The following is a 57,230-nucleotide window of genomic DNA, read 5'->3' as shown; positions in this document are numbered from 1 at the left end:
GGCTCAACAACCAGCTGGTGACCGCGGAACGCGAAGAGGTGGCGGACGGCATCCGGCGACTGCTGGCCACTCCGCTGATCGCCGAGCTCAGCCATCCGGAAGCGTTCGACCTGATCCGCCGTCGACGGGAACCCATCCGGCAGTGGTTCGACTACTACTGCGGCTGGACGCTGACCGTCGAGCCCCGGCTCGGCTACGCCCGGCTCGTCAAGGTGCGAACCGCCACCGACCCGACCAGGCCGGCCAGGCGGCTGCGGTCGGGCCGAGCGCCGTTCGACCGCCGTCGCTACGCGCTGCTGTGCGTCGTCGCGGCCGAGCTGCTCTCCGTTCCGGTGACCACGATCGGCCTGCTGGCCGACCGGGTCGGCCGGGCGACCGCTACGGACGACGTGGTGCCGTCCTTCGACACCGCGAGCCGCGGTGAACGCATGGCCTTCGTCGATGTCCTGCGGTTGCTGGAGTCGTACGGCGTCGTCGAGGTCGTGGACGGCACGACTGAGTCCTTCGTGGATTCGGCCGCAGCCAAGGTGCTGTACCGGATCGACGCGACCCTGCTGCTGCGGCTGCTGGCCGCCCCGGTCGGGCCGTCGCAGCTCGCGGTGCCGATCGACGACGTTGCGCTGCGCTTCGACGAGCTGCTCGCCGCCGTGTCGCGCGAACGGCGTTACGGCATGGGCTCTGGTGCCCACGACGACTCCGTCACCGCATCCGAGGTGCAACGCAACCTCTGGCTGCGGCACTCGGTGTTCCGCAGGCTCGTCGACGACCCGGTGCTGTACTTCGACGACCTCCTCCCGGAGGAACGCGCCTACCTCGGTTCTCCGACTGGCCGACAGCTGCTGCGCCGGGCTGCGGAGCAAGGCGGTTTCGTCCTCGAAGAACGCGCTGAAGGCGTGCTCCTGGTGGACGTGGACGGCATCGCGACCGACAGTCGTTTCCCGGACGACGCCGGCAACGCGAAGGTCGCGGCACTGCTGTTGCTGGAATCGCTGACCGGACCGTCCACTGTGGAACAGCTGGAGATCGAGGTGCAAGCCCTGCTCGCTCGCTTTCCCCGCTGGGCCAAGACCTACCGGGACGAAGACGGACCGCGGCAGCTCACCTCCGACGCTGTCGCGGTCTTGACGGCGTTCGGGCTCGCCGAGCAGGAAGCCGGCATCGTCCGGCCGCTTCCGGCTGCGGCCCGGTACGCCGTTCAGGGCCCTCGGACCACCGAACCCGGAGAAGCCACGCCATGACGGTGACCGAACTTCCACACCCTGCCGCCGGAGAACCGACGGCGCGGCACGCTCGCTGGCTGCCGAGCCGCGCCGGGATTCTCAACGTCTGGCGGTACTACGACGAAGTCTTCGAGTTCCACGACGGCCGCCTGCTGCTGCGCGGCCCCAACGGCAGCGGCAAGTCGAAGGCCCTGGAACTGCTCCTGCCGTTCCTGTTCGACGCGAACCTGCGCGCCAACCGGCTTTCGACGTTCGGCACCGGCGAGCGAACCATGCACTGGAACCTCATGGGCGAAGGCGCGACCGGCACGACCCGGGTCGGGTACGTGTGGCTGGAGTTCCGCTTCCCCGGTGAGCCGGAGCGGTGGTTCACGTGTGGCGCTCGGCTGCAGGCGAGCTCGCACACGACCACGGTGCATCCCGACTACTTCACCACGGGTCTGCGGATCGGTCCCGACGGACTTTCCCTCGTCAACCAGGCGGGCCAACCGCTGACGAAGAGCGCGTTGGAAGAACGCCTGGGCACGAACGGTGTCGTCCACGGCAATGCGGGCTCCTATCGCGCGGAAGTCCGGACCACCCTGTTCTCCGGGCTGAGCGAGCAACGCTTCGACGCGCTGATCACCGCACTCCTCCAGCTGCGGATGCCGAAGCTGTCGCAGCGGCTCGACCCCAGCCTGCTCTCGAACCTGCTCTCCCGGGCGCTGCCGCCGTTGGGACAGCAGGAGATCGCCGACCTCGCCGAAGGTTTCGAACGGCTCGACGCGCAGCGGGAACGGCTCAAGGCGCTGGAAGTGGAGGTGGCAACGACCAGGACGCTGGCGACCCGGCAGCGAACCTACGCCCAGCGGGTGCTCCGCGCCGGTGCCGCGACCTTGATCTCGGCGACCACCGATCTGGAGAACCAGGCGAAAGCCGCACGGACCTCCGCCGAGCGATACGAGACCGTCGCCAAGCGAAAGGACGCGGCCGAACACCGCATCGATTCGCTGACCGCGGAGATCGAGACCACCGAAGCGCGCAAGTCGGGACTGGTTGAGAGCGAGGAATACAAGAAAGGGCAAGAGCTGGACCGATTGCGCCGCCGGACCGCCGAAGCGGGAGCCACCGCCGAGCGGCTCCGCGCGGACGCCGGGCGCAAGCGCTCCGAGGCAGTGAGCGATGGGCGGGCCAGGCAGTCGGCCGAGAAGACAGCACGCCAGCAGGCCGAGACTGTCAGCGCCCAGGAACTCCAGACCCGCACCGCGGCCACCCGCGCCGGCTTGGCCAGTGTCCACGCAGAGGTCGCGACTCAGCTGGAAACCGGCTCCGGATCTGGCCGCACTCTGCTCCGCGCGGCGATCCGGAGCAGACAAGGCCAACTCGACGCGGTCCGGGACGCACTCGACGATCACGAACGGGCCGTCTACCGGCGCGGGCTGGCGGAGGAGGACCTCGACGAAGCCAGGGCCGACCTCTCACAGGCGCAGGACCGGATCACGGCTGCGGCCGCGGAGCACGAGTCCGCTCTGAACGCTTTGAGTTCGCAGCTGCTGGCGTGGACAGCGAGCTGCCGTGAGCTGACCTTCGCCGATCCCAGCACCTTGCTGGACCATCTCGAATCGGAGTCGGCACTGCTCGCGGCCGTTGAAGCGGCCGCAACACCGATCCTGGAGGACATCACCAGGCAGGAGGCGACCACCGGAGCGGCACTGGACACAGCTCGCCGTGAGCGCGACGAGGTGGTCGAACGGCTGGCGCGGCTCCGCACCGAACAGGACGTGCCGCCGGTCGCACCACCCACCCGGACGACCGACCGCACGGCCATGACCGGTGCACCACTCTGGCGCCTGGTCGACTTCACCGACTCGACCCCGGACCGGACGGCCGCGGCGATCGAAGCGGCTCTCGAAGGAAGCGGCCTGCTGGACGCCTGGGTCGGTCCTCGCGGTGAGATCGAAGGGCACGACGTCTTCGCTGATCCCGAAGCCTTGCCGTCGGTACGGGGACGTTCCCTCGCCGATGTCCTCGTGGCCGAACACGACGCCGACGTCGAGCCCGCGGTGGTGGACCGTCTCCTGGGTTCGATCGCTTTTGGGGACGCACTTCCCCCTGGCGAACTGGTGGCGATCGGCGGCGACGGAACGTGGCGCCTGGGTTCGTTGACGGGAAGCTGGGCAAAGGACCACGCCTCCTACATCGGCACACTCGCGCGCCAGCGCGCCCGGCAACGCCGCATCGACGAGCTGACCGCGTCACTCGCAGAGTGTGACGCCGTCCTGGCAACGCTCGATGGCGAGCTGTCCACCTTGCGGGCACGCCGTGAGGTGATCCGGAACGAGCGCGAGGCGCGACCGAGCCATGCGGCGGTGAACGATGCCACGGACACCCTCAGGCGGCGGGAGTCAGAGCGGTCCGCGGCCGAGGGAGCCGTCCGGGCCCGCGTCCGTGCGGTCACCGAACGGGAGCAGGAGGTGGCCCGCGCCCTGCACGAGCTGACTAGCTTGGCCGCCGAGCACAGCGTGCCCCCGGACCGCACAGCGCTGAAGACGCTGGCCACGGCGATCGGCTCGTTCCACGACCAAGCCGAGAGCTGGCTGGAAGCACATGTCGAACTGATCTCGTTCCGTCGGCATCTCCAGGATGTGGCCGAGCAAGCCCGGCGGTCGGCGGACGCCGCGGCCGAGCGCGAGACCGAAGCCGCTGAAGCCACGGCGGAACACGAACAGTTGGCTGCCACCCTCGACGCGATCAACAGCACGTTCGGGGTGGACTACCACCAGGTGCTCGCCGAAATCGATGAGCTGCGGAGGAAGCTGGGCGAGCTGAGCGCGGAACAACACAGGGCCAGGAAACTGGTCACCGACCTCGCTACCGCGCTCGGCGAACTGCGTGTCCAGCACCAGAACGACGCGAAGGCCCACGAAGAAGCCGGAGTCAGACGCGACGCCGCCGCAGCTCGCTTCCGTCGGCTGACCACCGGTGTCTTTCCCGCCGACAGTGAAATCGACGACCTTGCCACCTTCGAAGCCACGCTCACCGCATCCGAAGGGGTCCGCGCCGCACTGGACGCGGCCCGGCTGGTCGCGGCGGCCTGGCCCGCGATCCCCCATTCCCCCGCGAACATCAGTGATGCCCTGCACCGGCTCCTGGAATCGATGCACTCGTGCCGCGAAAGCCTCAAATCCCGCGCTGACCTCGATCTGGAAACCGACGAGGACGTGCAGGTCTTCACTGCGGTGGTCGACGGCATCCGGGTCGGTGCCGCCGAGCTGCTGGCCATTCTCCGGACCGAGGCCGACGAAAGCCGCCGCGAGATCACCGAACGAGAGCGCGCCTTGTTCGACCAGCCCCTGACCGGGGACATCCGGCGGCACCTGGCCGCGCGAATCAGGCAGGCGAACGAGCTCGTCGACGGCATGAACGCCCGCCTGGAACGGGTGCGAACGGCGTCCAAGGTGGCGGTCCGGCTGGTCTGGCAGGTGGCTCCGGACCTGCCGCCCGGGACGAAGGCCGCTCGCGACCTGCTGCTCAAGGACCCCGCCGGGTTGAACGACGCCGACCGCGAGTCACTGCACCGGTTCTTCCGCGACCGGATCGAACAGGCGAAGGCCGACGACACCGCGACGAGCTGGGAACAACAGCTCGGCCAGGTCTTCGACTACACCGCGTGGCACCGGTTCGTGGTCAAAGTCGACCGCGCCAACGGCGACGGCTGGCAGCTGCTGACCCGCAAACTGCACGGCGCCCTTTCCGGCGGTGAGAAGGCAATCGCGTTGCACCTACCGCTGTTCGCCGCAGTCGCAGCGCATTACCAGGCGACACCGCAAGCACCGCGCGTCATCCTGCTCGACGAGGTGTTCGTCGGAGTCGACACCACCAACCGCGGCCAGGTGTTCGCTTTGCTGTCCGCTCTCGACCTCGACCTCATGCTCACGTCGGACCACGAGTGGTGCGTCTACTCCGAGCTGAGCGGCATCGGCATCCACCAGCTCATCACCGGCACTGACGGTGATGACGCAGTGACCACCGCCCGCTTCACCTGGAACGGCCACCAGCTCCTTCCAGCCCACGAGCCAGAACCGCAGGACTAGGGGCGAAATTGACGGACTTCTACACCGATGCGCAGGGGCGACGCAGACCTATCCGAGGAAAGGGCACTGGTGCGGTTGTAGCCGGAGCACTAACGCTGGGACTGTTCGCATCCAGCGGCGGGGCGGTCTCCCTGGGCGGCGGTGCCACGGTCGGCGAGGTCGGCGCCGCCCAGGCTGGCAGCTCAGCATCACTGCAGTTGCGGGCCCGCAAGAGCGAAGGCCAAAAGGCCGCACGCAGAGGTGATGCTGATGCGGCTTGGCAGCGGATGGGACTGCGGCAGCTGCGCCGTGCGACTGGCCAACAGATCGAATGCGTGGCCGTCTCCTACGGCCGAGTGCGGGAGTTCTTCACTCGCCACCGCTGCGCGTCACTGGACCGCATGCTGTTCGCCGTGGCAGACAAGACGGGTAACACTGCGGTGGTGTCCGTGGTGTGGGTCAGGATGGCCAGAACCAGCGACGCCAGGAAATTCCGGACACTGATGGACGAGCACGGCACCGGTGACATCACCCCTCTCGGCGCACGATTGCTCGACCTGGCCAACGTCACGTTCACCGGCCTGCGCTATGGCAGCGACCGCGATGGCCGCTCCGTCACGATCGCCGAGGCTGAGAACGCTGCAGGCGGCCGCTTCGACCACGACACCCTCGACGCCATCGCCGAAGTCGCTGCCCATCTGCCTCGCGTTGGTTGAAGCTGCTGGCGGCGCGCTCGACGAGGCGTTTGCAGCCAGCTCTTGTCCACGTCCATGAACCAGCATGACCGTTCAAGATGATCTTAAATGTGCCCGAACTTCCACATGCGTGCTCGCGGGACCATGCTGGCGATGCCCTCGACAGTCTGCAGACCGAGCTGCGAAAAAACGCTCGCCATTAAGATCACCCCAGTTCACGACGATCAATTTCATTGAGGATGCGCCTAAGGCGCAGCGACCCCTGTTTGTAGTTATCCAATTGCAGAGGGTTGCATTCCACGCTGCCAGGTTACTCTTTTTGGGTTGTTCGAGCGAGGACGAGCTCCCTGTTTACGTATAGCGCAGTAGGGGGCAACCGGTGCTGTTAACGAAGGAGGCATTGAGCGTGGACAACGAAGACGCGCGGTCGGATCTGGATGTTATCGAACATCGATTCCTTCAACTGGTCGCTCAGCCGAACGCACTCGCGCTCGACGGCGCGGTCCTCGGCTGCGGCGTCCCGCCCCGGCCGCAGTCCTTGGACCTGCTTCGAGACCTCTTGCTCCAACCGCGGACCACGTGGTTGACCAAGGACGCGGTGTGGCGAGAGCTCGTCCGCCGTGCCCACGCAGAGCCAGATCCGTGGCTGACCGCGGCGGCAGGGATGATGTGCCCTGGCCTAAAAGGCATCGCCAGGAAGCTGGGTCCACGGTACCCGCACGGCAACAAGATCGATCTCCACTCGGAGATCCTCGTAGGATTCTTTGAGGCGCTGGACATTGCCGAGCCAGGCCAGCCCAGGGTGTACTCGCAGTTGTATTGGGGCGCTTTCCGGCGAGGCCACGAGCTGTGCAATCGGGAGAATCGCAACCTTCGGCGGATCGCGCGTTTCGAGGAGGTTGACGAGCTTGGCGATGGCCATTGGCGACGCAGTACGGTCGGCAACGCCGACCTGCTCCTCGCTGGCGCGATACTGAACAATGTGCTGACCAAGGATGAGGCGGCGCTGGTGTCGGAGATCTGTCTCGATGGCGAAGAACCAGGAGCCGTCGCCAGCCGCCATGGCCTGAGTAAGCACGCTTGCGACAAGCGGCTCGCGCGAGCAGAGCGCAAGTTGGTCGGTTTTCTCAACAGTCGCATCCCCGATTTGGCCGCATAAGCACCAGCTCTCGCAAGTTGTGGGGGCCGGGTGTGTTACGCGAGCACACACCCGGCCCCCGGCCATGAGGTTCAACAGCGCAGGGCACTTATGTCAGGTAGGGGACCTGGAACGAGGTGACCAAGAGGGTGGTGGTTATCTGGGCGGCCACGTCGGGAACGTCCTCCAGGTACAACCCGACGGCCTCACTCAGGTTGTCCAGCGCCTCGGAGATCGCCTGGCCTTGGCTGGTCACATCGACCTCCAGACATCGTGCGACATACCAGTCCTCTTCCTGGCGCATCGCAGCGGTGAAGTTCCGAGCGCTCATACAGCCCCAGGGCAGGCCAACGCACCATCACCAGCGGATGTGGGCTTGGTGCGCATCCTGTTTGTGCCCCCGGAGCGACTCGCACAGCATCTACACGAACTCATACCAGCCGTGAGCTGCGCCTTTCCGCGACCATCGGTATTGATCGGCGCCGCCGCCGTCAAGGTGGTGATGCCCCGTGATGGCTTCCATGCCGCGCAGGCCCGCGCCCTGGACAGAGCTAGACGGTCTCGCACCTGACCAGCGGTTTTCGAGCGGCGTACTGGTTATCAAGAGCAGTCGCGGGTCGACGCCCTGGGCGGTCTCTGATGGCCACTACGAGCCTCAACCAGCTGACTGCCTCGCAGCTCGATCCGGCTCGCGTCCTCAGGGCGGTCACGGTGACCGTGGGCGTCGTCGTCAGACTGACGTTTCTGTTCGGCTTCGGCAATGTCCTGAACCTTGCTCTTCGCCTCTGGGGCGCTCCGCTGGTCGCCCCCGCGGTTGATCTGTCGATCCTCGGACTTCTGCTCGGCATACGGTATTTGTCGCTCGCAGGTGCCCCCGTGGACCAGCTGCGGCCAGCTCGACGGTTGCTGATCTTCGCCAGCGGTGTGACCTTGGCGTTGAACGTGGCAGCCCCGGTCTTGGCGGGTGCGTACGGGAAGGCGGCATTCGATGCCGTTGGACCGCTCCTGTTGATCGGTTGGGCTGAAGTGGGCCCCGGCTTGTTGCGGGCAGTTGCCGAAGCCAGTTCGTCGGTGGGTGTCGATGGCGCCTGCGTTGCACAGCCAGGAATGCAGGCGTCGGAGGGGCCGGAAGCCCGCACAGCTCGCCGGGACGCCGACCACCCCGCAGCCAGCGGGCGGAAGCGCGCTCGGCCCACTGTCCAGAAGCGGTCGCTGGAAGAGCTCTTGCAGCGGGCACGAGAGGAAGACGCAACTCATCGCGCAGCTCACCAAAGGCCGATTGCCGCGACCACCTTGCGCGCTCGGCTGAACATCGGCGCTACTCAGGCACGAGAACTCGTCCAGACCGTTCGTTCCGAGTTCCAGGCACAGGTCCAAAGCGAGCAGTCTCGATACCAACTGCGACGACATGACGTCGCTGTTGGATAGCTCGCGACGGTGGTCCACCGTCTCTATACGAGGCTGGACAGTCCAGTTGGCGGCCATCCCGCGCCTGGACCGGACTTCCCTGGCTGGCCAAGCGAGAGGCCCCACATCGCCGCTCCCAGTTGAAGCGTGTGGTAGGCCCCCGCCACGACCCGACATCGGGCTTGTCGACGGCATGTGAAAACTGACCCCGGCGTGCCGGACAGGGGTCAGGATTCGACCGCCGCTGACACCGTTGACGCTGGAGCGCCGGAAGCCGCTGCGGATGAGGGGACGTGACTGCGTCGGTGCTCTGCGTGAGAGAAAGCCCCTTTTCGAGGCCGTTCCCAACCGTTGTACGCCCGGTGACCACAGCGCGATGCCGACCCAGCACTCAACGGCCGCGATCCCTACCGTCCCTACGATGGCTACAAACCCATGCAAAATAACGGACCCAGCCGCCAAACCTGCAGTTCAACAAGTCTCTTCCCCGCGCGAGCGGGGGTGGTCCCACCACGGCGAACCTGACCAGGGCGACGATGTCCTCTTCCCCGCGCGAGCGGGGGTGGTCCCGGGTTGTGGGTGGTTACTTAAGTAGTTCTAACCTCTTCCCCGCGCGAGCGGGGGTGGTCCCCAGACCTGCCTGAGTCCGGCGCCGATCCCCGACTCTTCCCCGCGCGAGCGGGGGTGGTCCCTGCTCGCGGGTCAGCCCGGCCCACTTCAACGTCTCTTCCCCGCGCGAGCGGGGGTGGTCCATTGGCCGCAGGGGTGTCTCTCTTCCGGCGGGACTCTTCCCCGCGCGAGCGGGGGTGGTCCCACATCTTCAGCCAGGCCAAGATCGTCGCGTCGCTCTTCCCCGCGCGAGCGGGGGTGGTCCCGGGAGCACCCGGATGTCGATGTTCGGCCGCTGCTCTTCCCCGCGCGAGCGGGGGTGGTCCACCCACCCGTGAGGACGTCGATCGGGGCCACCTCTCTTCCCCGCGCGAGCGGGGGTGGTCCGTTGCAGGCGGTGAGCCAGACCGGGGACGGCCGCTCTTCCCCGCGCGAGCGGGGGTGGTCCATCGAGCGGCTCCAGCGGGAACGGGACATCGAACTCTTCCCCGCGCGAGCGGGGGTGGTCCCGTGACGTTGTCTCCGACTTCGCGGCCCTTCATCTCTTCCCCGCGCGAGCGGGGGTGGTCCCGCGTATCGAGCACCGGTCTCGGGGTCCGTGGCTCTTCCCCGCGCGAGCGGGGGTGGTCCCGGCTCCCGTGACCCACGTGTTCTCGTCGAGCGCTCTTCCCCGCGCGAGCGGGGGTGGTCCGCAGCCTCCGAGGCGGGCCCAGAACTTCAGCGGCTCTTCCCCGCGCGAGCGGGGGTGGTCCTCCCTTGGTGACGATCGCGACAAATTCGTCATCCTCTTCCCCGCGCGAGCGGGGGTGGTCCGTTCGGGAAGCGGTTGAAGGCGGAGTTCGTGGACCTCTTCCCCGCGCGAGCGGGGGTGGTCCGATGTCCGCGCTGCGCCTGGCGACGTGGCGTGCCTCTTCCCCGCGCGAGCGGGGGTGGTCCCTAGCGGTGTACCTCCAGGGCCAGGGCCTCAGACTCTTCCCCGCGCGAGCGGGGGTGGTCCCGACGGGACCGTGCCGTAGGACGGGCCTGGTCGCTCTTCCCCGCGCGAGCGGGGGTGGTCCCGACGGGACCGTGCCGTAGGACGGGCCTGGTCGCTCTTCCCCGCGCGAGCGGGGGTGGTCCCAGCTGCTGAGACCGAAGCGAATCGTTGATCGGCTCTTCCACGCGCGAGCGGGGGTGGTCCCTGCGAACACGTCGACGACGAAGTCTGCGAGCTGCTCTTCCCCGCGCGAGCGGGGGTGGCCCGGTGATGGGGGGTCTGCGAGCAGCGCGGTGCCCTCTTCTCCGCGAGCGGAGGTGATCCGACCTGGGCTTGCCCGGGTTTCATCTGCTCGCCTACCGGGGACCGCGGCGTGGCGAAGCCTGCGGGGCCCGGTGGTCTGAGCTCAGCGCGTCGCGGCAATCGCTGCGGATCGCCAACACGATCCTCACCCTCGGCCCGGACCTCGTCTTCGACACCCCGAAATCCGACTCGGGCTTCCGGGAACTCCCCCTGGACGCCGACACCTGCCTTGTCCTCCAGGCACATCGAGAGCACCAGAAGGCGCTACGCGCGAAGGCCGGAAACACCTGGCGCGACCACGACCTGATCTTCTGCACCGATACTGGCGAGCCGCTGGACCCGAATCACGTGTCGAACCGGTTCCAGGACTGGATCGCCAAGCTCGGCCTACCGCCGATTCGGCTGCACGATTTGCGACATGGAGCGGCGACGCTGGCCCTGGCGGCCGGGGTACCGATGAAGGTGGTGCAGGAAATGCTCGGCCACAAGACGTTGGCGATCACGTCAGACCTCTACACCTTGATGCTGCCACAGCTGGGCATCGACGCCGCGGAGAGCATCGCCGCAGCGGTGCCGCGCACCCAGTCCCGCACCCGTGAACACACCCAGGATCGTTTCAGGGCTCGATGAAGAGCAGAAAACAAAAAAACCGCAGGTCAGAGCCATGATCAAGAGTGCCCCCGGTGCGACTCGAACGCACACTGGACGGATTTTGAGTCGGCTACGTAGCCAGGCAACACGCCGTCGAACTGGGCAGAGGCACCATAGGTAGGTGCGAAGTGCCGCACCATGGGCATGGATTCAAGGGGGTTCATGCCCACACCCATGCCCATCAGCGTCCACTATGGACACTACGCAAAATCAAGATCAAATTCTCCTTGCGGCCCGTGACGCATGCCTTACCGGTGCGGACAGGCACCCAAGCTCACTCACTAGCTGCAGACGCTGCATCCCCCACACCCAGGACGTCTCAAGACTGGCCAGACCGCTAGTCCAAATGGATGACGATCCGGCGCTATCCACCCTTTTCCAGAGGACCACGATCCCCGACGAAACCGCAGCTCAGAGAGCTTCTCAACCATAATCGAACCATAATATTCACACGATGTGGTTTAATACATGGTGGACTACTGTCTCTCTCGTTGCACGACTTGGCACCGCTTCGGGCCGCGAAAGCGCCTCGGACAACCAGGAACCTAATGCCAGACGAGAGAAGACACCATGACGTATCCATCTGATTGCCTTTATCACTTTGGCGACAAGGTGATGGTCCGCTGGGATTCACCCAACCAATGGATCCCAGGGCGCGTCATTAACGCTAGCAAATTTAGCCACATCAAGGTTGCCATCAGCCTGCCTACAGAACACTACGTGCGGAATGGCCTACGCGTACTGCCCACCGGAACGCCAATCTACGCAGATATCATCCGAAACGACATTCGGCTACACTCACCCGACCCCAAATGGGATCCTTTTTCGATAGAACCATTTCTCACCCCTGCGCAGTACAGAATACTTGGCGGGTTTCCAAACTTTGCAATGCCTGGAGTGCCTGGCCTGACACATGTTGGGGCTTACATTCCGGGCTACTACTACTCAGCCGGAGATCCAGTATGGGTTTGGGAAAACGGCTGGCGCCGCGCCGAAGTCTTCCAATCAGAGAATTCCTGGATCAAGGTTCGATACTTGCCCGGATACAGCCATCCAGTACGAGGAACCACCAAGGGCTATCGACCTCCGCAAGCATGGCCAGCAATCTGCGACTATCCACTCCCTGTCACTCGACTAGTTGTCGAAGGTCGTTGGGGCAGGCGTCCATCCGAAGACAAGATACGCTGGATTTCAGAAAACATGCGAGTCAACAGCCCCGTATAAAGCAGACGCATTCACACAAATTTGATTCACTCGCAGTACCGGTAGTGCGTCGATACTGTCAAGTAGAGCAGATTATGATTGTCAACTACACGCTCGCTAACATCCCCTTCTTGCCTCCACATTTTCATCGACAGCAGAGAATGCGAACCAATCCGTAGTTTGGTTTCGGCATGTGTAAATTTTGGATAGAAGCGGTCGAGAGCGTCGGCAAGTATCTCGACCGCCTCGGCGTCACCAAAACGCGCGAGCGTATGCCCGCATCAACGATTGCTGACCGTTCGCCTTAGTAAGTCCACAGCGAAGGCACACAAGCTATGCGATCGCCGCGGCGAGGGCACGCATCCGACGCTGCTGACGGACGGACCCAATTTCGGCGGCCAGCTCGCCCGCGTGGCTTGCCTGCCGACGCGCCTCGTGAGGTTCGCCGATGGTGACAAGAGCTATTGCGAGGTCAACCCGTAGCGCCGTCTCCGCTCGCGTGAATGAGGAATCGAGTCGTTCAAGCGCGCCAGTCAACACATCGACCGCGTCGGGATCGGCGAAACGCGCAAGCGCGTGACCACGCCAACGCGCAAGGTGGACAGCGTCGAGTACCACATATGGACCGTCAACATTCGTCGTCTCGCTCGGAAGCAAGGCAGCTGCTTTGTCGAATGCTCGAAGGCTCTCGTTCTTCTGGCCAGCGGCCGCGAGTGCTTCACCGTGAGCGGCGGCGAGCCAGGATCGCAACAGCAAAGGAGCCGAGTTTCTTGCCTTGACTCGCGCCGTACTCAACAGCTGGACGGCATCGGCCGCTCTGTCGACGTCGAGTAGAACGAAAGCCTGTTCTGCGATGACGTGCACTTCGAATGCCACCTTCGCCGACTCGGCGGCAGCCACACGACCGCGGTCGTAGTATTGCCAGGAAGCAGCGGCGTTGCCGAGATCGAGGGCTTGCCATCCGGCCAACGTGGACAACTCGGCCAACAACACAGCGAGTTGAGTGCGCACATCGGGCGCAAGGCTATGCGACATCAGGCGCGCAACCTGCTCCATCTTCACGCGGACTTCATCGTGAGCGACAAGCGCCCCCATCTGTCGGTCGAGGCGACGGATCGCGGATAGCTGTTCATGAAGCAGCTCAAGTACGCGGAGGTCGACTCGCCGCGAGGCGTTAAGCATTTGGCGCAACTCGACACCAGAGTCATCTTCCTGCTTATCCGCAACGGGAGCAGCTAGCAGTTCGCCAATGCTCATGTCGAAGATGCGTTCCAAGAGTCGAGCTGTTGCCGGTCGAACGGGTCCGAGTGGCGTTCCGTCCGAGCGCCGCCCGGCCGCGAGGCGCTGTAGGTGGCGAACGCTGAGGGTGCCGGGCTCCGCGTGTTCGCGAGCGAAGGTCTCGGCGTACTCGACGAACTCTTCGAACGTCTGCCGACGCTGCCTGATCAGCCGTTCCAGCACGGTGCGCGGCGGCTTCGTCGGCCCACTCCCCTGGGTCATCGCCTGGTCCCTCCACTGTGGACAGGTCGTGTCTGAGTCGCCGCTATGTCGTACGCAGGTCGTGTACAGCCCCGGAGCGCTTACAACAAGCTTATATAAGTCTGTCATGGCTGCGTGCGGCCGTCACGGACCGGTCCGGCGAAGTCATCCGCGCCCGCTCGACTATCGCCGGACCTCATCACGGCTGGGGTCGAGCTGTGCCCCGACCACCTCGGCCCCAGCCGTGGCCAACGCGAACGCGTCCGGGGAGGGAACCACCGTGCTGCCTCGCCTGTATTCGGTGTGGGTGACGTCGCTCGATGACGGCGTTGACCATGCGGTGACGGATGAAGAGATGGCAGCTGGGATGGCGCACACAGGCGAGTACGTGACCCTGTGCGGCGCGCTGATGTTCGCAGCCCCGTTGACGTGTGCGCCGCTTCCGAAGTGTCCGCGTTGCGCGATGTTCGTTCGCCTAGGCGCAGAGTTGCCCGGTCTTGAGGCTGCGCCACGGCATCGCCGTCCCGGGCCGATGGCGCGCTTCTGGCTATCGCTGTCGAGCTACGTGAGAGGAAGTCGTGTCGGTCTTGACGGACAGTCCTGAGCAACCACCGAACGAGCCTGCTTCGTACTGCGCCGAACTCGGTGGGCTTCTGCGGGATCTGCGTGCCTTGCGCGGTATGCCTCTCCGGAAGACGGCGGCGGCTGTTGGGGTCAGCGAAAGCACGTTGAGCCGGTACGAGGTGGGGGCACGGAAGCCTCCGTTGACGGTGTTGGTGAAGATCACGGCGTTCTACGAGATCCCGTTCTTCGTGCTGCTGCTGCTCTTTGCCAGGGCGACGTCACCAGAGGCGGTGCTTCCCAAGGGCGAGCAGGCGGTCTTGCTGTGGGCGCTGCTGCGCTATGACGAGGCGATGCCTCCGCAGGTCCCCAGCGACGAAACGACGGCTGGGGACGGGTCTCCCCGTCCGCCGGAGGACTCGGCGAACGGGGCGGACGAGGGTGTTTCTGGCGATGGGGACGGGTTGGCTGTCACCTGTCCCACCCGTCACGACGGGCCGTTTCCCCTGTTCGAACCCGTTTTCCGGCCCGTCACACCGCCTGAGACGGAGTGACGGGTTCCCGGGACAGCTGGTGACGGGCTATGTAGACATCATCGTTCCGTCGAACTCGATACCGAAGTGCGCGGCGACGCCGCGCCAGTAGCTGTCCGAATCCCGCAAGTCGTCGACAAGAACGATCTTCGGGTGCCGATCTGGCTGCGTTCGGAACGAACAGCCCGCGAGCAAGCCCGCCGACACCTCCAGGTCATCGGTGACGAACGTCCCTTGCAGGTCGCTGTCAGAGATCATGACCAAGGTGCACTTCCCGCCACGAAGCACCAAGCCGTGGTCGAACTGGCAGTTATGCGCCGCGAAGCCTCGTGACGAATGACCGCCTAGGTCAACCTCGCCCCGGAAATCGCAGCCAATCAGGGTGACAAGACCCAGGAAAGCCGCGCCCGAGAGGTCCGCCCCAGCTTCAAAGGTGCAGTCGATCAGCGCGACGCTCTCGCTGAAGATCCCATCCGCGAAGACCGCCCGGTCGTGGAACCGCGCTTTGACGAAACTCGCGATGTGGGTCACCCGGAGTCCGCGGAAGTCCGCAGTCCCGTGCACGACCAGCTGTTCGCACCACAGGCCGCGCACTGCGAGGAACCGAAGGACCGGATCGACCAACGTCGCGCGAGACAGGTTCAGAACGAGGTCTGGCCAGTGCTTCTCGCCCACCTTCCGCTTCTCCGGGTCGCCCAGGTGCTCCCAGAACATGCCCTGGATCGTGTAGCGCACCTCCAACTCGGCAAGTGCCTCGGCTGCTTCCGGGGATAGCCCGGCGCTGGACTTCGACCACCTCTTGCGGTCGGCCGGCGGCTCGTAGGGCAGGCGGAGGTAGGAGCAGAAGACGTCGATGACGGTCTGCCGGTGCCCCGCGTGTTCCTGCGCGATCCGTTCGAGCGAGTAGATCGCACCCAACCGTACGGCGGCCTTCTCGTGGCCCAGCTGCTCGATCGCCTTGTTGTACTGCTCGGTGATCCGGCGCTCCGTGCTGTCGTTCACCGTCGTCTGGGACACCTCGCGCTGTAGCGCCAGCGTCTGCTCGGCCGAGCGCTGGCGCCTCGTCGCCAGCCACAGTGCGAACAGGCCGCCTGTGCCGATGCCGACGCTGAGCCCGATGCGCACGATGTCGAGTAGCCCGGCCAGGCGCTGCGGGTCGGCGCCATCGGACAAGTGCACCAGGAAGGTAGTCAGCCCGACCGTGACGGCCACGGCGACAGCGGCCCACAGGAACACCACGAAGGGGCGCAAGACCGGGTCGGCGGGCTCCACGGCGGAGCGACAGGACGGCTTCACGCCCCGCAGGATGCCGGATCGCCACGGTTGACCGCCGCAGACCCGCAGTAGTCCGACAATCTTCGGCGCGCGGGCTGCTGACCTGGCAACTCATTCTGAACTGATCACTACTGGTCATCGCCGATCACCTCGCCGTCAAGGATCGTCCCGTCTCGGTAGGCGTCGATTGCGGCGCGGATGTCGGCGGTGAGGTAGCCCCGGACTTGTCGCGTTCCGTTCTGGGTGGGGATGCGTTCGCGGGTGGGGCGACAGCCGAGTTCTCCCATCTGCCGCCCGAACCCGGTCGGCTCAACCTCCAGTGCCTCAACAAGTTCGGCCGTGGGCACGAACGCGCGGACGTCCGATTCGAGGTCATCGGCGAGATAGTCCACAACGGACGCCAACGGCTCCGGCAACTCGACCATGTTCGCCGGTTCGGCGACGGTCACCGATGCGGCACCGAGGACCTTCGCCACGGCAGCGTGATCGAGCACCGGGACGGAGTCCTGTCCGGTGGCGTGCCCGGACAGGGTGCCCGCCGCGTCCCGGAGCACGCGTCCGCGTTGGCAGATCGTCTGCCAGTCCTCGTTGGGCATGTAGTAGGTGCGCACCGTCATCGCGAGGACGTCGGCCCCCGCTTGGGTGTCTCCGTCCGGGCGCAGGATGCCCACTCCCTTGTGGGACGGCAGGAGGCGGCTGCTGTCGTAGCCCCGGGTGTTCATCTGCTCCCCGAGCACGATGTTGCTGTCTCGCCAGTCCATCACCCGCAACGCGAACCGCGACCCCAGCACCGCGCGGAGCCCGGACGGGATCGTCTTGCTGTCCGGGCGCTGGGTGGCCAGTACGAGGATGATTCCGGCCGCTGGTCCTTTCTTCGCCAGCCAGGTCAGCAGCTCGCCGATGTACTCCCCTGCTGTGAGCTTTTTCCCTTGCACCACAACGGGTGTGCGGTCCTCTAGGGGTACTTGGACTTCGTCGATGAAGATCGCCGTCACCGGCATGTTCAACGACCGGTCGCGGGAGATGCCCGGGGTGATCTTCGACTCCGGGCACACCACATCGTCCAACTCGCGCATCCGCGCGTAGCGTCCCTGCACTTCGCTGACGAGTTCTTCCAACCAGTCCTTCAGGGCCAGGATGTGTTCGGTGTCGTCACCGGCCAGGAAGCGGTGTGCGACCTGTTCGGCCGCACTCCAATCCTTACCAGCCTTGAAATCCGCCACGTACAGCCGAACCCAGGCGTCCAAGATCAAGGCCGCGGCTGCCAACCGTGTCGCGAATGTCTTGCCCTGCCTAGGAATCGCCCCCACCAACAGCGACGTCCAGATCAGCGGGAGGTCGATCCGCCGATCCCTCGCGTCCCGCCCGAAGGGCACCGGTCGCCACGCATCCCAGTGCGACACCCCGAGCAGCGGGGTCCGCAGCGGCGGTGCCGCGTAGGGGTCCTCATCGGCGACCCACATCGCCACTCGCCCGGCGTGTCCGCCCGCACCGCGCACCCGCTCGACGATCAGTTGGACTTCGTCGACCGCGAGCGCGGAGGCCAACGCTTCCCGGTTCTTGATCACATCGGTGGCCTTGCGGGTCGCGGGCAGGTCCACCGTGACCGCCCACCCTTCGCCGATCCGCTTCGCGCGCTCGACCAGGCGCAGGGTCTCGTCCTTACCGATCAGCTTCGCGTCCCGAAACGCATCCACCAGGACTTGCGGGTCCATGGTCCACGTGAGCGTCCGGGGACCGGCCAACACCGCCTTCCGTCCTGGGCTGCCGTCCTTCCGTCGTCCCAGGATCGCCAAGCCAACCGACACGAACCCGGCGGCGGCCCAGAGCACGGTGGGGCCGTAGACGAGCAGCGCGACCGCGCCCAGGAATGGGACTGCCACCACAACGGCGGCGGTGACCTTCCATCGGAACAAGGTCAGCTCGCGGATCTCGGTGAACTTGTCGGCAAGCTTCTCGGACTGCTCGGCAGCGTCGCGGTAGTCGGCGACCTTCACCCACGAACGCCACAACCGCACCGCGACCACCACCCCGCGCACGACCGCCCCGAGGAATCGCAACGGCGATCGCAACACGGCCACTACGCCCACCTTCGCGGCGTCCTTCGCGTGGCTGCGGTCCTTCAACGCCGTCGGGACACGCGGCGAGTGCAGCCACCACGCCCGCAAGCGTGCCTTCCACGAACCCCGGATGGACGCTGCGGTGTCGTTCACGAACTCGCCGTCCAGCACCGCGCGGACCGGCAACGAACCGTGTTCGCCCGCGTTCACGGCGACTTCGTTGTGTTCGTTCATGGGGCGTCACCACCCTCGGCCGATCCCGCGACCTCGGCGGTCAGCACAGCAGCCAGGCGAGAGGACAGACCACGCGAGCACCCGGTGACCTCACGAACCCACGCCGGGGTCACCATCACACCCGGGCACCACGCCGCCCGCGCCGTGGTCAGGTACTCCGCGAACGACGTCCGGCGGTGGTCACCGCGACCGCGTCGCGCCGGACGCCGAGCGGGTTCATGAACCTCCACCCCGGCGTTCATCGCGGCGTGCGGCACGGTGCGGTGGTGGGCTTCGGTGAACGCTGCCGTCACCGCGTCGGTGAGCTTGTCCCGCAGATCCGTGACCGCTTCGGCGGCAACGAACACCACCAACGGCGGAACTGAATGCAGCACCACCCCCGCCACCGAACCCGCCGCATAGGAGGCCCAGGTGTTCATGACGTAGGTCGCGGCCAACGTGAACCACTTCGCCCGCCGCACCCACGGACCCGTGGCGACCTGGTAGCGGGCAGTCACCTGCTCCGCCCGCAGAATCGCCAGCAACACCAGGGACACGGTCGGGTCCAACAGCCACGCCGCCAACCACGGCAACGACCACGCCGAAGATCCGGCGGCGGCGAACTGCTGCACGTTGGTCATCGTGAACGCCAACCCGAGCACGATCCCGGCCCAGCACAGGCGATCGACCTGCGTCCGCACTCGCTCAACCCGCAGGGCAACCACGTCCGGGTGGGACTGGTGGGCTCGAAGCTCAGCGGCTTCGGCCGCTTCCCGCGCGAGCATGTTCGCGGGGGTGGCGGGTGGCCGCCCGAAGGCGGCCACCCTTTCCCACACCCGCACACCGGGGGTGGTCATCGCCGATCACCCTTCCGGCTCCGACTCTCCACAGTGGTCACGGTCAGAGCGCGGGTGAGCGTGTACGCGGAGAACAACGCGGGCAACCCGAGCACGACCAGCAACAGCACCGTGTCCGCCCGGTAGGTGATCGCGAGCCACTGCACACCCACGATTACCCCCGCCATCACCAACACCCGGCCCGTCAGCGACAACAGACGAGCGCTCTTGCGAGCCGTCTCCGCCGCCGCCTTAGCCTTGCGGGAACCGTTGCGCCACACCAGGAACAGCGCCAACATGACACCCAACCCGGCGCACAACTCCAACGGCGTCAAGGTGAACGTCATGACGACGGCCCCCCGTCCTGCTCCGGCGAGTTCGACCGCCGCGCGAGCCAGATCGGGTACACCGCGCGCCTGTCTTCCTCGCACAACGCACCCCACACGCCCAGCGTCACCGGCCCGGCGGTGCGGAACTCCAACTCCAAGCACTCGCGACGCACCGGACACCCCGCGCAGATCCGCGCAGCCAACTCTCGATCGGTGAGGTCGTCACCGGTCCACTCCGGCTCGGAATCGTTGGCGTAGAGCCACATGCAGGCCCCATCACGCGTGACGATCTCCTCCAACACATCGGTAGGAACATCGGCGTAGCGGTCCAACTCGGCCGCCAACACCTCGAAGAAGTCATCCGGGTTCACCACGGCGCACCCCCGGTCACACGCGCGACCTCACGCGCCATCCGCCGCTCAGCGGCGATGCGTGCGACGTCCACGCAGCCACCTGACTCGGCGGCGTCAGCAATCAGCTTCTCGAACACGGCGGCGGGCACCACGTAGCGAGTGCGCACCCGCACTGCGGGGAAGGCGTCCTCCCGGATCGCTCGGTAGAGGGTCGCCGGGTCCACGCGCAGAATCCGCGCAGCTTCCCGGACTGTGTAGAACGCCGGAGGACCGGCGTTGGGCATGGCTGTGCTCATGGCGGGATTCCCAAAATTAGAGTGAAAGCTTATTTAACGGGAAGAAGCGCTTATATAAGCGCCCTCTTAGGCAGGGGAGTCCCAAAACAGCGCGCAAAGCGCGGCGCGGGCCCCCGGAATCGCGTGATCCGGCTAATCTCGGCGCTGAGGCGGAGCGCGGAGGAATACGTGTCCCAAGACTGGGCGACGGTCGCGAAGGCGATCAACGAACGACTGACAGAACTCGGGTTGCGTCAGCGCGAACTCGCGGAACGTTCGGGCGTATCCCAGGCGATGATCCGCGAAATCCAGTACAACACCGCCCAGCGCCGTCGCGGCTCCCGAACGCTCGAAGCGCTCTCGCGGGCGCTCGACTGGCACCCACAGCACCTGGCGTCGGTCCTGCGAGGACACCGGCCGCCCTCGGTGGATGAGACCGATGACCCGGTGGCCGACCGCCTGGCGGCGATCCAGGACAGCATCGATGAGCTTGCTGAGCGGATCGACCAGATGAACGCCAACCTTGCGATGGTGATCGACCATACGAGCCCCGACCGCAAGCGGCAGTAGAGGCTCTGCAGGCGGCGACGCCTGTAGCTCTTTGGCGCCCGTTGTCGGGTCGGCTGTGTTTCCGTTCATGACTCAAGGAAACGGCAGTCGAGTGCGTTTCTACAGTTGGCCGCGGTTAACCCCATCTCCGTTAACCACGAATAACCTCGCAGGTCAGAGCGGTTATCCGGTCGGAGAAAAATGATGGGTACGACCAGGCTTCAGGCGGTGCGCAAGCAACTCAACTACTCAGCTGACTCGGTGATCCGCTTGCTTCGCGGTCGAGCTGAAACGCTCGGCTTGTCGGTGATGTCGCCGACAAGCCTGAAAACGAAGCTGTCGCGCTGGGAGAACGGCCACGAACAGGTCAGCCTGCCTCACTACCGGCGGCTGTTCCGGGATGTCTACGGCCGGACGAACGCCGAACTCGGGTTCCCGGATGAGCCGGAGACCGAGGAGGCCACGGAGCTCCGCACGCGGCTCAAGGTCGCGCGAAGCGTAGACGCTGAGACCGTCGAACTGTTCCGCCGACAGGTCGACCACGCACGGCACGTCGACCGCAAGTTCGGCGCTGCCTCGCTACTCGACCAGCTTCGCAGCCACATCAAGCAGGTTGAGGACCTGCTCACCTTCGGCACGCTCAGCGGGCAACGCGAAGCACTCGCCGGGGTGCTCACCGAAGCGTCCACATTGGCCGGTTGGGAAGCCCTGGACCGTGACGCAGCAAGCCAGTCATGGGCGCACTACGAGCGCGCGAAGTCTGCGGCGCGCGAGGCCGGTTCGACCGAACTGCTCGCGCACGCCATCGCCGAACAGTCGTTCGTCCTCGTGGATATCGGTGAGACGGCACTCGCCGTCGACCAACTTGCCGAAGCGCGTGCGCTCGCCGAACACGGTGCTCCCCCTCTGCTGCGTGCATGGCTGGCGGCTGCGCACGGCGAAGGGCTCGCCACGGTGGGCCAGAGAGCCGATGCGTTGCGCGCGTTCGACACCGCAAGTTCGTTGCTGCCCAACGAGGTTGTGCATCCTCAGCTGCCGTTCCTGTTCCTCGGTGGCGCGCACCTCGACCGCTGGCGCGGCAACGCCCTTGCCAAGCTCGGTGAGCCAGACGCGATCGACCAGCTCACCGATGCCCTGCCTCGCTTGCCAAAGGAGTTCGCTCGCGCCAAGTCTCGAATCCTGGTCGATCTTGCGTTCGCGTACGCCGCAGCGGGTGACCGGGATGCCGCGCACAGCCATGCCAGGCAGGCGCGGCAACTCTGCAAGGAAATCAAGTCCGACCGTGAGCTACGGCGTCTCCGTAACCTTGTCCTGCCCGGTGCCGCGTGACGCGAGGTAGTGCAGCAAAGCCACAAGCGTCCCCGATCCGAGAAGTTCCTGCCGTTGAGCCAACTCCGGCACACGGCTAAGCGGTACCCACTCGACACGGCCAGCTTCCTCAGTGTCCGTCGGCTCGCCGACGTGCTTGGCCGCACGCCACAGGTACACGTCGACCGGCGCGGTAACTTGACCGGGCAGCGGCTCGAAGCTGATCAGGTGCTCCGGCTCGCCGACAGGTTCCCAACCACTCTCTTCGGCCGCCTCGCGCGCCGCCGTGACGGCCGCGTCTTCGCCGTCATCGACCATGCCGCCAAGCAGTTCGTAGCCCCACTGCTCGGTGGCGAACCGGTAGCGCCACAACATCAGCGCCCGGTCCTGGTCATCGACGATCAAGGCGATGGCGATGCGGGCGAGATGGACCACGTGGTAGTCCCACCGCTCGCCGTTCGGGGCCTCAACGTCGACCAACCCCACCTGTACCCACCGGTTGTCATAGACCAACCGCTCGCCGAAGGTCTTCCACGCGCCGTGTTCCTCTGTCACAACCGTAGAGTACTTCTGCCGCATAGCCCCGGGCACACAAACTCCACGCTACGCTTACGTAGCCATAACGATTACAAGAAGTCCATTGGATACACATCTTTGAGGAGTTAAGTGGAAATGGATGTCGACCGTCAGATAAACAATACCTTAAAGGGGGAAGTGACAGGAACAAGCATTCAAGCCGGAATAATAAACGGCGACATTCACGTCTACGAACGGCAATATAAAGAAGAGTTTCGAAGCCTGAAAGGGTACATTCCCCCTCTCCTGTCATCCACGATTGAAGACCTATCGAGCAGTAACCCTTTTGTTCGAATCTCCGCAGTGGAGCATTCCGACGAGATCGGACAAGAGAACCCCGAGCTACGACAGGCTGTCATTAATATCTTCTGCGCATACCTTCGCCTCCCCCGCCTGGGAATAGATGCTTTTAATTCAGGCCAACCAGACAAGGAATGCAGGCAAGAAATTCAGGTTCGCTTCGCGATACAGGAATGCATTCGGAAGCACCTCTCGCTTGAGATTACCGCAGAGAGGGGACCTGATGGCTACTATCCACCTCAAGAGCAACTGAGGAAATTCCTCTGGTCAGACATGTCGCTCAACCTGAGCGGTGCCACATTGGTAGACTTTGACCTATCTGGATGCTCGATCGACGAGGTCAACTTCAGAGCAACTCGATTCATTGGCAATTTCGCAGACTTCAGAAGTAGCATTTTCTATGAGCGCCCAAAGTTCGACCTCGCTCAGTTTAGGTGCCCCGCGCAGTTCTCGTCCGCATACTTCAATCGCGGAGCGTCACTTAAGGAAGCCCAATTCTACTGTGCAGCATCTTTTCAGGAGGCTTACTTTACTGGTCCAATATACTTCGACGAAGCGTACTTCACCTACGAGCCACTAATCAAGGACTGCAGGTACTCATAACTTTCTCAAGGTCCCTCATCGGCCACTACGGTCGCCTATTAATACGTTTAGGCATGCGGGAGCCAAGCACCTCTGCGGCTTTGCGATCAGTGGCAGCGACCCAGGCTGCATAGACACGCAACGTCGTCGCGCCGCCCCCACCATGCCCAAGACGACCAGCTACGGTACGCAGGTCGATTCCGGCAGACAGCAGCTCCGTCGCCGAGTAGTGACGTAGCGCGTGTAGGTGCGTGTCGATACCGAGTCGCGTCGCCATGTCCTTGTATCGCTGTGTCACAGCGTTGGGTGAGTATGGCTGAGTGTGATCCGGCGTTCGGGTGCCGCTAAAAACGAACAGATCATCGGTGAACTTGCGGCCGAGTCGGCGCACGCGTTCGGCGACTCGGTCACGCTGTTCCTTCAGCAGCACGACGGTTTCCGTGTCGAGGGCGATGCGGCGGTTCTGGTGAGTCTTGGTGTCCTTCTCCTTGCCACCGACCCAGTTGCGGCGGAGGTCGATCACTTCGGCGTCGAAGTCGATGCATGAGAAGCGCAGTCCAACGAGTTCGCCGCGACGCATTCCGGTCGTCATCACGAGCCAGACGAGCGTTCCCCAGTCGTCATCCATGCGGAACGCCTCTTCGGCGAGCTTCGCGGCCTCAGCGGATGTCGGCGGATCGGGCTCCGGCGGCTTCTGCTTTGGGCGGCGTGCGATTCGTGCGGGGTTGCTGCTGATCCAGTCCCAGCGCTCGGCAGCGCCCAGGGTTCCGCTGATGATCGCGTGGATCTGCCGAACGGTGGATGCGGCCATTGGCTTGCACTTGTGGGCGCGGCACCCCTTGGTCACGCAGTCGTGCTCCCCTACGGCCTTGTGCGCCTCGATGAAGGGCTTGCCGTCGCATCGTGTCCGGCAACGCCGCAGCTCCGTGTAGAAGCTCTCCAGGGTGCGCGCGTCGAGCTTCTTGACCGCCACGTCGCCAATCGCCGGACGGATGGTGCGCTCGATGTAGCCGTCGTACGTCTTGCGCGTGCTGTCCTCGATCTCGCTCACGCGCATCCACTCATCGAGCGCGTACCCGAGCGTCACGGACGACGACACCGAGCGCTGGCGGAGTACCTGAGTGCGGAACTCGGCGAGCTTGTTGTCCGCCTTCTTCCACGCGGCTTCGTCGGTGCCGTGGATGGTGGCGCGCAGGTAGACCTGCTTGCCGGTGACGGGGTCGATGCCTGAGTAGAGACGGACGCGGAGCGCTCCGTTGCGCTCCTCGATGTTGCCTCTACGGCGGCTGTCAGGGCGCGTAGCAGCCATGACACCAAGGGTACTCATGCCCACAATGGTGCCCAAAGATCAACTAAGTGGATCTTGATTCGGTAGTTTTGCCTGGTGAGGCGTGGTGCCCCCGGTGCGACTCGAACGCACACTGGACGGATTTTGAGTCCGCTGCCTCTGCCGATTGGGCTACGGGGGCTTGCCGTGGAGCAGTCTACGTGGCGGCGCTGATCATATCGGAACGCGGGGGTGGGGTGGGGCGGGGACGAGCCTCGGGGCGAGAGGTGGCCTGCGCGCCAGACGAGCTGACTGGGAGGCACAAGATCTACCACTTCGGGGACCAGCGCGTGGCCCATCTCGGTCTGCGGGCGTACAGGGCGTCGGCGGCGGCGGCCCTGGTTGCAGTAGGAACACCTTGTGGCCTGGCCGGGGTCGCTGACGGCGATGTCGGCGGGCTGGTCGGCGGATCGTGGCCGTGGTGGATGAGGCCGGCGGGGCTGCGGCGGAGGACCCGATCTGAAACGATCACGATCGGGTGGCGTTTACCTGATCGCCTCCAGTGGTAACTACCGGCTCGGCTGGTCTGGCGGCAGGCTCAGGGAGCCGAACCACGCACCGACGAGGAGAACACATGCAGCCGTGGCCGGGTCAGGCTTATCCCTTGGGCGCGAGCTATGACGGCGCCGGCACCAACTTCGCTGTGTTCTCGAACGTCGCGACCAAGGTCGAACTGTGCCTGTTCGACGAGGAGGGTGCCGAGACGCGGGTCCGCCTCCACGAGGTGGACGGGTTCGTCTGGCACGGGTACCTGCCCGGCATCGCGCCTGGTCAACGGTACGGGTACCGGGTGCACGGGCCGTACGAGCCGGAGAACGGCCTGCGGTGCAACTCCTCGAAGCTGCTGCTGGACCCGTACGCGAAAGCCATCGACGGGGACCTGGAGTGGCATGAGGCGCTGTTCGGGTACCGCTTCGACGACCACGCCGAGTTCAACGACCTCGACTCCGCGCCGTATGTCCCGAAGTCCGTGGTGATCAACCCGTTCTTCGACTGGGCCGACGACCGCGCCCCGCGGACGCCGTACCACAGGTCGGTGATCTACGAGGCGCACGTGCGCGGCATGACGATCAACCACCCCGACATCCCGATGGCGCTGCGCGGCACCTACGCGGGCCTGGCGCACCCGGTGATGATCGACTACTTGACGCGGCTCGGGGTGACCGCCGTCGAACTGATGCCCGTGCACCAGTTCATCCCGGAGCACTCGCTCGTCGAGCGCGGGCTGACGAACTACTGGGGCTACAACACCATCGGCTACTTCGCCCCGCACGACGCCTATGCCGCGCAGACCACGCAGGGCAACCAGGTGCAGGAGTTCAAGGCCATGGTCCGGTCGCTGCACCAGGCCGGCATCGAGGTCATCCTCGACGTGGTCTACAACCACACCGCCGAGGGCAACCACCTCGGTCCGACGCTGGGCCTGCGGGGCATCGACAACACCGCCTACTACCGGCTCGTCGAGGACGACCAGCAGTACTACATGGACTACACCGGGACCGGGAACTCGCTCAACGCCCGTGACCCGCACACGTTGCAGCTCATCATGGACTCGTTGCGGTACTGGGTCACCGAGATGCACGTGGACGGGTTCCGCTTCGACCTCGCGTCCACGCTCGCGCGGGAGTTCTACGACGTGGACCGGCTGAGCGCGTTCTTCGACATCGTGCAGCAGGACCCGATCATCAGCCAGACCAAGCTGATCGCCGAGCCGTGGGACGTCGGCCCCGGTGGCTACCAGGTCGGCAACTTCCCTCCATTGTGGACGGAGTGGAACGGGAAGTACCGGGACACCGTCCGCGACTTCTGGCGCGGGGAGCCCGCGACGCTCGGCGAGTTCGCCTCGCGCATCACCGGCTCGTCCGACCTCTACCAGGACGACGGGCGCCGACCGTTCGCGTCGATCAACTTCGTGACCGCGCACGACGGGTTCACGCTGACCGACCTCGTCTCCTACAACGAGCGGCACAACGAGGACAACGGCGAGGACAACAACGACGGGCACTCCGACAACCGGTCGTGGAACTGCGGGGTGGAGGGGCCGACCGATGACGAGGCCGTGAACTCCTTGCGGCAGCGGCAGTTGCGGAACTTCATCGCCACGCTGGCGGTCTCCCAGGGTGTTCCGATGCTCTCGCACGGCGACGAGGTCGGACGCACGCAGAACGGCAACAACAACGCGTACTGCCAGAACAACGAGATCAGCTGGGTGGACTGGAAACGGGCCCAGGAGCACTCCGACCTCTACGCCTTCACGTCCTCGGTGATGGAGCTGCGGCACGCGCACCCCGTTTTCCGCCGGCGGCGGTTCTTCCGAGGACGGCCGATCCGGCGCGGGGACGAGCTGCGGGACATCGCGTGGTTCACCCCTTCCGGACGCGAAATGACTGATGAGGACTGGGAGTCCGGCTTCGGCCGGTGCATCATCGCCTTCCTCAACGGTGAGGGGCTGTCCGATCGGGACGAGCGCGGTGAGTGGGTCACCGACGACTCGTTCCTGCTCTGTTTCAACGCACACGACGGGGAGATCGAAGTGACCGTGCCCGACGGCGGCTACGGCGAGGAGTGGGCGGTCGTGGTGGACACCGCGACCGGCGAGGTCCACTCCAGAACCGACAACGGGGTGCTCGGCATCGGCCAGCAGCACACTCGGCCAGAGGAGGCGCGGACAGTGCTCGGCGGGGCTCGGCTCACCGTCGCGGACCGGTCCCTCGTCGTGTTGCAGCGCACCCGATGAGCGCGGCACCCAGCTCGACCTACCGCATGCAGCTCGGTCCTGGCTGCACGTTCGCGGAGGTCTCGGAGCTCGCTGAGTACCTGAACCTGTTGGGGGCAGGGGCGGTCTACGCGTCGCCGGTGCTGCAGGCCGCGCCCGGCTCCACCCACGGCTACGACGTGGCCGACACGACACGGGTGTCCGAGGCGTTGGGCGGGGAGGACCAGCGGCGGCAGCTCGCGCAGCGGCTGCGGGAGCTGGGAATGGGCTTCGTCGTCGACATCGTCCCCAACCACATGGGCGTGGCGAAGCCGGAGGCCAACGCCTGGTGGTGGGACGTGCTCAAGCACGGCCGGGAGTCCTTGTACGCCAAGTACTTCGACATCGACTGGGGTCGCGGCCCGGTGTTGCTCCCGGTGCTCGGTTCCGACTCCGCTGAGGACGACCTGCGTGTTGAGGACGACCGGCTGGTGTACTACGAGCACGTCTTCCCCCTCGCCCCCGGCACGGGGGGTGGCTCGGCGCGGGATGTGCACGCGCGGCAGCACTATCGGTTCGTGTCGTGGCGGCGGGCCGCGGGCGAGCTGACCTACCGGCGGTTCTTCGACATCAACGAGCTCGCCGCGGTCCGGGTGGAGGATCCCGAGGTCTTCGCAGCGGCGCACGCGGAGGTGCTGCGCTGGGTCGAGGCGGGCGAGGTCACCGGGCTGCGGATCGACCACCCGGACGGGTTGACGGCTCCGGGCGCGTACATGCGGCGACTGCGGCAAGCCGCTCCCGGCGCGTGGCTCGTCGTGGAGAAGATCCTTGCGCCAGAAGAGGAACTGCCGCCGTCGTGGCCCGTTGACGGGACGACCGGCTACGAGGCGCTGCGTGAGGTCTGCGGTGTTTTCGTCGATCCGGCAGGTGAAGCCGGTGTGACCGCGCTCGCCGCCGAGGCCGGGGTTCCGGTGAACGTGCACGACGTCGAGCGCGGATGCAAGCGGTCAGCGGCGAACGTGATGCTGCTGGCCGAGGTTCGGCGGATCGCCCGGCTGCTGCCGGATGTTCCCGCTGAGCTGGCCGAGCCGGCCGTCGCCGAGCTGCTGGCCGCTTTCCCCGTGTACCGCAGCTACCTGCCCGAGGGCGACGGTCACCTCCAGGCCGCGTTGGACGCGGCGAGCGCGGTCCGGCCGGAGCTGGCGGTCGTGATCGCCTCGATCGGTGAGCGGATGCGCGCCGAGCCGGAAAGCGAGCTGACGCAACGGGTCCAGCAGACCTCCGCGATGGTCATGGCCAAGGGCGTCGAGGACACCGCCGGCTACCGGCTGACGCGGTTCGCCGCGCTGAACGAGGTCGGCGGGGCCTTCGACCGGTTCGGAGTCGATGTCGCGGAGTTCCACGCCAAGTGGTCCGCGCGCCAGGCCGGTTGGCCGGACACGATGACCACACTGTCCACTCACGACACCAAGCGTTCCGAGGACGTTCGCGCACGGCTCGCGGTGCTGAGCGAGATCCCCGGTGAGTTCGCCGCGGCCGTGCGGCGGTGGAGCGCACGGCGGCCGTTGCCGGAGCCCACGCTGAACCTGTTGGCGTGGCAGACATTGGTCGGCGCCTGGCCGATCGACGCGGACCGGCTCGGCGGCTATCTGGCCAAGGCTGCCAAGGAAGCGAAGCTGCGCACGACGTGGGTCGACCCCGATCCGGCGTTCGACGAGCAGGTGCGGCAGTGGGTGCGTGCCGTGCTCGCGGACACCGAGCTGGTGGCGGACCTGGAACGGCTGCTGGAGCTCGTGCGGGTGCCGGGGTGGTCGAACTCGTTGGGGCAGAAGCTCCTTCAGCTCGCCGGCCCCGGTGTTCCCGACGTGTACCAGGGCACCGAGCTGTGGGACTACTCGCTGGTCGATCCGGACAACCGGCGGCCGGTGGACTTCGACGCGCGGCGGATGCTGCTCAAGCGGCTGGACGCGGGGTGGCTGCCGGACCTGGACGAGCGGGGGTCGGCGAAGCTGCTCGTGACCGCGCGGACGTTGCGGTTGCGGCGCGACCGGCCGGAGCTGTTCGGCTCCTACCGCGCGATGCGGGCCGAAGGGGTCGCGGCGCGGCACGCGGTGGCTTTCGCGCGCAGCGGCGGGCTCGTCGCGGTCGCGACGCGGCTGCCGGTCGGCCTCGCCGCTGCGGGCGGCTGGGGCGACACGCGGTTGCCGCTGCCCGACGGCGAGTGGACGGACGCGATCACCGGTCGCGCAGCCGGTTCGCGGGCCCCGCTGCTCGCGGATCTTCTCGGCACCTACCCTGTCGCACTGCTCGTCAAGGACTGAGGGGGAACGGCGTGGGTGAGGTTGCGGTCTGGGCGCCCGAGCGCGAGCGCGTCCGTGCGGTGGTCGGCGACGCGACGGTCGAGCTGCGGCGCGGGCAGGACGGGTGGTGGCGCGGCGAAGCACCCGCCGAAGGCGACTACGCGTTCCTGCTCGACGACGACACGACCGAGCAGCCCGACCCGCGTTCGCCGTGGCAGCCGAACGGCGTCTTCGGGCGGTCTCGGCGCTACGACCACTCCGCGTTCGCGTGGAGCGACCAGGACTGGACCGGGCGTGCGCTTCCCGGTTCGGTGATCTACGAGCTGCACATCGGCACCTTCACCGCCGACGGCACCTTCGACGCGGCGATCGAGCGCCTGGATCACTTGGTGGAGCTGGGAATCGACCTCGTCGAGGTGCTGCCGGTCAACGCCTACGACGGCCCGCACGGGTGGGGCTACGACGGCGTGCTCTGGTACGCCGTGCACGAACCTTACGGCGGGCCGGACGGGTTCAAGCGCTTCGTGGACGCGTGTCACCGGCGCGGGCTCGGCGTGGTGCTCGACGTGGTGCACAACCACCTGGGGCCGTCCGGGGCGAACCTGGAGCGGTTCGGGCCGTACTTCGCGGGGCAGAACATCTGGGGCCCGTCGCTGAACCTGGACGGGGCGGGCTCCGACGAGGTGCGGCGGTACGTGATCGACAACGCGCTGGGCTGGCTGCGGGACTTCCACCTCGACGGGCTGCGGCTGGACGCGGTGCACGCGCTGGTGGACCGGCGCGCCACCCACCTGCTGGAGGAGCTGGCCGAGGAGGTCGAGGTGCTGTCGGCGCACCTCGGCAGGCCGCTGGCGCTGATCGCCGAGTCCGACCTCAACGACGCCAAGCTGGTGACCTCGCGGGAGGCGGGCGGGTACGGGTTGAGCGCGCAGTGGAGCGACGACCTGCACCACTGCCTGCACACCGCGATCACCGGCGAGCGGCAGGGCTACTACGCGGACTTCGGGTCGCTGGAGTCGCTGGCGAACACGCTGCGCGGGGTGTTCTTCCACGCGGGCACCTGGTCGTCCTTCCGCGGTCGCACGCACGGCCGCCCGGTGGACACGCGGCGCACGCCGGGCCACCGGTTCCTCGCGTACTCCCAGAACCACGACCAGATCGGCAACCGGGCGACCGGGGACCGGCTGTCGGCGACGCTCTCCCCCGGCCTGCTGGGCTGCGCCGCCGCGATCGTGCTGGGCTCGCCGTACACGCCGATGCTGTTCATGGGCGAGGAGTGGGGCGCGAGCACGCCGTGGCAGTTCTTCGCCTCCTTCCCCGACCCCGGGCTGGCCGAGGCCGTGCGCACCGGGCGACGCCGCGAGTTCGGCGAGCACGGCTGGGGCGAGGCCGAGGTCCCCGATCCGATCGACGTTTCCACATTCGAACGTTCGAAGTTGCGCTGGGACGAGTCCGAGCGGGGCTGGCACGCCGAGCTGCTGGCCACCTACCGCGCCCTGCTGCGGCTCCGGCGCGAGCGCTCGGAGCTGACCGATCCCCGGCTCCACCTGCTGCGGGTGGACTACGACGAGGACGCGCGGTGGCTGGTGCTGCACCGGGGATCGCTGCGGGTCGCGTGCAACCTCGGGGCCCAGCCAGTGGAGATCCGCTTGCCGTCCGCCGAGCGCACGCTGCTCCGAAACGGTGAAGCGACGATCACAGGGGAAACGCTTCGGCTGTCAGCCGAGTCTTTCGCGATCGTGAGCACCATTCGCTGAAAACACCCGTATAGCACCGCGATCACGCACTTGTGCAGGTAGCGGGCGCGGTTGGTAAGAAGTCGAATGGGCGGGTAGTTTCGCCCGGTCCGCGTTTAAGGCATGATTCGTTGCCGATACGTGATGTGCGCGGCTGCTGTCCGATCGGTTCGACGGGTGCGGATGAGAGGTCTCGATGAACTCCAGGGGCCCGAAGACGTTTCCCCGCAGGGCGTGGCTGGCGTACCTGCTGATCGGACTGGCCGGGGTCGGCGTCTACTACCTGATCCCCCTGGACGACGGTGCGGGCAAGTACGCGCGCGTGGCCATCTACTGCCTGATCACGTCCTCGGCCGCGATCGCGGTGTTCGTCGGCCTGCGCGGGCACCGACCTCGGGTGTGGGTGCCGTGGCTGCTGCTCGGGCTGAGCCAGGTCATCTACGCCAGCGCGGACGCCACGTTCTACATCTCGCACTACATCTTCGACGTGACCGGCTTCCCCGGCTACGCCGACCCGATCTACATCAGCCACTACCCGCTGGTGGTCGCCGGACTGCTGATGCTGATCCGCAGGCGCAGCCCCGGCGGTGACCTGCCCGGCCTGCTCGACGCCGCGGTGCTCGCGGTGGTCGCGGCCATGCTGACCTGGCTGTACCTGATCAGCCCACCGACGGTCTCGGAGTCGCCGGCGCTGGTCAAGGCGTTCCTGATGACCTTCCCGCTGATGGACCTGATCATGCTGGCGGTCGGGCTGCGGCTGCTGCTCGGGCCCGGCCAGCGTCCGGCGGCGTTCTCCCTGCTGTGCGCCAACCTGTTCGGGATCTTCGCGGCGGACACGGTCTACAGCCTGATGCGGCTCGGCGAGAACTACTGGGTCGGCAACTTCATCGACGCGATCTGGCTGGCGGGCAACCTCGCGCTGGGCGCGGCGGCGCTGCACCCGACCATGACGCAGCTGACCGACCGGGCGCCGACCGTGGACAAGAACCTCGGCCCGTCCAGGATCGCGGTCCTCGTGGGGGCGGCGCTGGTGGCGCCGGTGACGCTGCTGGTGCAGAACGCCAACGACTCGCTGCACGACATCCCGGTGATCGCCACGGCGTGCGCGCTGCTGTTCCTGCTGGTGATCGCACGGCTGGCCGACCTCGTCTCGGACCAGCGCAAGCTGGCGATCACCGACGCGCTGACCAAGCTGCACACGCGGCGGTTCTTCGAGGCGCAGCTGCCGCTGGAGGTGGCCCGCGCGCACCGGGGCGAGTCCTGCTTCGCGGTGCTGATCATCGACGTCGACCACTTCAAGTCGATCAACGACCACTACGGGCACCCCGCGGGCGACCAGGCGCTGATCGAGATCGCCGCCCGGCTGCGCAAGGCCACCCGCGCCGGGGACGTGCTGGCCCGCTACGGCGGCGAGGAGTTCGCGCTGCTGGCCCGCGACACCGAGCTCGACGAGCTGACCGGCATCGCCGAGCGGCTGCGGCACGAGGTCGCCAGCAGCCCGATCGCGGTGTCCGAGGAGACCTGGCTGGCGGTCACCGTCTCGGTGGGCATCGCCGCGTTCCCGCTGCACGGCTCCCGGCCGGACGACCTGATCGCGGTCGCCGACCGGGCGCTGTACTCCGCCAAGGCCAGGGGGCGCGACCGGGTGGTGATCGGCAACGCCCCCGAGCTCGGCCCCGGCCTCGGCGAGCACACCGGCATGATCGACTACCTCGGGCACCTCGCCGACGAGGTGGACGCGCTGCTGTCCACCTACGAGCACAGCAGGGCGATCTCGCGGTGGGCCCGGCTGATCTCCGCCGAGCTCGGCCACGACGAGAGCACGGTCCGCTGCGCCGAGCTCGCCGGGCGGCTGCACGACGTCGGCAAGATCGTGATCCCGCCGGAGGTGCTGGCCAAGCCCGCGCGGCTGTCGGCGGCCGAGTGGGAGCTGATGCGCCAGCACCCCGACCACGGCTACCGGATGGTCGCCGCGGTCCCCGGCTGCGACGCGGTCGCGGAGATCATCCGCCAGCACCACGAGCGGCCGGACGGCACCGGCTACCCGCTGCGGCTGCGCGACGAGGAGATCCGGATCGAGGCGAAGATCATCTCGGTCTGCGACGCGTGGGCGGCGATGCTCTCCGACCGCCCGTACCAGACGGCGCTGAGCGAGGACGAGGCCCGCGCGGAGCTGCGGCGCGGCCGGGGCACCCAGTTCGACCCCGCGGTGGTCGCCCTGTTCCTGGAGCTGCAGGCGAAGGGCACGGTCGGCGACCTCCGCAGGCTCCGCTCCCGGTCCCCCGAGCGCCGCCAGACCAACGCGTAGCGATCACCCCGGGACCGCTAGGCCAGGTCGGCCAGGGTGTTCCAGAACTGGTGCTCGTAGTGCTGGAGCAGGCGGACCTGGTCGGCGACCGCCTCGCCCGTCCAGCCCGCCGCCACGCCCGCGTCGATCGCCGCCTCCGCCAGCAGCGCGCCGCTGGGGTCCGGGTCGGCGAAGAGGTCGAAGAACCCGCAGCCCTCGTCGTCGAAGCCGTAGTGCTCGCGCAGGCCCCGGGACGCCGTGGCGCAGTAGCCGCCCCAGCCGCCGAAGCCCGCGACGAGGGTCACCAGCACGTCCAGCGGGTCGCCGTTGAGGGCGAGCGAGGCCACGTACGACGGGTAGGACTGGCAGCCCGGCTGGGTCTGGTAAGCCCGAACCGCCTCGGCGTCCATGCCGCAGTGCCGCGCCAGGACCGCGACGCGCTCCAGGGCGATCGCCTCGCCCGAGGCGAGCCCGGAGTAGAACTGCCGGGCGTTGGGCTCCTCGGCGCGGGCGGCCAGGGTGAGGAAGGCCCGCCAGTCGCTGGTGATCACGCGGTGCTGCTCCGCGGCGAGCGCGCCGACCACCTCCAGGGGCGCCGTGCCGGTCTCGATCAGCCGGATCAGGCGGTTCTCCCCGCCGGCCTCGTCGAACTGCCGCTGGGCCGCGGCCAACCGCTCGCCTGCCGAACCGGTCATCGCCACTGTTCTCCCTGAATCGTTGCGGGACACGAAATCTGGCGAGCGCAGCGTATGTCAGCGCGGGCGCTCGCTCCTGTCGGAGGGCGGTCTTATCGAAGGATCTTGATCCAAGAGAATCCGATACGTGAGCCAGGAGGCCATGGGCACCGAATTGGCCGTTGACCGCGTCGATCCGCACGGCGAAGGCTGGGGGTACGCCGAAAGGGGTACTCCGTGCCTTCCTCGTCAGAAATAGGTTTTCCCGACGAAAGCCACGAATTGCTCGAACTGGTCGCCGCCTGCCAGCGGGAGCTGCTGTCCGCACCGGCCGACGAGCCGGTCCGCCCCGGTGCCGCCGAGTCCGGGCTGCCGCCGATCGGGCCGCCGCTGCCGGAAAACGGCGTGGGAGCGGCGAAAGCGGTCACCGAGCTTTCCGATCGGGTGCTGCGCACGGCGATCCGCTCGGCGGGACCGAGGTTCTTCCACTTCGTCATCGGCGGGGTCACCCCGGCAGCACTGGCCGCCGACATGATCACCACGACGGCGGACCAGAACGTCGGGACGTGGACGAGCTCGCCGATCGGCTCGCGCACCGAGGACATCGCGTTGCGGTGGCTGCGCGAGCTCTTCGGGCTGCCCGGCGAGTGGTCCGGGGTGCTGACCTCCGGGGCGACCATGGCGAACTTCGTCGGACTCGCGTCCGCGCGCCGCTGGTGGGGCCTCAGGCACGGCGCCGACGTGGACCGGGACGGGCTCGCCGGACTGCCGGGAGTTCCGGTGCTGGCCAGTGGATACCTGCACTCCAGCGCGGTGAAGTCGTTGGGAATGCTGGGAATCGGCCGCTCCAGTGTGCGTTTTCACTGTGACGACACCGGTCGCGTCGACCTCGCCGGGATGCGCGCGGAGCTCGCCGGGCTCGACGGGGCTCCCGCGATCATCTCGGCCAGCGCGGGCGAGGTGAACACCGGCGCGTTCGACCCGATCTCCGAACTGGCCGACCTCGCGGAGGAGTTCGGCGCGTGGCTGCACGTGGACGGCGCTTTCGGTTTGTTCGCAGGGGTTTCCGAGCGGACGAGGCACTTGGTGGCCGGGGTGGGGCGCGCGGACTCGGTCGGCTCGGACGGGCACAAGTGGCTGAACGTGCCGTATGACTGCGGTTTCGCGTTCGTCCGGCACCCGGAGCTACTGGGGCCGATCTTCGCCAACGCCGCCGCGTACCTGCCGGGAGTGGACTCGGAACAGCCCAACTACGGCAACCTCGGCCCGGAGAGCTCGCGGCGCGCGCGGTCCTTCGCGGTGTGGGCTTCCCTTGCCGCATATGGCAGAGCGGGATACCGCAGGATGATCGAGGGCCACCTCGACCTCGCGCAGCGGCTGGCGGAGCGGGTGCGCGCCGAGCCGGACCTCGAACTGCTCGCCGATGTGCCGCTGAACATCGTGTGCTTTCGGTACCACCCGAACGGCGTGCCGGAGGCCGAGCTGGACGCGCTGAACACCGCGCTCGCCGAGGCCGTGCTCGCCGATGGGCGCGTGTACTTCGGCACCACCCGCTACCGGGGGGTGGTGGCGTTCCGGCCCGCCATCGTGAACTGGCGGACCGGACCCGCCGACATCGACCTGATCGTGGAGGTGGTCCTGGAGCTAGCCCAGCGCCTGCGCCAGGTCGGCCCATAGGTCGTCGGCGTGCTCGATGCCCACCGACATCCGGATGGTGCCCTCGGTGATGCCCGCCGCACGCAGCCCGGCCTCGTCGAGCTGCCGGTGGGTACTGGAAGACGGTTGCAGCACAACGGTTTCCACGCCACCGAGCGACGGAGCGAGCGCGGCGAGCCGAACCCGCTCCAGGAACGCGACAGCCGCCTCGTGACCCGCCGCGATGTCGAAGGTCATCAGCGAGCCGAAGCCGGAGAGCAGCTTGGCCGCCACCTCGTGGTCGGGGTGGCTGGGCAGCCCCGGCCAGCGGACCGCGCTCACGGCCGGGTGCGCTTGCAGCCGCTCGGCAAGGACCCGGGCGTTCTCGCACTGCTTCGCCTGGCGCAGCGGCAACGTCTGGAGCCCGCGTGCGGTGAGCCACGCCGCGAACGGGTCGGCGGACGCGCCGTAGTCGACCACTTGGTGCCACGCGGCGCGGTAGTGCTCGTCCTCGGCGAAGACCACGACACCGCCGATGACGTCGGAGTGGCCACCGAGGAACTTCGTGCTGGAGTGCAGCACGATGTGCGCGCCGTGCTCCAGCGGGCGGCACAGCATCGGCGACGCGAAGGTGTTGTCCACCACCACGGTCAGCCCCGCCTCGCGCCCGATCGCGGCCAGTGCGGGCAGGTCGTTGACCGCCGTCGTGGGGTTGGCGATGGTCTCCAGGTAGAGCAGCCTGGTGTTCGGGCGGATCGCCCCGGTCAGCTCGCCGGGATCGCCGGAGAAGGAGCTGACCTCGACGCCGAAGCGCTCCGCGAGGTCGCGCAGGATCGAGACCGTGCCGCCGTAGAGGGCGCTCTGCACGACCACGTGGTCGCCGGAACGCAAGCGAGACAACAGAACCGAGCTGATCGCCCCCATACCGGACGCGGTCGCCACCGCGGCGGTCCCGCCTTCGAGGTCGGCGACGGCCTGCTCCAGTGCGCGGATCGTGGGGTTGCCGTACCTGCTGTAGACGAACGAGCCGTCGGGGCGGCTGAGCGCGTCGGCGAGGTCGGCGGAGTCGGAGAAGGCGAAGCTGGAGGTCTGGAAGATCGGCAGACTCAGCGGTCGCAGGCCCGCCAGCTCCGGCCCCCGGACGTGCACGGCTCGGGTACTGGGGTCGACTGGTGGCTGATCGGCGTCGTACCGTTGCGATGAACCCATGACACGAGCTTCACGACCGGGCCCGGTTGACCGGCAGCACCAATACGGGCCAATTGGTGTGCCGATGAGAAACCTGTCCTGCGACGAGCTGGTGTCGCTGCTGGGCCGCTGGTCAGGCGGCCGGGGGGCGCTGTACCTGTTGCTGGCCGCGCGGCTGCGGACGTTGATCGACGAGGGCCGGATCGCGCCGGGCACGACGCTGCCGACCGACCGGGCGCTCGCGTTGGCGCTTGCCGTGGGGCGCAGCACGATCATCTCCGCCTACGACGTGCTCCGGCAGGAGCAGCGGATCGTCCGCAGGCAGGGCAGCGGGACCCAGGTCGCCGACAACCGCGCCCCCCTCGTCCCCGCCGGTTCGGACGGCGCCCTGAACACCCTGTTCCTGCACCTGCTCGAACCGCCGGACGACATCGTGCAGCTGAGCTGCGCGGCCCCGACCGAGCCGCCACCGGAGCTCCTGGCGGCCTACCGGCGCGCGCTGGACCGCTTCGGCGACCATCCGGGCGAGGACATCGGCTACCACCCCGCCGGGCTCGGCGAGCTCCGGTCGGCCATCGCACGGGTCTACACCGAGCGCGGTGTGCCAACGGGGCCCGAACAGGTGATGATCACCACGGGCGCGCAGCAGGGCCTCGCGCTGATCACCACGACCTTCCTGGCCGCGGGCAACGGCGTGGTGTGCGAGTCGCCGAGCTATCCCGGGGCGCTGGAGCTGTTCCGCGACATCGGCGCGGTGATCAGCGCGGCGGAGTGCGGGCCGGACGGGCTGGACCACGCGGAGTTCCTGCGGCTGCTGGCCGACGAGCGCGTCCAGCTGGGCTACCTGATCCCCACGCACCAGAACCCGACCGGTTCGGTGCTGCCACCGCTGGTGCGGCGGCGGATCGTCCGGCGCGCGGCGGAGCTCGGCGTGCCGCTGGTCGAGGACGAGACGCTCGCCGAGCTCGGGTTCGACGGCACCACACCGGTTCCGCTGGCCGGGTACGCGCCGGACGGGGAGATCTTCACCGTCGGCTCGCTGAGCAAGCTGGTGTGGGGCGGTCTGCGGGTCGGCTGGATCCGTGGCCCAGCCTCGCGGATCGCCCGGCTGGCGCGGGTGAAGGCGCTGCACGACATGGGCGGCCCGGTGCTGGCGCAGCGCGCGGTGCTGGAGCTGCTGCCGAGCCTGCCCGCACTGCGGGCGCGGCGGGCGGCCGAGCTCCGGCAGCGGCACGACCGCCTGCGCGAGCAGCTCGCCGAGAAGCTGCCGAGCTGGTCACCGCACCCGGTGACCGGCGGGCAGGCGCTGTGGGTGCGGCTGCCGCACGGCAGCGCGTCGGCGTTCGCCCAGATCGCCCTGCGGGAGGGCATCGCGGTGCTGCCGGGTCCCGGCTTCGACGTGCACGGCGGCGGGGACGACCACCTCCGGATGCCGTTGCTCGGCGGCCCCGCCGAGCTGACCGCGGTCGTGGACCGGCTCGCGGCGGCCTGGGACCGGTTCAGCCGCTCCGCCGTTCGCGGGATCAGCTAACAGCATTTCATCGGTAGTTAGTGAAGTATTGACGCACCTGGAGACGCCGACCAAGGTCGGAAGACGTCGAGTACCGGGTCTCCAGGAGGTCACCGATGTCCGTTTCCCCTGCATTAACGGGCACCGCGCTCGCGGCGGTCGCCGCGTTGGTGTTGCCGAGCCCGGGGGCCGCCGCCCCCGACCCCGGCCGCCAAGGCGAGTTCGCCACGGCGGCGAAGGAGTTCGGCGTCCCGGAAAGCGTGCTGTTGGGCGTCTCCTTCCTGGAGTCCCGCTGGGACACCAACGCGGGCGCTCCGAGCCGAGGCGCGGGCTACGGCCCCATGCACCTCACCGACGCCACCGCGCTGAACGTGGACGACCACCACGGCTCGGACGCCGAGGACCCGCGCGGTGACCTGAGCAGGCCGCTCAAGGCGGTGAACACCACGCCGAACGGCCCGATCCCGGCGGAGCTGCGCACGATCGAGGCCGCCGAACGGCTCACCGGCGTCACCAGAGCAGTCCTGCGGACCGATGCCAGACAGAACATCCGGGGCGGCGCCGCCCTGCTCGCCTCGCACCAGCGCGCGCTCGGCAGATCCGGGGCCGATCCCGCCGACTGGTACGGCGCGGTCGCGAAGTACAGCGGCGCAACGGATACCGCGACCGCCAGGCGTTTCGCCGACGACGTCTTCGAGGTGATCCGCGAGGGCGTGGCGCGCACGACCGACGACGGTCACGCGGTGCGTCTTGCGGCGCTGACCGATGTCAAGCCGGACACCGGCGTCGTGGACCGGATGGGCCTGAAACCGAGCGCTCCCAACGAGGCTGAGTGCCCGCGCGACCTCGGCTGCGAGTGGCTTCCCGCCGCCTACGAGCACCACACGCCCAGCGACCCGGCGAAGTACGGCAACCACGACAAGGCCAACCGGCCGGCCGACATGCCGATCAAGTACATCATCATCCACGACACCGAGGGCTACTGGGACACCACGCTCCGGCTGATCAAGGACCCGAAGTGGGTGAGCTGGCAGTACTCGCTGCGTTCCTCCGACGGCCACATCGCCCAGCACGTCAAGGCCAAGGACGTCGCGTGGCACGCGGGCAACTGGTACGTCAACACGCACTCGATCGGCCTTGAGCACGAGGGCTTCGCGGCGAAGGGCACCTGGTACACCGAGGCGATGTACCGCACGTCGGCGCGGCTGGTGCGGTACCTGGCGCTCAAGCACGGAGTCCCGCTGGACCGCGCGCACATCCTCGGCCACGACAACGTCCCGGGAGTCGCGCCCGCCAAGGTCCGCGGCATGCACTGGGACCCGGGCCCCTACTGGGACTGGGCGCACTACTTCGACCTGCTGAAGACGCCGTTCACCAGCCGGGGCGGCAAGCACTCCGGCATCGTCACGATCAAGCCCGACTACGCCACCAACCACCCGCCGATGTACGGCTGTGACGACAAGAAGCCCGCCGACCCGTGTCCGACGCGCGGCACCAACACCGTCTTCCTGCACACCGAGCCGCGCGCGGACGCCCCACTGGTCAAGGACATCGGCCTGCGTCCGGACGGCAGCGACAGCACCCGCCAGGTCAGCGACATCGGCGGCCGCGTCGACACCGGCCAGCAGTTCGCGGTCGCCGGCCGCTCGGGCGACTGGACGGCGGTGTGGTACCTCGGCCAGAAAGCCTGGTTCCACAACCCTTCCAGCGCTCCGGCCTCGGTATCGGGGACAGGCTTCGTCGTGACTCCCCGGCCGGGTCTGGCCTCCGTCCCGGTGTTCGGCATCGCCTACCCGGAAGCGGACGCCTACGAGGGCACCGGAGTGCCAGCACAAACCGTGGAACCGTTGCAGTACACCATGTCCGCGGGCCAGCGCTACGTGCTCGGCGACGCGTTCGTGCCGTCGGAGTACTACTTCGCCAAGGAGTGGGCAGGCCCGCGAGTCGTCGTGCGCGGCGATGAACGCTACTTCCAGGTGTACTTCGGCCACCGCGTCGCCTTCGTGAAGGCGGCGGACGTCATCGTGCTCCCCGGATCTCTCGGCGCCCCGCGCTGACCCACGCCCCGAACGACTCATTCAGGGCGTTGAGTGCGCTGAATGAGTCGTTCGGGACAGCCGACATGGTTACCTACTTGCGACCTGCGGAGATGTCCGAGAGACCCCGTATGAGGTCGTTTTGACCACGGCAACAAGCACGTCAGAGGCAGCCGCTACCGCGCGCGAAGCTGGTAGCGGCCGCCTCGCCGACTTCGGGCGCTCGGACCCGCGAGGTAGCCGGTAACACTCGCCGAGCACGACGCGCTATCGCGTTCTCTGTCGTGAAGGACGAGCGCAAGTAACCGAAGTCGTCACCTTCGTGCGCGTCATGCCCGATCTCGGACAGGCCCAAGTGGACAGTCTGTTGTGGACGGACAGAGCCGAACAGACTCGCCGCGCTGTACACCGCGATCGGCCCACAACCATCCCGTCCACGAGGTGCTGTTCGGAGTGCGCGGAGACGTCGGAGCCATCTTGTACTCCGCCGCGCTGCGAGATGCCCCTCAGCCGGATCGAGGCCGCTCTCACGGAGTTCTCGCGGAGACTCACGAACGGTCGACTGCGGTGGACTGGCAGTCCGTCGAGCAGCCCGGACATGGCTTCGATCCCGAAGGGCTGCTCCCGTTACCCGCGATCTGTTGCTGCCACCACGTCCCGCACAGTGGCCAGGGTTTCGTCCGGGTGGTCGAGGTGGACGCTGTGGGTCGCGCCCGGCCAGCGGAGCAGAGGCGCACCGAACGCGGTGGCGAGTCGCTGGTGGGCGAGTTGGATCGCCGCGTCGGGCTTGCGATCGGCCGTGACCACCGCCGAGGGCAGGCGGGGCAGGTCCTCCTCGCGCATCGCCCGGGAGATCTCGGTGATGCCGTGCACCGCCGCCGCCAACTGGGGGAAGTCCAAGTTCGTCCTCGCCAACGCGGCCGCGCAGTCCGGCCGGAGTCGCAGGCGCCGGGTTGTCCGCTTGTTCGCGTTGTGCAGGAGGGCGGCGATGAGGCGGGGGCCGAACGGGAGCGCGGCGAACCGCCTGGCCATGCCCATCGTGCGTTCCAGGCGGGCGCAGATGTCGGGGTTGTTGATCGGCGTGGGGTCGAGCAGCACCACGCCCGCGACGTTGTCCGGGAAATCGCGGGCGAACAACGTCGCCACCGCGCCGCCGAGGCTCTGCCCCACCACCACTACGGGACCGCAGCCGAGTTCGTCGACGAGGGCGTTGAGGTGCGCCGCCGCGTCGGTCAGCGATCCGGCCGTGGTCGAGGTTCCGGTGCCGGGGCGGTCGTGCTCGATCACGCGGCAGCCCGGCTCGGCGAGGAGCCCCTCGCGCAGGCCGGGGAAGAAGCCGTCGCAGGACTCGGCGCCACCGGGCAGCAGGAGCACTGGCTGCCCGCTGTCGCCGTACACCCGGACTCCGTCGATGGGCATGATCACTCCTGGTTCGGATTGCGCAACAATTATTAGAGTAATTGTGAGACAGAACTGCGGTATATCGTATTGACCAATAGTCGACAGTGCGGGGACAAGGGGCGGAAATGGCTGTGCCAGCCAGCAACGACAGCGGTTCGCAGACAGTTCCCGGGCGGGTCGCCGCGGCTTTGCGGGACGAGTTGCTCGACGGCGCCCACCCCGTCGGCACCCGGCTGCGCGAGGAGGACCTGGCCGAGCGCTTCGACGTCGGCAGGCACACGATCCGCTCGGCCCTGCGCCTGCTCGTCGACCGCGGCCTGGTGATCCACGAGCGCCATCGGGGAGCCGTCGTCGCGCCGTTGAGCAGGCAGCGCATCGACGAGGTCTTCGACTACCGCAAGCTGCTCGAACTCGGCGCGCTCCGCATGGCACTCGCGGCGGGCGCGGACCTGACGCCGGTGCTCGTCGAGGTGGAACGCCTTGAGGCGCTGGCCGAACGCCCGTCGAGCCCCTCCTGGCTGGAACTGACCGAGGCGCACAGCGCCATCCACCGCGCGATCGTCGCCGCGGCGGGCAACATGCACGTGCTCGACGCCTACCACCGGTGCGAGGACGAGGTGCGGCTGCTGCTCACCTTCGTCCGCCCGGACTTCGACGCCGCGCGGATGGCCGTCGTCCACCGGCAGTTGGTGGAGAAGCTCTTGCAGGGCGGCGGTGCCGCGGAGGAAGCCCTCACCGAGGACATCGACTTCACCGGCAGGGCCGCACTGCTGACCGCGTTGCACCGCGCGGAGGAGAGCGTCCGCTTGCTCGGCCACTAGGGCCTCACAACCGGTCGGCCAGTTCGATGAGGCTGCGCACGCCGTAGCCGGTGCCGCCCGAGGGCACGCCGTCGTAGGGCTCCCCCATGTTGAACGCCGGGCCCGCCAGGTCGAGGTGCAGGTACGGCGCTCCCACGGGGGCGAAGCGGCGCAGGAACTCCGCGGCCACCATCGACTGCCCCTGGGCCATGCCGAGGTTGGCCACGTCGGCGACCTTGGAGCGCAGCGACTCGGCGAAGTAGGGCAGATGGGGCATGCGCCACATGCTCTCCCCCGCTGCCGCCGCGGCGTCGAGCACCGCCCGGGTGAGGTCGTCGTCGGCGGAGTTGATCGCTGCCGTGCGCGGGCCGAGGCTGGCGATGGCGGAGCCGGTCAGGGTGGCGACGGTCAGGACCGCCGCAGCGCCACCGGCGTCGGCCAGGCTCATCGCGTCGGCCAGGGCGAGTCGGCCCTCCGCGTCAGTGTTGGCGACCTCGACGCTGGTGCCGTTGTGCATGCGCAGGACGTCCCCTGTCAGGTAGGACGTCGCCGAGGTGATGTTCTCCGCCAAGGCGATCCAGGCTTGCACGGTGCGCCGGCGCGGGCGGCGGCCCGCGTGCAGGACCGCGCCGACACAGGCGGCCGCACCGCCCATGTCCAGTTTCATGTGTTCCAGCCACGCGGTCTTGAGGTTGATGCCGCCCGCGTCATAGGTGAGGCCCTTGCCGACCAGCACCAGTGGCGGCGGGGAGTCGTCCCCGTAGGCGGTGAGTCGCACGATCCGCGCCGGTTCGGCCGAACCCTGACCGACCCCGACTATGCCGCCCGCTCCCGCCGCGACCAGGTCCTCGGTCGAGTAGACGTGCACCTCAACGCCGGCTTGCGCGCCCTCGGCGAGCAGCAACTCGGCACTGGCGGCGGGCCGCTTCGCGCCGCCGGGCAGGTTGACCCAGTCCCGGGCGAAGCACACCGAGCGCAGCCTGGAGTCCAGTTCCGCCAAGGCATCCGCGTCGGGCTGCCGTGCGCAGCTGAGGACGAGCCGGGCAGGCCGGGGTTTCTCGGCGTACCGGTCGAAGCGGTAGGTCGCCAGCGCCACCGTCTCGGCCAGCAACGGGTCCCAGTCCGCACCCACGCGCACGGCGACTCGGCCGCCGGTGAGGCCCGCGACCCCGGCGGCCAACGCGTGCCGCCGCTCGCGCAGGGTGATCCGCAGTTCGCCGGGCTCCCGCGCTTCGCGGCCGACCCCGACGACGAGCACCGCGCCGAAGGTCGTCCCCGGCAGGTTCACGAACCGCTGAGAGGCCCAGGCCGCCCGGTAGTCGGTGCGCTGGAGCGTGGCGCGCAGTGCCCCGCCGGTCGCGGCGTCGATGGCCCGCGCGTCCTCGGCGAGGACCAGGGCTCCGTCGTCGTCGAGCCCGGCCGTCACGACGACCACGTCGACGTCGAGCTCGGTCAGCGGAGTGGTCGTGGTGGTGAGCTCCGCGCACCGCGTGAGCGTGTTCGGCATCGGCGATCGTCCTTCCGGTCGGGGTTTCAGTGCTGTGCGGTTCCCAAGGCCACGTGGCCGGGAGTGAGATCGTCCACTGTGGACACACCGAGCAGCCGCAGAGTGCGCCGGACCTCGGTGGCGAGGATGTCCAGCGCGCGGTCCACACCGCGTTCTCCACCCGCCATCAGCCCGTACAGGTAGCACCTGCCGACCAGCACGGCGCTGGCCCCGAGCGCGACGGCGGCGACCACGTCGGCTCCGCTCAGCACGCCGGTGTCCAGGAACACCTCGGCCCGGTCGCCGACCTCGCCGACGACCACGGGCAGCAACGCGAGCGGCAGTGGCGCACGGTCGAGCTGACGACCACCGTGGTTGGACACCACGACGCCGTCCGCGCCGAGGTCGACCACGGCGTGCGCGTCCTCCACGTGCTGGATCCCCTTCACGACCAGTTGGCCGTCCCAGTTCTCCCGCAGCCAGCGCAGGTCCGCCAGGGATGCCGAGGGGTCAAACATGTGGTCGACCAGGTCGGCGACGGTCCCCTGCCAGTGCCGCAGCGAGGCGAACTCCAGCGGCCCGGTGGTCAGCAGGTTCAACCACCACGCCGGGTGGCGGGCCATGTCGGCCAGGGTGCGCGGCCCCAACCTCGGGGGGATGGTCAGGCCGTTGCGCACGTCTCGTAGCCGGGAGCCCGCGACCGGGGTGTCCACGGTGAGCACGAGGGTGTCGTACCCGGAGGAGCGGGCGCGCTCGATGAGCTCCCGGCTCGCCTCGCGGTCGCGCCACAGGTACAGCTGGAACCACCGGCGCCCCTGAGGCACGGCCGCCGCCAGGTCCTCGACCGAGGTGGTCCCCATCGTGGACAGCGTGTACGGCACGCCGTGCCGGGCGGCAGCACGCGCGACCGCGACCTCGCCTTCGTGGTGCATCATCCGCGTGAACCCGGTGGGCGCCAACACCAAGGGCAGTTCGGCCCGTTCGCCGAGGACGTGCCGACTCGTGTCTACTGTGGACACGTCGCGCAGCACTCGGGGGTGGAACACCAGGCCTCGGAACGCCGCACGTGCCGCGCGGATGCCGTGCTCGCCCTCAGCGGCTCCGTCCACGTAGTCGAACACCGAACGCGGCGTGCGTCTGCGGGCGAGCGTCCGCAGATCGGCGACGGTGTGGGCGTTGGCCAACCGCCGCCGCACCGGGTTGAGCTCGGGCAGGCGCAGGTTGAGCAGGGGGCCGACGTCCGACCACCGGGGCAGTTCTCGCCGTGGCACGACCTCTCCTCTCACCCGCGGACGAGTTCAAGGTACACAATCTTGACAGATATTGTGCAACAATCTTGGTGAGGGTGGTTCTGCCGTCAGCTCCAGCACACTGTTCGGCACCGCGGACTGAGCACCGCTGATCCCTTGCTGCGCAAGCTTTTCGCGGTGGCCGCGTTGTTCGAGATCGGTGGCGCGAGGCTGGTGTTCCTGGATCGGCGCTGCGGTGATCATGTACGCGCCCCGCGGCTGACCGCCGGGAAAATTCGTCGGTCCCTCGTGTCGATCCGGGGTCGTCCCGTTCGACGCATGGGTATGACTGACATCGTGGCTGAGCCGATCTCGACCACCAACCTCGACCGCTACGGGTCCGCGGCGCTGCCGTGGAGCCGTCCGTGCGACATCCTCGCCAGCGACACGCCCAAGGCCGACCTGACGTTCTTCGTGGCGACCGTGCGACCCGATGGGCGGCCGCACTCGGCGGGCGTGGGGGCCGTGTGTGTGGACGGCGCGCTGTACTTCACCAGCGGGCCGGGTACGCGCAAGTCGCGCAACCTCGCGGCGAACCCGGCATGCAGCGTGTCGGTGCGGCTGCGCGGCATCGACCTGGTGCTGGAGGGCCACGCCCACAGGGTCACCGACTCCGCCACCTTGGAGAACGTGGCGGAGGTGTACCGCACAGGCGGCTGGCCCGTTTCGGTGGAGGGCGAGGCGCTCACGGCTCCCTACAGCGCGCCCAGTGCGGGACCCGCGCCCTGGCAGCTGTACCGGCCACGGCCTTGAGCCTGTTCACCCAGGTTTCGAGGAACGCCCCGACTTCCGTCCTGGTGCAGCCACTCCACGCGCCGGGATGCCCTGAAGGGACCCTTCGGGGCACCCAGTGCCCTCAATGACTCATCCAGGGCAGCCAACGACCCAAACTCGTCATTGGCTCAGACCTGGTCGAGGAGGTCCGTGAGGAGGTGTCCTACCTGGTCGGTCTCGATGAGAAAGCCGTCGTGACCGTGGTCGGACCGCACCACTCGCAACGGCCCCGATGTCGGGATGCCTTCGGCCAGCGCGCGTTGCTGCTCCAACGGGAACAGCCGGTCGCTGTCCACACCGGCCACCACGGTCCGCGCCGTGACCCGCCGCAGTGCCGCTTCGACACCACCCCGGTCAAGGCCGACGTCATAGGCCGCCATCGCCTTCGTCAGAGTCACATAGCTGCCGGCGTCGAAGCGCCGCACCAGTTTCCACGCCTGATGGTCCAAATAGGACTCAACCGCGTACCTCTCCTCGCCCGGCTGGTGAGCGTGGCCGAACCGCGCGTCGAGCTCGGCAGGGCTCCGATAGGTGATGTGCGCGATCCGCCTTGCCAGGCCGAGTCCGACGTTCGGCCCCACCGGCTCGTCGTAGAAGTCACCGCCGTGCCAGGCCGGATCACCAGTGATCGCGTGCACCTGGGCCGCGCACCAGGCGATCTGCTCCGCCGAGGACACCGCGGTCCCCGCCAACAACAACGCCGACTTGACGCGATCGGGCTGGTCGACCGCCCACTCCAGCGCGCGCAGGCTGCCGAGCGAGCCGCCGATCACCGCGGCCCAGCGGTGGACGCCCAGTGCGTCGGCGAGTTGGACCTCGGCCCGCACCAGGTCCCGCAACGTGAGGACAGGAAACCTGCTCCCCCACGGTTTTCCTTGTGGCTCAAGGGAAGAAGGCCCCGTGCTGCCCTGACAGCCACCGAGTGCGTTGGGAGCGACGACGAACCACCGGTCGGTGTCCAGCGGCTTGCCCGGACCGATCAGCTCGTTCCACCAGCCGGGGGTGGGATGTCCGGGCTCGACCGCACCGGCGACGTGGCTGTCCCCGGTGAGCGCGTGCAGCACCAGGACGGCATTCCCGGCGTCCGGAGCCAGGGTCCCCCAGGTCTCGTACGCCAGCCGCGCGCCGGGGAGACTAGCGCCGCCCTGGAGCCTCAGCGGGCCGGGCAACGCGAAGAACTCGCGCCGCCCCAAGGGGTTCCCTTCCCGCCACGCTCCCGTGACGGGAAGGGAACCCGACGCTGTCGTGCGGATCAGCGTCATCCGCCGAGGGCTGACTTCGCTGCCCGGAACCCTGCGTCCAGGTCAGCTTTCAGGTCCTCGACGCCTTCGATGCCCACGGCGAGGCGTACCAGGCCGGGGGTCACCCCGCTGGCCAACTGCTCCGCTTCGGAGAGCTGGCTGTGCGTCGTGCTCGCAGGGTGCGCGACAAGGCTGCGCACGTCGCCGATGTTCACCAGGTGGCTGAACAGCTCAAGCCCGTCCACGAACGCGCGCCCCGCGTCCACACCACCGCGCAGCTCGAAGGAGACCACCGCGCCCGCGCCCTTGGGCAGGTAGCGCTGACCGAGGTCGTACCAGGGGCTGCCTGGCAGACCCGCGTAGTGCACGACCTCGACCTCGTCGCGCGCGTTGAGCCACTCCGCGAGCGCCTGCGCGTTGGACACGTGCCGCTCGATGCGCAACGACAACGTCTCGATGCCTTGCAGCAGAAGGAAAGCGTTGAACGGCGAGATCGCGGGCCCGAGGTCGCGCAGCCCCTGCACGCGCAGCTTCGCCGCGAACGCGCCGTGGCCGAGCACCGGCCAGTACCGCAGGCCGTTGTAGCTCGGGTCCGGCTCGTTGAAGCCGGGGAACCGCTCGGGCTCCGCACCGAAGTCGAACCTCCCGCCGTCCACCACGATGCCGCCGATGGCGTTGCCGTGGCCGCCGAGGTACTTCGTCGCGGAGTGCACCACGATGTCCGCGCCGTGTTCCAAGGGGCGCAACAGGTACGGGGTCGGCACGGTGTTGTCCACGATCAGCGGGACACCGGCGGCGTGCGCCACCTCGGAGACGGCGGCGATGTCGAGCACGTTGCTGCGCGGGTTGGCCAGCGTCTCGGCGAAGAACGCCTTGGTGTTCGGCCGGGTCGCGGCCCGCCACGCGTCGAGGTCGTCCGGGTTGTCGACGAAGCTGACCTCGATGCCGAGCTTGGGCAGCGTGTAGTGGAACAGGTTGTAGGTGCCGCCGTAGAGCGAGGCGCTGGAGACGATGTGGTCACCGGCCTGCGCGAGGGTCAGCACGGCCAGCGTCTCGGCAGCCTGACCCGAGGAGAGCGCCACGGCGGCGACCCCGCCCTCCAGCGCCGCGACCCGCTGTTCGAGCGCGTCCTGCGTCGGGTTGTTGATCCGCGTGTAGATGTTGCCGGGCTCGGCGAGGCTGAACAGGTTCGCCGCGTGCTCGGTGTCGCGGAAGACGAACGAGGTCGTCTGGTAGATCGGCACGGCACGGGCTCCGGTGGCCGGGTCGGCCTGGGTCCCGGAGTGCACCTGCCTGGTCTCGAAAGACCACCCGGACGTATTTTCGGATGCCTCGGACATGATTGTGCTCCTGAGGAGAGGTCAGCGAAAAAGGGCGCGCGGAATCGCCACGAAACCGAAAGACGGAATCGTGCTCACACAGAGGGGGACGAGCGAATGAGGAAGCCGGGGCTCAGCCCGCGCAGCGGCGACAGCCCATGCTGTTCACGCGGAGCAGATCCACGTGGAGGCGTCGTACCAGTCCATTCACGTCACCGAGGCTAACAGCGCGGTTCGCGGTCCGGACAGCACCGGCCCACGATGTGGGAGGAGTACCTGCTACCGGGGTAATCGAATTCCTTTTCCTTGACCGCGGACCGGCCGAACCCGACCATAGCGCGGTGAGCATTCCGCTCCTCACGAAAAGGCGCCACGTCGACCTGTGCCGGTCGACCACCTGCCGCTGTCCGAGCTCCCAGGCCTGAAGCGATTCCCTTTTTCCGTTCAGCCCCCAGGAGCACAGCCATGTCCTTGCCAGAAGCCACGTCCCTGTCAGAAGTCATCGACGCGACCCGCGACGCGGTCGCCGACGACGTCGGCGCCGCCGCGGTCACCTTCCGCGTCACCAACTCCCTGGTCCCCGGCACCGCGACGCAGGTCAGCGTCGAGGCCCGCGCGCACGGCTTCGCCGTCGACGAGCCGGTCTCCCTCGGTGGCACCGACCTCGCCCCCAACCCGGTGGAGTACGCCCTCGCCGCGCTCGGCTCCTGCCAGGTGATCACCTACCAGTTCTGGGCGGCACGCCTGGGCATCCGGCTCGACTCGGTGTCGGTCGCGGTGGAGGGCGACCTGGACGTGCGCGGCTTCTTCGGCATCGCCGACCACGTCCGCCCCGGTTTCTCCGCGATCAGGGTGGCGGTGTCGCTGACCGGGCCGGAGTCCCGCGAGCGCTACGAGGAGCTGCGCTGGAACGTCGACCGCCACTGCCCGGTGCTCGACCTGTTCCGCGCGGAGACCCCCACCAGGACGACCCTCGCCGCGTGAGCCGCGCCGGGACCGCTTGCCGTGACCTCTCTCCCCGGCAAGCGGCCCGGCGCACCCCTACCTGCGTGCGCGCCTGCGCCTGCGCTTCGGGGCGAGCTGGGCGGAGGCGACGGTGACTCCGACCGCGGCGATGCCGACCTGGATGAGCACCTCGATCCAGTCGACGCCAGGGGTCTCGCCGATGCCGAGCAGGGTGGCGACGAAGGTGCCGAGCAGCGCGGCCACGATGCCGACGAGGGCGGTGAGCCACAGGGGGATGCGCTGCTTGCCAGGAACCACGATCCGGGCGACCACCCCGATGATCATGCCGACGACCACGGCGCTGACGATGCCCGAGACTTCCACGTTCTCTCCTCGTTGACGCGAGTGCAGGGATGATCAGCTTCTCAGCACCCACCGACAGTCCTTTGCTAGCGTCCAGCCGTGACCGACTCCCGCGAGGTGCTGTCCCGCCCGGCCCCCGGCCCGGACCGCACCGTGGCGTACGGCGAGCATCCCGACCACGTCGCCGACCTGTGGTTCCCGCGGGGCGAGGGCCCGCACCCGGTCGCGGTGGTCATCCACGGCGGCTTCTGGCGCGCGGAGTACGACCGGGTGCACGCCCGGCCGATGTGCAACGCGCTGCGGGCTGAGGGCTACCTCGTGTGCGCCGTGGAGTACCGCCGCACCGGCCAACCAGGCGGCGGCTGGCCGGGCACCTTCGACGACGTCGCGGCCTTCCTGGGCGCCCTGCCCGCGCTGCTCGGCGACGACGCGGACCTGGGCCGCGTCGCGCTGATCGGGCACTCGGCGGGCGGCCACCTGGCGTTGTGGGCGGCGTCGCGGAGGGCGGTGACGGGAGTGGTGTCGCTGGCGGGCGTGTGCGACCTGGGGCTGGCCTCGCGGCTCCGGCTCGACAACGACGCGGTGGGCAATCTCCTCGGTGGCACACCGGAATCGGTGCCGGACCGCTACGAGGCCGCCGACCCGACGCGGTTCCCGCCCACGGCGGTGCCGACGGTGCTCCTGCACGGAGACGCCGACGGCATCGTGCCGGTGGAGGCCAGCCGCAACTACGCGGCCGTCGCCGGAGAACGCTGCGAGCTGCGCGTGCTCTCCGGCGCGGACCACTTCGCGGTCATCGACCCGCTCTCAGCGGCCTGGCCCGAAGTTCTCCGCGCCCTGGCCGATGTCCTGCGCTGACACCGTTTTCGGGCGGATGCCGGAGAAGTGGTTCCCTTCGGGCCTCGACGGCCCGGCCGGCGCGTCCAGGATGAGGCGCCAGGGGGAAGCGCCGTGACCGACACCAGCAACCAGAACTCTGGCAGCACCACCGGCCCCACCACCCAGATCGGGACCGTCACGGGGTCGGTGACGATCAACGAGGCTCCGAAGCGGGCGCAGTGGAGCGTGCCGCTGGTCATCGTGCTCGGGATCGTCGCGGTGGTGGCACTCGCGCTCCACGAGAACCGGCCACCGGCGGCGACCGGCGGGACTCCGAGCCTGAGCCCGCCGTCGACCACCCGCACCCTGGAGGTCCCGCGCTCCACCCGGAACGGGGCAGCGTGCCTGGGGACCGCACTCTGCCTCTACCGCATCAGGAGCGGCATCCCGGACCGGCACGACTTCCCGATTCCGTTGGACAGCACGACCTGTCACACCTTTCCCGAGGGCGATCGCGGCTTCAGGGCCGTCACGAGCGGCTCTCGGGAGTACAAGCACCTGCTCTACCCGGAGCCGAACTGCGGTGGAAGCCCCGTCCTCCTGGAGCAGGGTGCGACGAGGGACGACCTGCCGATCCGGTCCTACCGGCGTCAGCCCAGCACCTGAGCCAGGGTCTGCGCGGCGCGCAAGGCGTCGGCGTAGCGGCCGTACAGCGGGGCGAAGCCGAAGCGCAGCACGTTCGGCGGGCGGAAGTCGCCGATCACCTCGCGCGCGATCAGCTGGTCCATCACCTCCCGCGCTCCGTCGCAGGCCAGCGAGACCTGGCTGCCCCTCGACGAGTCTCGCGGAGTGACGACGGAGACCCGTGAGCCGACCAGCTCGTCGACGCAGTCGAGGAAGAACCCGGTCAGCGCAAGGCTTTTCGCGCGGACCTCGGCGATCGTCACGCCGTCCCACACGTCGAGCGCGGCGTCCAGGGCCAGCAGCGACAGGATGTCCGGAGTGCCGCAGCGACCCCTGGCGATCCCCGAGGACGGTTCGAACTCCTGCGACATCGCGAACGGCTCGCTGTGCCCGTTCCACCCCGCCAGCGGCTGGTCGAAGCTCGCCTGCAAACGCGTTGGCACGTAAAGAAAAGCCGGTGACCCAGGACCGCCGTTGAGGAACTTGTACGTGCAGCCGACCGCGAGGTCCACCCCGTGTGCGTCGAGATCGACCGGCAGAGCGCCCGCGCTGTGGCAGAGGTCCCACAGCATCAGCGCGCCCGCGTCGTGCGCCTGGGCGGTGATCGCGCCGACGTCGTATGCGCGGCCCGTGCGGTAGTCCACCTGGTTGGCCAGCACGACCGCTGTGTTCTCGTTGAGCCCCAACGAGTCCAGGGGCGCCGGGCGGATCACCGCACCGGTAAGCCGGGCCACCGAGGTGGCGATGTAGCCGTCTGTGGGGAACGTCGCGGCGTCGACCACGATCTCGTCGCGCCCCGACGCCAATCGCATCGCCGCGACGAGCGCCTTGAACAGGTTCGCACTGGTGGAGTCGCCGACGACGACCTGGCCGGGTGCCGCGCCGACCAGCGGGGCGATGCGGTCGCCGACGCGCTCCGGCGCGGTCCACCAGCCCTCCCCCCAGGAGCGGATCAGCCTGCGGCCCCACTGGTGGCGGACCACCTCCTCCATCCGTTCCGCCACCGATCGGGGCGGCGCGCCGAGGGAGTTGCCGTCGAGGTAGACCACGGAGTCGTCGAGGTCGAACAGCGTGCGCCGGTCGGCCAGCGGGTCGGTCGCGTCGAGCTCGCGGGCGCGCTCGGTCAGGGACATCGGTTTCTGCTCCAGTCAGCCGACGTAGCTGCGGGCGGTCCACAGCTCGGGGAACACCGTGCGCTGGGTGCGCTTCTCCAACCAGGCGACGCCCGCCGAGCCGCCGGTGCCCGCCTTCGAGCCCATCGCGCGGCGGGTGGCGAGCAGGTGGTCGTAGCGCCAGCGGGCGAACTCCTCGGCGATGTCGGTGAGCACCTCGCCGAGCTGCTGCGTGTCGTGGTGCTCCGCGCGCGAGGAGTAGATCAGCGTCCACACCCGCTCGACACCCTCGTTGGCCTCGTAGACGCGGCCGCGGTCGCGCTCAAGGACCTCCGTCGGCACCGCGTAACCGCGTCGGTGCAGGTAGGCGAGCACGTCGTCGTAGAGGCTCGGCGCGTGCAGCGCGGCCTCCAGCGCCGCCTCGACGTCGGGCACTGCGCGGTGCGGAACGATCATGGAGGCGGACTTCTCGCCGAGCAGGAACTCCATGCGCCGGTACATCGCCGACTGGAACCCGGAGCCTTCGCCGAGGTTGCCGCGGAAGGCGTTGAACTCCTCCGGCGTCATCCTGGCGATCGAGCGCCACGCCGCGTTGACGCCCTGGAGGTGCAGCACGCTGCGGTGCAGCGTGCGACGCGCGGAGTCGAGGTCGTCGGCGCGCAGCTCCTGCTGGGCCTGCTGCCACTCGAAGCACAGCAGGCCGAAGTACAGCTCCATGATCTGGGTGATCACCAGGAAGGACATTTCGCCCGGATCGGTCGACCAGCGCTGCTGCAACGAGTGCAGCACCGAGGCGTGCACGTAGTCCTCGTAGGGAGTCGTGCCCGCGAAGTCCAGGTTGGGCTCTTGGGTCTTCACGCGCACCATGCTGCTCTCCGGACCGGCCTCGTGGAATGGCCGTCGACGGTCAATGCGGCCCTTGTGCTTTCCGGCCGGAAACGGATCGCCGACCTAGGCTTATGTTCATGAACACGCCGCTCGACAAGGTCGACTGGGCCCTGCTCGAAGCCCTGCAGGAGGACGCCCGGCTGTCCTACAACGAGCTGTCCCGCCGGGTGCACGTCTCCGCCCCGACCGTGGCGCAGCGGGTGCGGCGACTGGAGGCGGCCGGGGTCATCCAGGGCTACCACGCGCACGTGGACCCGACGGCCGCCGGACGGCCGGTGATCGCGCTCGTGCGGATGAAGTGCTACGGGGCGCGGTGCATCACGGTGCACCCGGAGCTGCTCGCGGACTGCCCCGAGGTGATGGAGGTCGTGCGGCTGACCGGCGACATCTGCTCGGTGGTGAAGGTCGCCGCGCCGACGATCCGGGGGCTGGAGCAGCTGCTGGAGCGGCTCTCCCGCTACGGCGAGACGTCGAGCGCGATGGTGCTGTCCACGCCGATCGGCTGGCGACCGGTCGCCCCGCCCTCGGACTGACACCAATAACAAGAAACCTTGCTAAGGACTCCTTTAGCAAGCTACCTTGCTATGCATGGCACCCGAGAAGCACCGCAACATCCAGGACCCCAAGCAGCTGCGCGCGCTGGCGCACCCGCTGCGCTGGAAGATCATCGACCTGCTCACCATCGAGGGGCAGGCCACCGCGACGCGCTGCGCCGAGGCGCTGGACGAGAGCGTCGCGAGCTGCTCCTACCACCTGAACATGCTGGCCAAGTACGACTACATCGAGCAGGCACCGGGCGGACAGGGCCGCGAGAAGCCGTGGCGGATGACCAGCTATGAGCAGTCGTGGGGCATCGACTTCCACAAGTCAAGCCCGGAGATGGTTGCGGCAGGCGAGGCCGCGAGCGAGACGTTCCTCGACTACGAGCTCACGCGGATGAAGAGGGCACTGCGACGAGGCTCCTCCGAGCCGAAGTCCTGGCGCAGCGCGAACAGGGCCGCCGCGACCGTCGCGTTCGTGACGCTGGAAGAGCTGGCCGAGATGCACACCGAGATCGAGGCCGTCATGCGGCGCTACCAGGACCGCATCGACAACCCCGACCTGCGCCCGGAGGGGCACCGGGCCGTGCGCGTGTTCACCGCGACCACCCTCGCCGACACCGACAAGCAGGCGGAGGGCTGAGCCATGGATCCGTTACAGCTGCACAGGATGCACCAGTACCGAGAGCGCGAGCTGCACGAGCAGGCACGTCGGCGCAGCCTGATCCGACGCCTGCTGGCGATGCGAAAACCGTTGCGCTACAGAGAAGTTCGGGGCGCGAGCCCCGGCACCTCGCCAGACATGGCGCCCGATGACCGGAACGGAGGTGCAGGGCTTCGCGGGACCTCAGCCGGGTCGTCCTATGTGGACGAACGCTCAGCGACGACGCTGAGCGGTTCGTCATCACCCCTGCGCGAACCGCGCCGCTCCTTGCGCAGCGCGCGGTCCAGGCTCTTCGCCAGCATCGCGCAGGCCACAACGGCCGCAACGACGGCGACTACCGCCAATACCAGGGTGAACACGTTCGACCACGCGATACTGTTGACCCACTCCTCCATCGCGACACCTCCTGCTGGGTAATAGACCAGTTTAGGCTGTTTTGAACAGGAGGAGAACACCCGTTGACGGGGTTCCACCGGACAGCTGGCACGACACCTCGGCATCTCCCTGTACGGCAACGTGATCCGTCATCGTACGGTTACCCCGGGAACACCCCGCCGCGACCAACCGGCGGAGTATGTCCACAAAGGACCGTCGAGACGAGGGAGCGGACGTGACCGAACCGGTGGGCGACCCGGCCAGCATCGTGGTGCAGCGCAGGGTCGAGTGGACCGACACGGACGCGACCGGCCACTACCACCACTCCACGGTGATCCGCTGGGTCGAGGCGGCCGAGGCGACGCTGCACGAACGCCTCGGCATCGCCGAGCTCTTCGCCACGATCCCGCGAGTGCGCTACGAGGTCGACTACGTGGCGCGGCTGTGGTTCCGCGACCTGGTGGACATCTCGCTGCGCGTCGCGAACGTCGGCAGGGCGTCGGTGACGTACAAGTTCGAGATCCGCAGGAACGGCGAGGTCGCCGCGCGCGGCGGGTTGGTCGCGGTGCACGCTCCGCTGGAGACGCCCGGAACACGCGAGTGGCCGGCCGGGGTCCGCGTACTGCTGGAGTCCGCGGGCGCCCAGCCCGCAGAACTCCTCCGCCGCGCCTAGCGAACGTCCTGCTCAGGCCCCGGACTCGAAGGGGTTGAGCAACCGAACTCCGGTCGCGACGACATCAGCCGTGTTGCGAGTGACGAGGGTCCACCCGTGCGACAGCGCCGTCGCCGCCAGCAGCCCGTCGATGACCGGAACCGGGTCGGGCACGTTGAGACGACCCCAAGTCCCCGCGACTTCGACGGTCACCGGGACTATCCGATCCGCGTAGGTGTGGACCAACTGCCCGAGCCAGCGTTCGAAGACCTCGGCCTGCCGCGGGTCACGACGAGCAAGCCGGTCGATCCCCTGCCTGATCTCTCCGACGACCAGAACGCTGAGGAACAGCTCGTGCGCCGGGACGGACGCGAACCACGCGGCCACCCCGGGGTTCGGCGTCTTCTTGCGGACCTCGGACACGACGTTCGTGTCGAGAAGGAAGCTCACGGACCCTCACTGAAGTCGACAACGCTCGCGGGCTCCCTGGAGCGACTGATCTCCAGCGAGTCGAGGTCCGGCCCCGCGCTCAGGAACTCCTTGAAGCCCTGGACGTCGCCGCGCAGACGGCGGTACTCGGCGATGCCGATGACCACCGCCACCTCCTCGCCGTGCCTGGTGACGAACTGGGGCCCGTCGACCTCGACAGACCTGACCAGCTCACTGAAGCGCTGCTTGGCCTCCTGGACCTGCCAATGACCTGCCATGTCGCCCCCTTCAACATCTAGACAGTCTAGACAGATATGGCGCCCCTGTCAGCCTCCGCCGCGCCCAGCGCCCGTCCTGCAAGCCGTCCCGATCCCCCGAGCTAGCGCCCCCGCGCCCCCGCCCCAGTTGGCGCCCCCGTGCCCCCGTTGGCGTGGTCGAGGTTTCGCGTTTTGTCACCTTGATGCGCGAAAGAGCGCTCTCATTTCGCATCAAGGTGACAAAACGCGAAAGGAGGGCGCCAGGGGGTGGTGAGGGGGTGGCGAGGGGGTGGCGAGGGGGTGGCGAGGGGGTGGCGAGGGG

At 68.1% G+C, this 57,230-nt stretch carries 50 protein-coding genes, 1 tRNA gene and 1 CRISPR repeat array (1 of these 52 cut by a window edge); of the genes, 26 read left to right on the top strand and 25 right to left on the bottom strand.

Annotated features, from left to right (window positions below; all coding sequences use genetic code 11):
- From ACFFQA_RS31525 to ACFFQA_RS31510, 4 genes are all read left to right on the top strand, one after another.
- On the top strand, window positions 1–1,238 hold the 3' portion of the coding sequence (locus ACFFQA_RS31525; RefSeq protein ID WP_377860248.1) for a TIGR02678 family protein. 7 nt of this gene lie to the left of the window's left edge; only the last 1,238 of its 1,245 coding nucleotides appear in the window; the start codon falls outside the window, past its left edge; it ends in the stop codon at window positions 1,236–1,238.
- Window positions 1,235–5,293 carry a TIGR02680 family protein gene (locus tag ACFFQA_RS31520; RefSeq protein WP_377860246.1) on the top strand — a complete coding sequence of 1,353 codons (4,059 nt, stop codon included), beginning with the start codon at window positions 1,235–1,237 and terminating at the stop codon, window positions 5,291–5,293. The genes ACFFQA_RS31525 and ACFFQA_RS31520 overlap by 4 nt, the downstream gene beginning before the upstream one ends.
- An 8-nt stretch (window positions 5,294–5,301) precedes the next feature.
- A complete protein-coding gene (locus ACFFQA_RS31515) occupies window positions 5,302–5,988 on the top strand; it encodes a hypothetical protein (protein WP_377860244.1) in 687 nt (228 codons plus the stop codon).
- 385 nt (window positions 5,989–6,373) lie between these two features.
- Window positions 6,374–7,126: a hypothetical protein gene (locus tag ACFFQA_RS31510; protein WP_377860242.1), complete on the top strand. Its 753-nt coding sequence runs from the start codon at window positions 6,374–6,376 to the stop codon at window positions 7,124–7,126.
- Window positions 7,127–7,214: 88 nt separating this feature from the next.
- On the opposite strand, the gene ACFFQA_RS31505 is transcribed toward ACFFQA_RS31510, so the two are convergent.
- Complete coding sequence (locus tag ACFFQA_RS31505) at window positions 7,215–7,436, bottom strand: type II toxin-antitoxin system HicB family antitoxin (RefSeq protein ID WP_377860240.1); 222 nt, start codon at window positions 7,434–7,436, stop codon at window positions 7,215–7,217.
- 308 nt (window positions 7,437–7,744) lie between these two features.
- On the opposite strand from ACFFQA_RS31505, the gene ACFFQA_RS31500 reads away from it, so the two are divergent.
- Entirely contained in the window at window positions 7,745–8,533 is a 789-nt protein-coding gene (locus tag ACFFQA_RS31500; RefSeq protein ID WP_377860238.1) for a hypothetical protein, read from the top strand.
- Window positions 8,534–8,992: 459 nt separating this feature from the next.
- Window positions 8,993–10,363: a CRISPR direct-repeat array (repeat unit 28 nt; unit sequence CTCTTCCCCGCGCGAGCGGGGGTGGTCC).
- Between the two features lie 67 nt (window positions 10,364–10,430).
- A complete protein-coding gene (locus ACFFQA_RS31495; protein ID WP_377860236.1) occupies window positions 10,431–11,030 on the top strand; it encodes a tyrosine-type recombinase/integrase in 600 nt (199 codons plus the stop codon).
- 1,557 nt (window positions 11,031–12,587) lie between these two features.
- On the opposite strand, the gene ACFFQA_RS31490 is transcribed toward ACFFQA_RS31495, so the two are convergent.
- Entirely contained in the window at window positions 12,588–13,754 is a 1,167-nt protein-coding gene (locus ACFFQA_RS31490) for an NsdA family TPR-like regulatory protein (RefSeq protein ID WP_377860234.1), read from the bottom strand.
- 557 nt (window positions 13,755–14,311) lie between these two features.
- Between ACFFQA_RS31490 and ACFFQA_RS31485 the strand changes: the two genes are divergently transcribed.
- On the top strand, window positions 14,312–14,848 hold the full coding sequence (locus ACFFQA_RS31485; RefSeq protein WP_377860232.1) for a helix-turn-helix domain-containing protein: 537 nt from the start codon (window positions 14,312–14,314) through the stop codon (window positions 14,846–14,848).
- A gap of 27 nt (window positions 14,849–14,875) precedes the next feature.
- Here the strand turns inward: ACFFQA_RS31485 and ACFFQA_RS31480 are convergent, their stop codons facing one another.
- From ACFFQA_RS31480 to ACFFQA_RS31455, 6 genes are all read right to left on the bottom strand, one after another.
- On the bottom strand, window positions 14,876–16,099 hold the full coding sequence (locus ACFFQA_RS31480; RefSeq protein ID WP_377860230.1) for a pentapeptide repeat-containing protein: 1,224 nt from the start codon (window positions 16,097–16,099) through the stop codon (window positions 14,876–14,878).
- 131 nt (window positions 16,100–16,230) lie between these two features.
- A complete protein-coding gene (locus ACFFQA_RS31475; protein ID WP_377860229.1) occupies window positions 16,231–18,396 on the bottom strand; it encodes a cell division protein FtsK in 2,166 nt (721 codons plus the stop codon).
- Complete coding sequence (locus tag ACFFQA_RS31470; protein ID WP_446681696.1) at window positions 18,393–19,232, bottom strand: hypothetical protein; 840 nt, start codon at window positions 19,230–19,232, stop codon at window positions 18,393–18,395. Before ACFFQA_RS31470 ends, ACFFQA_RS31475 begins: the two co-directional genes overlap by 4 nt.
- Entirely contained in the window at window positions 19,229–19,558 is a 330-nt protein-coding gene (locus tag ACFFQA_RS31465; RefSeq protein ID WP_377860228.1) for a hypothetical protein, read from the bottom strand. The genes ACFFQA_RS31470 and ACFFQA_RS31465 overlap by 4 nt, the downstream gene beginning before the upstream one ends.
- Window positions 19,555–19,911 (bottom strand): WhiB family transcriptional regulator, encoded by a 357-nt coding sequence (locus ACFFQA_RS31460; RefSeq protein ID WP_377860226.1) that lies wholly within the window; start codon window positions 19,909–19,911, stop codon window positions 19,555–19,557. Before ACFFQA_RS31460 ends, ACFFQA_RS31465 begins: the two co-directional genes overlap by 4 nt.
- Window positions 19,908–20,189 carry a helix-turn-helix domain-containing protein gene (locus ACFFQA_RS31455; RefSeq protein WP_246843324.1) on the bottom strand — a complete coding sequence of 94 codons (282 nt, stop codon included), beginning with the start codon at window positions 20,187–20,189 and terminating at the stop codon, window positions 19,908–19,910. Before ACFFQA_RS31455 ends, ACFFQA_RS31460 begins: the two co-directional genes overlap by 4 nt.
- 168 nt (window positions 20,190–20,357) lie before the next feature.
- On the opposite strand from ACFFQA_RS31455, the gene ACFFQA_RS31450 reads away from it, so the two are divergent.
- Together ACFFQA_RS31450 and ACFFQA_RS31445 are read left to right on the top strand one after the other, a co-directional pair.
- Window positions 20,358–20,738 (top strand): helix-turn-helix domain-containing protein, encoded by a 381-nt coding sequence (locus tag ACFFQA_RS31450; protein WP_377860223.1) that lies wholly within the window; start codon window positions 20,358–20,360, stop codon window positions 20,736–20,738.
- Window positions 20,739–20,921: 183 nt separating this feature from the next.
- Entirely contained in the window at window positions 20,922–22,046 is a 1,125-nt protein-coding gene (locus ACFFQA_RS31445; protein WP_377860221.1) for an NsdA family TPR-like regulatory protein, read from the top strand.
- On the opposite strand, the gene ACFFQA_RS31440 is transcribed toward ACFFQA_RS31445, so the two are convergent.
- Window positions 22,005–22,580 carry an NUDIX domain-containing protein gene (locus ACFFQA_RS31440; protein WP_377860219.1) on the bottom strand — a complete coding sequence of 192 codons (576 nt, stop codon included), beginning with the start codon at window positions 22,578–22,580 and terminating at the stop codon, window positions 22,005–22,007. The two genes, ACFFQA_RS31445 and ACFFQA_RS31440, sit on opposite strands and share 42 nt — an antisense overlap.
- A gap of 117 nt (window positions 22,581–22,697) precedes the next feature.
- On the opposite strand from ACFFQA_RS31440, the gene ACFFQA_RS31435 reads away from it, so the two are divergent.
- Window positions 22,698–23,504, top strand: coding sequence for a pentapeptide repeat-containing protein (locus ACFFQA_RS31435; protein ID WP_377860217.1), 807 nt, complete (start codon window positions 22,698–22,700; stop codon window positions 23,502–23,504).
- A 25-nt stretch (window positions 23,505–23,529) separates the two neighbouring features.
- On the opposite strand, the gene ACFFQA_RS31430 is transcribed toward ACFFQA_RS31435, so the two are convergent.
- Together ACFFQA_RS31430 and ACFFQA_RS31425 are read right to left on the bottom strand one after the other, a co-directional pair.
- The gene (locus ACFFQA_RS31430) at window positions 23,530–24,792 is read right to left on the bottom strand and encodes a tyrosine-type recombinase/integrase (protein ID WP_377860215.1); all 1,263 of its coding nucleotides are present in this window, start codon (window positions 24,790–24,792) and stop codon (window positions 23,530–23,532) included.
- Window positions 24,793–24,875: 83 nt separating this feature from the next.
- A tRNA-Leu gene (locus ACFFQA_RS31425) sits at window positions 24,876–24,952 on the bottom strand.
- 432 nt (window positions 24,953–25,384) lie between these two features.
- On the opposite strand from ACFFQA_RS31425, the gene glgX reads away from it, so the two are divergent.
- From glgX to ACFFQA_RS31405, 4 genes are all read left to right on the top strand, one after another.
- On the top strand, window positions 25,385–27,547 hold the full coding sequence (gene glgX, locus ACFFQA_RS31420; protein WP_377860213.1) for a glycogen debranching protein GlgX: 2,163 nt from the start codon (window positions 25,385–25,387) through the stop codon (window positions 27,545–27,547).
- Window positions 27,544–29,826, top strand: coding sequence for a malto-oligosyltrehalose synthase (treY, locus tag ACFFQA_RS31415; protein WP_377860211.1), 2,283 nt, complete (start codon window positions 27,544–27,546; stop codon window positions 29,824–29,826). The genes glgX and treY overlap by 4 nt, the downstream gene beginning before the upstream one ends.
- A gap of 11 nt (window positions 29,827–29,837) precedes the next feature.
- Entirely contained in the window at window positions 29,838–31,562 is a 1,725-nt protein-coding gene (gene treZ, locus ACFFQA_RS31410) for a malto-oligosyltrehalose trehalohydrolase (protein WP_377860209.1), read from the top strand.
- A gap of 175 nt (window positions 31,563–31,737) precedes the next feature.
- Window positions 31,738–33,849: a diguanylate cyclase gene (locus ACFFQA_RS31405; RefSeq protein ID WP_377860207.1), complete on the top strand. Its 2,112-nt coding sequence runs from the start codon at window positions 31,738–31,740 to the stop codon at window positions 33,847–33,849.
- 17 nt (window positions 33,850–33,866) lie between these two features.
- Here ACFFQA_RS31405 and ACFFQA_RS31400 read toward each other — a convergent pair whose 3' ends face one another.
- Window positions 33,867–34,523, bottom strand: coding sequence for a transcriptional regulator (locus tag ACFFQA_RS31400; RefSeq protein WP_377860205.1), 657 nt, complete (start codon window positions 34,521–34,523; stop codon window positions 33,867–33,869).
- Between the two features lie 261 nt (window positions 34,524–34,784).
- Between ACFFQA_RS31400 and ACFFQA_RS31395 the strand changes: the two genes are divergently transcribed.
- On the top strand, window positions 34,785–36,179 hold the full coding sequence (locus ACFFQA_RS31395; RefSeq protein ID WP_377860203.1) for a pyridoxal phosphate-dependent decarboxylase family protein: 1,395 nt from the start codon (window positions 34,785–34,787) through the stop codon (window positions 36,177–36,179).
- Here ACFFQA_RS31395 and ACFFQA_RS31390 read toward each other — a convergent pair.
- Window positions 36,147–37,346, bottom strand: coding sequence for a trans-sulfuration enzyme family protein (locus ACFFQA_RS31390; RefSeq protein ID WP_377860201.1), 1,200 nt, complete (start codon window positions 37,344–37,346; stop codon window positions 36,147–36,149). The two genes, ACFFQA_RS31395 and ACFFQA_RS31390, sit on opposite strands and share 33 nt — an antisense overlap.
- Window positions 37,347–37,410: 64 nt before the next feature.
- Between ACFFQA_RS31390 and ACFFQA_RS31385 the strand changes: the two genes are divergently transcribed.
- Complete coding sequence (locus ACFFQA_RS31385) at window positions 37,411–38,856, top strand: aminotransferase-like domain-containing protein (RefSeq protein ID WP_377860199.1); 1,446 nt, start codon at window positions 37,411–37,413, stop codon at window positions 38,854–38,856.
- A 95-nt stretch (window positions 38,857–38,951) separates the two neighbouring features.
- Complete coding sequence (locus tag ACFFQA_RS31380; RefSeq protein ID WP_377860197.1) at window positions 38,952–40,892, top strand: N-acetylmuramoyl-L-alanine amidase; 1,941 nt, start codon at window positions 38,952–38,954, stop codon at window positions 40,890–40,892.
- Between the two features lie 606 nt (window positions 40,893–41,498).
- Here the strand turns inward: ACFFQA_RS31380 and ACFFQA_RS31375 are convergent.
- Window positions 41,499–42,290: an alpha/beta fold hydrolase gene (locus tag ACFFQA_RS31375; RefSeq protein ID WP_377860195.1), complete on the bottom strand. Its 792-nt coding sequence runs from the start codon at window positions 42,288–42,290 to the stop codon at window positions 41,499–41,501.
- Between the two features lie 107 nt (window positions 42,291–42,397).
- Between ACFFQA_RS31375 and ACFFQA_RS31370 the strand changes: the two genes are divergently transcribed.
- Window positions 42,398–43,093, top strand: a complete 696-nt coding sequence (locus ACFFQA_RS31370) for a GntR family transcriptional regulator (RefSeq protein WP_377860193.1) — start codon at window positions 42,398–42,400, stop codon at window positions 43,091–43,093.
- 4 nt (window positions 43,094–43,097) lie between these two features.
- On the opposite strand, the gene ACFFQA_RS31365 is transcribed toward ACFFQA_RS31370, so the two are convergent.
- From ACFFQA_RS31365 to ACFFQA_RS31355, 3 genes are read right to left on the bottom strand one after another with little or no spacing between them, the layout of a single operon-like run.
- On the bottom strand, window positions 43,098–44,579 hold the full coding sequence (locus tag ACFFQA_RS31365; RefSeq protein ID WP_377860191.1) for a leucyl aminopeptidase family protein: 1,482 nt from the start codon (window positions 44,577–44,579) through the stop codon (window positions 43,098–43,100).
- 26 nt (window positions 44,580–44,605) lie between these two features.
- Entirely contained in the window at window positions 44,606–45,829 is a 1,224-nt protein-coding gene (locus ACFFQA_RS31360) for an alpha-hydroxy acid oxidase (RefSeq protein WP_377860189.1), read from the bottom strand.
- Between the two features lie 27 nt (window positions 45,830–45,856).
- Entirely contained in the window at window positions 45,857–46,051 is a 195-nt protein-coding gene (locus ACFFQA_RS31355) for a hypothetical protein (RefSeq protein WP_377860187.1), read from the bottom strand.
- Between the two features lie 81 nt (window positions 46,052–46,132).
- On the opposite strand from ACFFQA_RS31355, the gene ACFFQA_RS31350 reads away from it, so the two are divergent.
- Complete coding sequence (locus tag ACFFQA_RS31350; protein ID WP_377860848.1) at window positions 46,133–46,600, top strand: pyridoxamine 5'-phosphate oxidase family protein; 468 nt, start codon at window positions 46,133–46,135, stop codon at window positions 46,598–46,600.
- A gap of 149 nt (window positions 46,601–46,749) precedes the next feature.
- Here ACFFQA_RS31350 and metX read toward each other — a convergent pair whose 3' ends face one another.
- Both metX and ACFFQA_RS31340 read right to left on the bottom strand, forming a co-directional pair.
- Window positions 46,750–47,883 carry a homoserine O-acetyltransferase MetX gene (gene metX / locus ACFFQA_RS31345; RefSeq protein WP_377860185.1) on the bottom strand — a complete coding sequence of 378 codons (1,134 nt, stop codon included), beginning with the start codon at window positions 47,881–47,883 and terminating at the stop codon, window positions 46,750–46,752.
- Entirely contained in the window at window positions 47,880–49,202 is a 1,323-nt protein-coding gene (locus ACFFQA_RS31340) for a bifunctional o-acetylhomoserine/o-acetylserine sulfhydrylase (RefSeq protein WP_377860183.1), read from the bottom strand. Before ACFFQA_RS31340 ends, metX begins: the two co-directional genes overlap by 4 nt.
- A 137-nt stretch (window positions 49,203–49,339) precedes the next feature.
- On the opposite strand from ACFFQA_RS31340, the gene ACFFQA_RS31335 reads away from it, so the two are divergent.
- Together ACFFQA_RS31335 and ACFFQA_RS31330 are read left to right on the top strand one after the other, a co-directional pair.
- Entirely contained in the window at window positions 49,340–49,606 is a 267-nt protein-coding gene (locus ACFFQA_RS31335) for a putative leader peptide (protein WP_377860181.1), read from the top strand.
- Between the two features lie 40 nt (window positions 49,607–49,646).
- The gene (locus ACFFQA_RS31330) at window positions 49,647–50,165 is read left to right on the top strand and encodes an OsmC family protein (protein ID WP_377860179.1); all 519 of its coding nucleotides are present in this window, start codon (window positions 49,647–49,649) and stop codon (window positions 50,163–50,165) included.
- 57 nt (window positions 50,166–50,222) lie between these two features.
- Here ACFFQA_RS31330 and ACFFQA_RS31325 read toward each other — a convergent pair whose 3' ends face one another.
- On the bottom strand, window positions 50,223–50,510 hold the full coding sequence (locus ACFFQA_RS31325) for a GlsB/YeaQ/YmgE family stress response membrane protein (RefSeq protein ID WP_377860177.1): 288 nt from the start codon (window positions 50,508–50,510) through the stop codon (window positions 50,223–50,225).
- 78 nt (window positions 50,511–50,588) lie between these two features.
- On the opposite strand from ACFFQA_RS31325, the gene ACFFQA_RS31320 reads away from it, so the two are divergent.
- On the top strand, window positions 50,589–51,347 hold the full coding sequence (locus ACFFQA_RS31320; RefSeq protein ID WP_377860175.1) for an alpha/beta hydrolase family protein: 759 nt from the start codon (window positions 50,589–50,591) through the stop codon (window positions 51,345–51,347).
- A gap of 93 nt (window positions 51,348–51,440) precedes the next feature.
- Window positions 51,441–51,974, top strand: coding sequence for a hypothetical protein (locus ACFFQA_RS31315; protein WP_377860173.1), 534 nt, complete (start codon window positions 51,441–51,443; stop codon window positions 51,972–51,974).
- Here the strand turns inward: ACFFQA_RS31315 and kynU are convergent.
- Together kynU and ACFFQA_RS31305 are read right to left on the bottom strand one after the other, a co-directional pair.
- A complete protein-coding gene (gene kynU, locus ACFFQA_RS31310) occupies window positions 51,959–53,125 on the bottom strand; it encodes a kynureninase (RefSeq protein WP_377860171.1) in 1,167 nt (388 codons plus the stop codon). The two genes, ACFFQA_RS31315 and kynU, sit on opposite strands and share 16 nt — an antisense overlap.
- A gap of 15 nt (window positions 53,126–53,140) precedes the next feature.
- Complete coding sequence (locus ACFFQA_RS31305) at window positions 53,141–53,962, bottom strand: tryptophan 2,3-dioxygenase (RefSeq protein WP_377860169.1); 822 nt, start codon at window positions 53,960–53,962, stop codon at window positions 53,141–53,143.
- A gap of 107 nt (window positions 53,963–54,069) precedes the next feature.
- Here ACFFQA_RS31305 and ACFFQA_RS31300 point away from each other — a divergent pair, with 107 nt between their 5' ends.
- On the top strand, window positions 54,070–54,525 hold the full coding sequence (locus tag ACFFQA_RS31300; protein WP_377860167.1) for an Lrp/AsnC family transcriptional regulator: 456 nt from the start codon (window positions 54,070–54,072) through the stop codon (window positions 54,523–54,525).
- A 55-nt stretch (window positions 54,526–54,580) separates the two neighbouring features.
- Window positions 54,581–55,174: a helix-turn-helix domain-containing protein gene (locus ACFFQA_RS31295; protein WP_377860165.1), complete on the top strand. Its 594-nt coding sequence runs from the start codon at window positions 54,581–54,583 to the stop codon at window positions 55,172–55,174.
- A 218-nt stretch (window positions 55,175–55,392) separates the two neighbouring features.
- On the opposite strand, the gene ACFFQA_RS31290 is transcribed toward ACFFQA_RS31295, so the two are convergent.
- On the bottom strand, window positions 55,393–55,590 hold the full coding sequence (locus ACFFQA_RS31290) for a hypothetical protein (protein ID WP_377860163.1): 198 nt from the start codon (window positions 55,588–55,590) through the stop codon (window positions 55,393–55,395).
- A 215-nt stretch (window positions 55,591–55,805) separates the two neighbouring features.
- Here ACFFQA_RS31290 and ACFFQA_RS31285 point away from each other — a divergent pair, with 215 nt between their 5' ends.
- Complete coding sequence (locus ACFFQA_RS31285) at window positions 55,806–56,243, top strand: acyl-CoA thioesterase (protein ID WP_377860161.1); 438 nt, start codon at window positions 55,806–55,808, stop codon at window positions 56,241–56,243.
- 12 nt (window positions 56,244–56,255) lie between these two features.
- Here the strand turns inward: ACFFQA_RS31285 and ACFFQA_RS31280 are convergent, their stop codons facing one another.
- Window positions 56,256–56,672 carry a type II toxin-antitoxin system VapC family toxin gene (locus ACFFQA_RS31280; RefSeq protein ID WP_377860159.1) on the bottom strand — a complete coding sequence of 139 codons (417 nt, stop codon included), beginning with the start codon at window positions 56,670–56,672 and terminating at the stop codon, window positions 56,256–56,258.
- Window positions 56,669–56,929, bottom strand: coding sequence for a type II toxin-antitoxin system Phd/YefM family antitoxin (locus ACFFQA_RS31275; protein WP_377860157.1), 261 nt, complete (start codon window positions 56,927–56,929; stop codon window positions 56,669–56,671). Before ACFFQA_RS31275 ends, ACFFQA_RS31280 begins: the two co-directional genes overlap by 4 nt.
- Window positions 56,930–57,230 lie beyond the last annotated feature (301 nt).

This window comes from Allokutzneria oryzae, assembly GCF_042429765.1.
In the GTDB taxonomy this organism is placed as follows: Bacteria; Actinomycetota; Actinomycetes; order Mycobacteriales; family Pseudonocardiaceae; genus Allokutzneria; species Allokutzneria oryzae.
Note: the sequence above shows the minus strand (reverse complement) of the source record. Positions and strands in the feature narration are given on the sequence as shown.

Coding starts and splice junctions, on each gene's coding strand:
- ACFFQA_RS31520 (WP_377860246.1), top strand. CDS start 1,235: ATGACGGTGACCGAACTTCCACACCCTGCCGCCGGAGAACCGACGGCG.
- ACFFQA_RS31505 (WP_377860240.1), bottom strand. CDS start 7,436: ATGAGCGCTCGGAACTTCACCGCTGCGATGCGCCAGGAAGAGGACTGG.
- ACFFQA_RS31500 (WP_377860238.1), top strand. CDS start 7,745: ATGGCCACTACGAGCCTCAACCAGCTGACTGCCTCGCAGCTCGATCCG.
- ACFFQA_RS31490 (WP_377860234.1), bottom strand. CDS start 13,754: ATGACCCAGGGGAGTGGGCCGACGAAGCCGCCGCGCACCGTGCTGGAA.
- ACFFQA_RS31475 (WP_377860229.1), bottom strand. CDS start 18,396: ATGAACGAACACAACGAAGTCGCCGTGAACGCGGGCGAACACGGTTCG.
- ACFFQA_RS31470 (WP_446681696.1), bottom strand. CDS start 19,232: ATGACCACCCCCGGTGTGCGGGTGTGGGAAAGGGTGGCCGCCTTCGGG.
- ACFFQA_RS31465 (WP_377860228.1), bottom strand. CDS start 19,558: ATGACGTTCACCTTGACGCCGTTGGAGTTGTGCGCCGGGTTGGGTGTC.
- ACFFQA_RS31455 (WP_246843324.1), bottom strand. CDS start 20,189: ATGAGCACAGCCATGCCCAACGCCGGTCCTCCGGCGTTCTACACAGTC.
- ACFFQA_RS31445 (WP_377860221.1), top strand. CDS start 20,922: ATGGGTACGACCAGGCTTCAGGCGGTGCGCAAGCAACTCAACTACTCA.
- ACFFQA_RS31435 (WP_377860217.1), top strand. CDS start 22,698: ATGGATGTCGACCGTCAGATAAACAATACCTTAAAGGGGGAAGTGACA.
- ACFFQA_RS31430 (WP_377860215.1), bottom strand. CDS start 24,792: ATGGCTGCTACGCGCCCTGACAGCCGCCGTAGAGGCAACATCGAGGAG.
- glgX (WP_377860213.1), top strand. CDS start 25,385: ATGCAGCCGTGGCCGGGTCAGGCTTATCCCTTGGGCGCGAGCTATGAC.
- treY (WP_377860211.1), top strand. CDS start 27,544: ATGAGCGCGGCACCCAGCTCGACCTACCGCATGCAGCTCGGTCCTGGC.
- ACFFQA_RS31405 (WP_377860207.1), top strand. CDS start 31,738: ATGAACTCCAGGGGCCCGAAGACGTTTCCCCGCAGGGCGTGGCTGGCG.
- ACFFQA_RS31400 (WP_377860205.1), bottom strand. CDS start 34,523: ATGACCGGTTCGGCAGGCGAGCGGTTGGCCGCGGCCCAGCGGCAGTTC.
- ACFFQA_RS31390 (WP_377860201.1), bottom strand. CDS start 37,346: ATGGGTTCATCGCAACGGTACGACGCCGATCAGCCACCAGTCGACCCC.
- ACFFQA_RS31385 (WP_377860199.1), top strand. CDS start 37,411: ATGAGAAACCTGTCCTGCGACGAGCTGGTGTCGCTGCTGGGCCGCTGG.
- ACFFQA_RS31380 (WP_377860197.1), top strand. CDS start 38,952: ATGTCCGTTTCCCCTGCATTAACGGGCACCGCGCTCGCGGCGGTCGCC.
- ACFFQA_RS31375 (WP_377860195.1), bottom strand. CDS start 42,290: ATGCCCATCGACGGAGTCCGGGTGTACGGCGACAGCGGGCAGCCAGTG.
- ACFFQA_RS31370 (WP_377860193.1), top strand. CDS start 42,398: ATGGCTGTGCCAGCCAGCAACGACAGCGGTTCGCAGACAGTTCCCGGG.
- ACFFQA_RS31365 (WP_377860191.1), bottom strand. CDS start 44,579: ATGCCGAACACGCTCACGCGGTGCGCGGAGCTCACCACCACGACCACT.
- ACFFQA_RS31355 (WP_377860187.1), bottom strand. CDS start 46,051: ATGATCACCGCAGCGCCGATCCAGGAACACCAGCCTCGCGCCACCGAT.
- ACFFQA_RS31350 (WP_377860848.1), top strand. CDS start 46,133: ATGACTGACATCGTGGCTGAGCCGATCTCGACCACCAACCTCGACCGC.
- metX (WP_377860185.1), bottom strand. CDS start 47,883: ATGACGCTGATCCGCACGACAGCGTCGGGTTCCCTTCCCGTCACGGGA.
- ACFFQA_RS31340 (WP_377860183.1), bottom strand. CDS start 49,202: ATGTCCGAGGCATCCGAAAATACGTCCGGGTGGTCTTTCGAGACCAGG.
- ACFFQA_RS31335 (WP_377860181.1), top strand. CDS start 49,340: ATGCTGTTCACGCGGAGCAGATCCACGTGGAGGCGTCGTACCAGTCCA.
- ACFFQA_RS31330 (WP_377860179.1), top strand. CDS start 49,647: ATGTCCTTGCCAGAAGCCACGTCCCTGTCAGAAGTCATCGACGCGACC.
- kynU (WP_377860171.1), bottom strand. CDS start 53,125: ATGTCCCTGACCGAGCGCGCCCGCGAGCTCGACGCGACCGACCCGCTG.
- ACFFQA_RS31300 (WP_377860167.1), top strand. CDS start 54,070: ATGAACACGCCGCTCGACAAGGTCGACTGGGCCCTGCTCGAAGCCCTG.
- ACFFQA_RS31295 (WP_377860165.1), top strand. CDS start 54,581: ATGGCACCCGAGAAGCACCGCAACATCCAGGACCCCAAGCAGCTGCGC.
- ACFFQA_RS31290 (WP_377860163.1), bottom strand. CDS start 55,590: ATGGAGGAGTGGGTCAACAGTATCGCGTGGTCGAACGTGTTCACCCTG.
- ACFFQA_RS31275 (WP_377860157.1), bottom strand. CDS start 56,929: ATGGCAGGTCATTGGCAGGTCCAGGAGGCCAAGCAGCGCTTCAGTGAG.